This is a genomic window from Paenibacillus sp. FSL M7-0656 (genome assembly GCF_038003225.1).
GTDB lineage: Bacteria > Bacillota > Bacilli > Paenibacillales > Paenibacillaceae > Paenibacillus > Paenibacillus amylolyticus.
Window position 1 is genome coordinate 6,286,178 of the sequence record NZ_JBBOOT010000001.1, and the last position, 57,671, is coordinate 6,343,848.

The 57,671-nt window shown below is 46.4% G+C and carries 54 protein-coding genes and 1 other annotated feature (2 of these 55 running past the window's edge); of the genes, 43 read left to right on the forward strand and 11 right to left on the reverse strand.

Annotated features, from left to right (window positions below):
* The 14 genes in view from MHI01_RS27510 to MHI01_RS27575 are tightly spaced (at most 60 nt apart) and all read left to right on the forward strand, a layout consistent with a single transcriptional unit that may run on beyond the window.
* Window positions 1-1,954, forward strand: partial view of a beta-ketoacyl synthase N-terminal-like domain-containing protein gene (locus tag MHI01_RS27510; RefSeq protein ID WP_339283590.1) — the end only. The gene continues 2,246 nt to the left of window position 1, outside the view; 1,954 of the gene's 4,200 nt are visible here — the last part of the coding sequence; the start codon falls outside the window, past its left edge; it ends in the stop codon at window positions 1,952-1,954.
* Entirely contained in the window at window positions 1,951-2,208 is a 258-nt protein-coding gene (locus MHI01_RS27515; RefSeq protein WP_339283588.1) for an acyl carrier protein, read from the forward strand. Before MHI01_RS27510 ends, MHI01_RS27515 begins: the two co-directional genes overlap by 4 nt.
* Window positions 2,205-3,356 carry an acyl-CoA dehydrogenase family protein gene (locus MHI01_RS27520; protein ID WP_339283586.1) on the forward strand — a complete coding sequence of 384 codons (1,152 nt, stop codon included), beginning with the start codon at window positions 2,205-2,207 and terminating at the stop codon, window positions 3,354-3,356. The genes MHI01_RS27515 and MHI01_RS27520 overlap by 4 nt, the downstream gene beginning before the upstream one ends.
* A complete protein-coding gene (locus MHI01_RS27525; protein ID WP_339283584.1) occupies window positions 3,353-4,333 on the forward strand; it encodes an ACP S-malonyltransferase in 981 nt (326 codons plus the stop codon). The genes MHI01_RS27520 and MHI01_RS27525 overlap by 4 nt, the downstream gene beginning before the upstream one ends.
* Entirely contained in the window at window positions 4,330-5,649 is a 1,320-nt protein-coding gene (locus MHI01_RS27530) for an aspartate aminotransferase family protein (protein WP_047843828.1), read from the forward strand. Before MHI01_RS27525 ends, MHI01_RS27530 begins: the two co-directional genes overlap by 4 nt.
* Window positions 5,650-5,677: 28 nt before the next feature.
* The gene (locus tag MHI01_RS27535; protein ID WP_339283581.1) at window positions 5,678-6,529 is read left to right on the forward strand and encodes a 3-hydroxyacyl-CoA dehydrogenase family protein; all 852 of its coding nucleotides are present in this window, start codon (window positions 5,678-5,680) and stop codon (window positions 6,527-6,529) included.
* The gene (locus MHI01_RS27540; RefSeq protein ID WP_425607817.1) at window positions 6,519-7,598 is read left to right on the forward strand and encodes an HAD-IIIC family phosphatase; all 1,080 of its coding nucleotides are present in this window, start codon (window positions 6,519-6,521) and stop codon (window positions 7,596-7,598) included. Before MHI01_RS27535 ends, MHI01_RS27540 begins: the two co-directional genes overlap by 11 nt.
* 15 nt (window positions 7,599-7,613) lie before the next feature.
* Window positions 7,614-7,877: an acyl carrier protein gene (locus MHI01_RS27545; protein ID WP_017687156.1), complete on the forward strand. Its 264-nt coding sequence runs from the start codon at window positions 7,614-7,616 to the stop codon at window positions 7,875-7,877.
* Entirely contained in the window at window positions 7,874-8,758 is an 885-nt protein-coding gene (locus MHI01_RS27550; RefSeq protein WP_017687157.1) for a hypothetical protein, read from the forward strand. Before MHI01_RS27545 ends, MHI01_RS27550 begins: the two co-directional genes overlap by 4 nt.
* Window positions 8,759-8,783: 25 nt before the next feature.
* Window positions 8,784-9,524, forward strand: a complete 741-nt coding sequence (locus MHI01_RS27555; RefSeq protein WP_339283579.1) for a thioesterase II family protein — start codon at window positions 8,784-8,786, stop codon at window positions 9,522-9,524.
* 35 nt (window positions 9,525-9,559) lie between these two features.
* Window positions 9,560-11,893 (forward strand): ABC transporter permease, encoded by a 2,334-nt coding sequence (locus tag MHI01_RS27560; protein WP_339283577.1) that lies wholly within the window; start codon window positions 9,560-9,562, stop codon window positions 11,891-11,893.
* A 12-nt stretch (window positions 11,894-11,905) separates the two neighbouring features.
* Window positions 11,906-12,673 (forward strand): ABC transporter ATP-binding protein, encoded by a 768-nt coding sequence (locus MHI01_RS27565; protein WP_047843824.1) that lies wholly within the window; start codon window positions 11,906-11,908, stop codon window positions 12,671-12,673.
* Window positions 12,674-12,733: 60 nt separating this feature from the next.
* Entirely contained in the window at window positions 12,734-13,369 is a 636-nt protein-coding gene (locus MHI01_RS27570) for a TetR/AcrR family transcriptional regulator (RefSeq protein ID WP_036615194.1), read from the forward strand.
* 20 nt (window positions 13,370-13,389) lie between these two features.
* Window positions 13,390-14,718 (forward strand): MFS transporter, encoded by a 1,329-nt coding sequence (locus MHI01_RS27575; protein ID WP_074095940.1) that lies wholly within the window; start codon window positions 13,390-13,392, stop codon window positions 14,716-14,718.
* 161 nt (window positions 14,719-14,879) lie between these two features.
* Here MHI01_RS27575 and MHI01_RS27580 read toward each other — a convergent pair whose 3' ends face one another.
* From MHI01_RS27580 to MHI01_RS27590, 3 genes are all read right to left on the reverse strand, one after another.
* Entirely contained in the window at window positions 14,880-15,704 is an 825-nt protein-coding gene (locus MHI01_RS27580; protein WP_036668529.1) for a carbohydrate ABC transporter permease, read from the reverse strand.
* Between the two features lies 1 nt (window position 15,705).
* Window positions 15,706-16,578, reverse strand: coding sequence for a carbohydrate ABC transporter permease (locus MHI01_RS27585; RefSeq protein WP_017687164.1), 873 nt, complete (start codon window positions 16,576-16,578; stop codon window positions 15,706-15,708).
* Between the two features lie 100 nt (window positions 16,579-16,678).
* Window positions 16,679-17,980: an ABC transporter substrate-binding protein gene (locus MHI01_RS27590; RefSeq protein WP_340984597.1), complete on the reverse strand. Its 1,302-nt coding sequence runs from the start codon at window positions 17,978-17,980 to the stop codon at window positions 16,679-16,681.
* A 180-nt stretch (window positions 17,981-18,160) separates the two neighbouring features.
* On the opposite strand from MHI01_RS27590, the gene MHI01_RS27595 reads away from it, so the two are divergent.
* Together MHI01_RS27595 and MHI01_RS27600 are read left to right on the forward strand one after the other, a co-directional pair.
* Window positions 18,161-20,038, forward strand: a complete 1,878-nt coding sequence (locus MHI01_RS27595; RefSeq protein WP_340984598.1) for a cache domain-containing sensor histidine kinase — start codon at window positions 18,161-18,163, stop codon at window positions 20,036-20,038.
* 4 nt (window positions 20,039-20,042) lie between these two features.
* Complete coding sequence (locus MHI01_RS27600) at window positions 20,043-20,852, forward strand: response regulator transcription factor (protein ID WP_036668535.1); 810 nt, start codon at window positions 20,043-20,045, stop codon at window positions 20,850-20,852.
* Here MHI01_RS27600 and MHI01_RS27605 read toward each other — a convergent pair whose 3' ends face one another.
* The 4 genes from MHI01_RS27605 to nirB form a co-directional block, all read right to left on the reverse strand.
* On the reverse strand, window positions 20,853-21,482 hold the full coding sequence (locus MHI01_RS27605; protein ID WP_074095934.1) for a YfbR-like 5'-deoxynucleotidase: 630 nt from the start codon (window positions 21,480-21,482) through the stop codon (window positions 20,853-20,855).
* Between the two features lie 262 nt (window positions 21,483-21,744).
* Entirely contained in the window at window positions 21,745-22,527 is a 783-nt protein-coding gene (locus tag MHI01_RS27610) for a formate/nitrite transporter family protein (RefSeq protein WP_076318837.1), read from the reverse strand.
* 49 nt (window positions 22,528-22,576) lie between these two features.
* Entirely contained in the window at window positions 22,577-22,903 is a 327-nt protein-coding gene (gene nirD / locus MHI01_RS27615) for a nitrite reductase small subunit NirD (RefSeq protein WP_091028331.1), read from the reverse strand.
* A gap of 55 nt (window positions 22,904-22,958) precedes the next feature.
* Window positions 22,959-25,388 carry a nitrite reductase large subunit NirB gene (gene nirB / locus MHI01_RS27620; RefSeq protein WP_340984599.1) on the reverse strand — a complete coding sequence of 810 codons (2,430 nt, stop codon included), beginning with the start codon at window positions 25,386-25,388 and terminating at the stop codon, window positions 22,959-22,961.
* Window positions 25,389-25,663: 275 nt separating this feature from the next.
* On the opposite strand from nirB, the gene MHI01_RS27625 reads away from it, so the two are divergent.
* Window positions 25,664-26,371: a metal-dependent hydrolase gene (locus tag MHI01_RS27625; protein ID WP_036615169.1), complete on the forward strand. Its 708-nt coding sequence runs from the start codon at window positions 25,664-25,666 to the stop codon at window positions 26,369-26,371.
* A gap of 231 nt (window positions 26,372-26,602) precedes the next feature.
* On the opposite strand, the gene MHI01_RS27630 is transcribed toward MHI01_RS27625, so the two are convergent.
* Window positions 26,603-26,923, reverse strand: a complete 321-nt coding sequence (locus tag MHI01_RS27630; RefSeq protein ID WP_036615167.1) for a hypothetical protein — start codon at window positions 26,921-26,923, stop codon at window positions 26,603-26,605.
* 159 nt (window positions 26,924-27,082) lie between these two features.
* Window positions 27,083-28,156, reverse strand: a complete 1,074-nt coding sequence (locus MHI01_RS27635; protein WP_036615166.1) for a M42 family metallopeptidase — start codon at window positions 28,154-28,156, stop codon at window positions 27,083-27,085.
* Window positions 28,157-28,757: 601 nt separating this feature from the next.
* On the opposite strand from MHI01_RS27635, the gene spoVAC reads away from it, so the two are divergent.
* The 17 genes from spoVAC (at window position 28,758) to leuS (ending at window position 45,899) form a co-directional block, all read left to right on the forward strand.
* Window positions 28,758-29,261 (forward strand): stage V sporulation protein AC, encoded by a 504-nt coding sequence (gene spoVAC, locus MHI01_RS27640; RefSeq protein ID WP_036615164.1) that lies wholly within the window; start codon window positions 28,758-28,760, stop codon window positions 29,259-29,261.
* Window positions 29,258-30,274, forward strand: coding sequence for a stage V sporulation protein AD (gene spoVAD, locus MHI01_RS27645; RefSeq protein WP_036615162.1), 1,017 nt, complete (start codon window positions 29,258-29,260; stop codon window positions 30,272-30,274). The genes spoVAC and spoVAD overlap by 4 nt, the downstream gene beginning before the upstream one ends.
* Before the next feature lie 5 nt (window positions 30,275-30,279).
* Window positions 30,280-30,630: a stage V sporulation protein AE gene (gene spoVAE / locus MHI01_RS27650; RefSeq protein WP_036615159.1), complete on the forward strand. Its 351-nt coding sequence runs from the start codon at window positions 30,280-30,282 to the stop codon at window positions 30,628-30,630.
* A 208-nt stretch (window positions 30,631-30,838) separates the two neighbouring features.
* Window positions 30,839-31,795, forward strand: coding sequence for an AAA family ATPase (locus MHI01_RS27655; protein ID WP_036615157.1), 957 nt, complete (start codon window positions 30,839-30,841; stop codon window positions 31,793-31,795).
* A 66-nt stretch (window positions 31,796-31,861) separates the two neighbouring features.
* On the forward strand, window positions 31,862-33,046 hold the full coding sequence (locus MHI01_RS27660) for a DUF58 domain-containing protein (protein ID WP_340984918.1): 1,185 nt from the start codon (window positions 31,862-31,864) through the stop codon (window positions 33,044-33,046).
* Complete coding sequence (locus MHI01_RS27665; RefSeq protein WP_340984600.1) at window positions 33,043-35,256, forward strand: DUF4129 domain-containing transglutaminase family protein; 2,214 nt, start codon at window positions 33,043-33,045, stop codon at window positions 35,254-35,256. Before MHI01_RS27660 ends, MHI01_RS27665 begins: the two co-directional genes overlap by 4 nt.
* Before the next feature lie 110 nt (window positions 35,257-35,366).
* Window positions 35,367-35,894, forward strand: a complete 528-nt coding sequence (locus MHI01_RS27670; RefSeq protein ID WP_036615148.1) for a YqeG family HAD IIIA-type phosphatase — start codon at window positions 35,367-35,369, stop codon at window positions 35,892-35,894.
* Window positions 35,891-37,018 carry a ribosome biogenesis GTPase YqeH gene (yqeH, locus tag MHI01_RS27675; protein WP_017687184.1) on the forward strand — a complete coding sequence of 376 codons (1,128 nt, stop codon included), beginning with the start codon at window positions 35,891-35,893 and terminating at the stop codon, window positions 37,016-37,018. Before MHI01_RS27670 ends, yqeH begins: the two co-directional genes overlap by 4 nt.
* 42 nt (window positions 37,019-37,060) lie before the next feature.
* Entirely contained in the window at window positions 37,061-37,930 is an 870-nt protein-coding gene (aroE, locus tag MHI01_RS27680; RefSeq protein ID WP_340984601.1) for a shikimate dehydrogenase, read from the forward strand.
* A 269-nt stretch (window positions 37,931-38,199) separates the two neighbouring features.
* The gene (yhbY, locus tag MHI01_RS27685) at window positions 38,200-38,493 is read left to right on the forward strand and encodes a ribosome assembly RNA-binding protein YhbY (RefSeq protein WP_017687186.1); all 294 of its coding nucleotides are present in this window, start codon (window positions 38,200-38,202) and stop codon (window positions 38,491-38,493) included.
* A 15-nt stretch (window positions 38,494-38,508) separates the two neighbouring features.
* Window positions 38,509-39,099, forward strand: a complete 591-nt coding sequence (locus MHI01_RS27690; RefSeq protein ID WP_074095918.1) for a nicotinate-nucleotide adenylyltransferase — start codon at window positions 38,509-38,511, stop codon at window positions 39,097-39,099.
* Window positions 39,083-39,649, forward strand: coding sequence for a bis(5'-nucleosyl)-tetraphosphatase (symmetrical) YqeK (yqeK, locus tag MHI01_RS27695; RefSeq protein WP_282320681.1), 567 nt, complete (start codon window positions 39,083-39,085; stop codon window positions 39,647-39,649). Before MHI01_RS27690 ends, yqeK begins: the two co-directional genes overlap by 17 nt.
* Window positions 39,650-39,666: 17 nt before the next feature.
* Window positions 39,667-40,014, forward strand: coding sequence for a ribosome silencing factor (rsfS, locus tag MHI01_RS27700; protein WP_036615136.1), 348 nt, complete (start codon window positions 39,667-39,669; stop codon window positions 40,012-40,014).
* Window positions 40,011-40,916: a CvfB family protein gene (locus MHI01_RS27705; RefSeq protein WP_340984602.1), complete on the forward strand. Its 906-nt coding sequence runs from the start codon at window positions 40,011-40,013 to the stop codon at window positions 40,914-40,916. The genes rsfS and MHI01_RS27705 overlap by 4 nt, the downstream gene beginning before the upstream one ends.
* Before the next feature lie 129 nt (window positions 40,917-41,045).
* On the forward strand, window positions 41,046-41,816 hold the full coding sequence (locus MHI01_RS27710) for a class I SAM-dependent DNA methyltransferase (RefSeq protein WP_036660118.1): 771 nt from the start codon (window positions 41,046-41,048) through the stop codon (window positions 41,814-41,816).
* A gap of 221 nt (window positions 41,817-42,037) precedes the next feature.
* On the forward strand, window positions 42,038-42,994 hold the full coding sequence (locus MHI01_RS27715) for a phosphotransferase family protein (protein WP_315370657.1): 957 nt from the start codon (window positions 42,038-42,040) through the stop codon (window positions 42,992-42,994).
* Between the two features lie 112 nt (window positions 42,995-43,106).
* Window positions 43,107-43,376 (forward strand) — a binding site (T-box leader).
* Window positions 43,377-43,454: 78 nt separating this feature from the next.
* Window positions 43,455-45,899, forward strand: coding sequence for a leucine--tRNA ligase (gene leuS / locus MHI01_RS27720; protein WP_315370656.1), 2,445 nt, complete (start codon window positions 43,455-43,457; stop codon window positions 45,897-45,899).
* Here the strand turns inward: leuS and comER are convergent.
* Complete coding sequence (gene comER, locus MHI01_RS27725) at window positions 45,880-46,725, reverse strand: late competence protein ComER (RefSeq protein WP_036615122.1); 846 nt, start codon at window positions 46,723-46,725, stop codon at window positions 45,880-45,882. The genes leuS and comER overlap by 20 nt on opposite strands.
* 185 nt (window positions 46,726-46,910) lie before the next feature.
* On the opposite strand from comER, the gene MHI01_RS27730 reads away from it, so the two are divergent.
* The 3 genes from MHI01_RS27730 (at window position 46,911) to MHI01_RS27740 (ending at window position 51,077) form a co-directional block, all read left to right on the forward strand.
* Entirely contained in the window at window positions 46,911-47,546 is a 636-nt protein-coding gene (locus MHI01_RS27730; protein WP_315370655.1) for a ComEA family DNA-binding protein, read from the forward strand.
* A gap of 39 nt (window positions 47,547-47,585) precedes the next feature.
* Window positions 47,586-48,104: a deoxycytidylate deaminase gene (locus MHI01_RS27735; protein ID WP_076318848.1), complete on the forward strand. Its 519-nt coding sequence runs from the start codon at window positions 47,586-47,588 to the stop codon at window positions 48,102-48,104.
* 102 nt (window positions 48,105-48,206) lie between these two features.
* The gene (locus tag MHI01_RS27740; protein WP_340984603.1) at window positions 48,207-51,077 is read left to right on the forward strand and encodes a ComEC/Rec2 family competence protein; all 2,871 of its coding nucleotides are present in this window, start codon (window positions 48,207-48,209) and stop codon (window positions 51,075-51,077) included.
* A gap of 15 nt (window positions 51,078-51,092) precedes the next feature.
* On the opposite strand, the gene MHI01_RS27745 is transcribed toward MHI01_RS27740, so the two are convergent.
* The gene (locus tag MHI01_RS27745; protein WP_340984604.1) at window positions 51,093-51,545 is read right to left on the reverse strand and encodes a hypothetical protein; all 453 of its coding nucleotides are present in this window, start codon (window positions 51,543-51,545) and stop codon (window positions 51,093-51,095) included.
* Between the two features lie 791 nt (window positions 51,546-52,336).
* On the opposite strand from MHI01_RS27745, the gene MHI01_RS27750 reads away from it, so the two are divergent.
* The 6 genes from MHI01_RS27750 to MHI01_RS27775 all read left to right on the forward strand — a co-directional run.
* Complete coding sequence (locus MHI01_RS27750; protein ID WP_036668553.1) at window positions 52,337-52,849, forward strand: RNA polymerase sigma factor; 513 nt, start codon at window positions 52,337-52,339, stop codon at window positions 52,847-52,849.
* Window positions 52,846-53,736 (forward strand): DUF3298 and DUF4163 domain-containing protein, encoded by an 891-nt coding sequence (locus MHI01_RS27755; protein WP_036668554.1) that lies wholly within the window; start codon window positions 52,846-52,848, stop codon window positions 53,734-53,736. The genes MHI01_RS27750 and MHI01_RS27755 overlap by 4 nt, the downstream gene beginning before the upstream one ends.
* 171 nt (window positions 53,737-53,907) lie before the next feature.
* The gene (locus tag MHI01_RS27760; protein WP_051447377.1) at window positions 53,908-54,684 is read left to right on the forward strand and encodes a DUF3298 and DUF4163 domain-containing protein; all 777 of its coding nucleotides are present in this window, start codon (window positions 53,908-53,910) and stop codon (window positions 54,682-54,684) included.
* Window positions 54,685-54,900: 216 nt separating this feature from the next.
* Entirely contained in the window at window positions 54,901-55,083 is a 183-nt protein-coding gene (locus tag MHI01_RS27765; protein WP_307720249.1) for a hypothetical protein, read from the forward strand.
* A gap of 124 nt (window positions 55,084-55,207) precedes the next feature.
* On the forward strand, window positions 55,208-56,647 hold the full coding sequence (locus MHI01_RS27770; RefSeq protein WP_127545187.1) for a polysaccharide deacetylase family protein: 1,440 nt from the start codon (window positions 55,208-55,210) through the stop codon (window positions 56,645-56,647).
* A gap of 759 nt (window positions 56,648-57,406) precedes the next feature.
* Window positions 57,407-57,671 carry the 5' portion of a copper amine oxidase N-terminal domain-containing protein gene (locus tag MHI01_RS27775; RefSeq protein WP_127545191.1) on the forward strand. Its footprint extends 1,754 nt past the window's final position, so the window shows 265 of its 2,019 coding nt (coding positions 1-265); the start codon lies at window positions 57,407-57,409; its stop codon lies beyond the right edge, outside the window.

Here is a 57,671-nt window from a genome sequence, read left to right on the forward strand (position 1 = left end):
ACCGGATACGTTTGATCATGAGTTCTTTGAAATCCCGTCTGAACAAGCTGCATTTATGGATCCGCAACATCGCAAGCTGCTGGAAGTTGCTCATGAGGCGCTGGAGGATGCGGGTATGCTCGTGGACCATGAGGATAAGCGTGATGTGGGTGTGTATGTAGGGATTAACCCAAGCACATACTTCGATCTGGTTATTGATTATATGAACCGGAGTCTTGGAAAGGCTGTTCATTCTCACGCTATGGTAGGCAATATGTCCAATATTGCAGCGGCCTCCATTTCACACATGTACAATTTTACAGGGCCGGCACTGTCCATAGATACAGCATGTTCTTCTTTTCTGGTGGCACTGACACAAGCTGTGGCGGCCATTCAGGACAAGCGTATCTCTGGGGCAGTTGTAGGTGGAGCGAACATTTTGGCTACACCGCATGTTCATCAACTATCACGCAATGCTGGAATCTGTTCTTCCACTCAACATACGAAGGTATTTGACCGGGAAGCAGATGGTTCAGTCTTGGGAGAAGGTGCTGTTGTTGTATATCTGGAGCCGCTAACAGAGGCAATTCGCAACAATAAACATGTTTATGGTGTGATTCGCGGGACAGCGGTGAATAACGACGGATATTCCCTGGGCATTATGGCACCCAACCCTCAGGGGCAATATGAGGTACTCCGTGCCGCTTATCGCGACGCCAACCTAAACCCCAGCGAGATTTCTTATATTGAAGCACATGGATCGGGGACAAGGATTGGAGATCCAATTGAGGTGAATGCCTTGCTCCGACTGTTCCGGGAAAAGGGAGATACAAGCGATAATTCGATTGGATTAGGTTCAGTCAAAACCAATATTGGTCATTTATTTGCAGCCTCCAGTGGAGCCAGTCTTGCCAAGGTTCTTCTCAGTATGCAGCATGGGGAACTGGCACCAAGTCTGCATATGGATAATCCGAATCCGGCCCTCCGACTGGAGCAATCGCCGTTCCATATCGTTAGCGAGCATAAAACGTGGGATGTACCTGAAGGAAAAACACGGAAGGCAGGCATCAGTTCATTTGGCCTGGGAGGTACGAATGCCCACATTGTGCTGGAAGAATGGAAAGCCCCTGTCCGTGCAGATGCCCCGGCACGCGGCCAGTTGTTAACGTTCTCTGCGAAATCAGAGCAGGCTTTAAAAAAGCTGATTGATAACACGGAGCAATATGTGAAGAAACATGCGGACCTGGCACTAGAGGATCTTTGTTTTACCCGGAACAGATATAGAAAACATTATCGGTATCGTGCAGCAGTAGCTGTCAGCTCAACCGGAGAGTGGAACATCGAAGAAATGGAATTTGGCTTCAAGCCTAGAAACCGAGCTGCTCGTGTCAATATTGTGGTTGGGGGGCATGAGATTCGCGGAGAAGATGAAGCTCAAGCTCGTAAGGTACTCAGGCCAGACGATTCTAATGAAGATACGGTATCAACCTTGAACTACTGGGTGACCTTGCTTGAGACACTTGTACGTCTGGTCCCTTCCATTCAAGAGATTCGAGGAATAGCTGCAGGAGAGGAACTTGTATCCAGTTTACATCTGGATGGCGAGGAACATCACAGCGCTCATGCAAGCCAATCCATTCCAGTGAACAACAGAGTGACGTTAGACAGTCTGCAAGACACACCTGGCAAGATGGCAAACGCCGACATTGTAATTATGATTGCTGCAGATCAGACAGAGCAGCAGCTTGAATACAGTGGCAAGGAGAGCTTCATCCGCCTGTCTGCCGAGCCGACACTTACCATGGAGGATCAGCTTGCTTTATTGCTGGGACAGCTTTATGTACGTGGTGCTGCGCTGGATTGGGAACAGTTACATCCGAATGGCTCTGGCCAGATTGTACATCTGCCAGCACACCCATTCGAGCCGTATGTACATTGGATAGATGTGAATCAGGGAACGGAGGTCATGATATGACAAAAGAAGAAATTGAGCTTTTTCTCAAAAGCGAGATTGCTGTAGCGTTGAATCAGGAGCCAGAGGACATCGATGAAGAGATGAATTTTTTGAAAATTGGTGTCTCATCTGTGCAGGCGCTCAAGATCATTAATCGTGCACGTAAGCATCTTCAAGTTGACATCAGTCCGGTTGCGTTGTTTGAATACAAAACAATTGCCGAATTCGCCGCTTATCTCAATGAATCTCTTCTTCAAGAGGGGGTTGCCGAATGATTGAAGCGGATATAGAGCAAGAGATCATTCATGAAGCTGAATTGTTTGCTGCCCGTGAAATTCGTCCTTATGCTCAACAGATTCAAGAGCAGCAAGCCATTCCCAGAACATTGATCCGTGCCATGGCTGAAAAAGGTTACTTGGCTGCCTCGATCCCGGCTGAATATGGCGGCATGGGTCTCGGCCCTAAGGCGTACGGGCTGTTGACTGAAGTATTTGGCAAGGCTCTTCCAGCCGTTCGCAGCTTGTTAACGGTACATACTTCACTTGTAAGTGAAACTTTGGTACGTTTCGGAACGCCTGAGCAAAAATCGTCCTGGCTGCCCAAGTTGGTGAAGGGAGAATGGATTGCTGCCTTTGGCCTGACTGAACCGGAAGTTGGTTCGGATGCCAAAAGTGTAAAGACCGAGTGGAGAGAAGAATCGGACTGTTATGTTTTGAATGGAAAAAAGAAGTGGATCACGTTTGGACATCTGGCAGATGTATTTATCATTATTGCCTCGAATCAGGGACGAAGCACTGCTTTTTGGGTCGAACGCCAGTTTGAGGGTGTACAGACCCAACCTATTGAAGGTGTCATGGTTGCGGGAGAGACAGGTATAGCTGAGATTGATCTCCATGAGGTGCGTGTACCAAAGAATCACATTATTGGACGTCTGAATGAAGGTTTTGAGTACATCGTAACCGGGGCGCTGGACCAGGGCAGATATAGCATTGCCTGGGCAGGGCTGGCGATTGCGCAGGAAGCGCTGGATGCCATGGTGACTTACTCAAGGAAGCGGAAGCAATTTGATCAGAAGCTGAGTCATTTTCAGCTGATTCGCGGCATGATTGGAGATGCGGTGACAAAAGTCCATGCAGCACGAGCATTATGTTTACGTGCAGCCGAGCTGAGAGAAGCCAAGGACCCGCAGGCCGCTATGGAGACAACGATTGCCAAATATTTTACGTCCAAAGTTGCTGTTGAAGTTGCAAGTGATGCGCTACAGGTTCATGGTGCGAACGGAATTAGTAACCATTATCCTGTTGCCAGGCTGTATAAGGAAGCCAAAATTCTGGAGATTATTGAAGGTTCCTCTCAGATGCAGCAGGAGATGATCTCGCATTACGGATTAAAAGCCTATTACAAGCGTGGCGGTAGCGTATGACGTTCTGTGCGCTATTTCCCGGCCAGGGAAGCCAGTATATCGGAATGTGCAGCGAGTTGTTGGGCAGTGAGCCGGAGGCGAATCAGATCTTTGCAGAAGCGAGCGAGGTGATCGGATTTGATTTGAAGGCACTGGTTATGGAAGGGACCCTGGATCAATTGACGGTCTCTGAATATGCTCAGCCTGCTGTACTGACGGCAAGCTACGTTTTATTTGACTCATTTGTTCGGCGGACTGGAATGACTCCAGATTATGCAGTAGGTCACAGTTTGGGGGAGATTTCGGCTTTAGTAGCGGCGGGAGCATTGCGATTTGCTGATGGAATTCGTTTTACAGCTCAGCGTGGTGCGTTGATGCATCGCTCCATTCAGGAGCAAAAAGGAAGAGCGGGTATTGTCGTTGATGTAACCCAAGCAGCGCTTGAAGAATTAGTCGAGAATATTCGTCAGAACGAGTATGTGACGATCTCCGGTTATAATTCACCGGGACAGTTTGTCGTCGCAGGTACTGCGAAGGGTCTTCAACTGCTGGATGATCAGGTGGATGGCTACGGTGGGGAATTCATTCCTTTTCGCATGATGCCAATGAAGGCAGATGCACCTTATCATAGCGAGTTGATGCAGTTCATTCAGCCTGAGCTTGAAGAGATGCTTGCAGGGATTTCCTTCTCTGCACCGGTGTTTCCCATCTGCTCAACAGTACATGGTGAGTTCATTCGCGGAGCCGAGGACATTCCTAAGCTGCTGAGCAGCCAGCTTTTGCAACCCATTCGTTGGAATCAGGCATTGGCACGCATTCAAAATCTGGGAGCGACGGTATGGATCGATATCGGTCCAGGCCAGAGCGTAAGAAATATGCTGGCTGAGAATAAGACCTTGCCTGCAGCCTATTCGCTGGATGATCCGCAAGATCGGTCCAGATTACTGGAGCGATATGAAGCAGTAAACCAGACAAATGGGGGAGGCGATAAGGGATGATCACGGAGATGATGCAGTACAATCAGCGGGTGAAACAATGGCTGCCTGGAGGTGTGCACTATAATTTCCACCTTCCTTGGGAAGAGACACCGCTCCATTTCAAGCATGCTTCCCGAAGCAGAGTGACGGACATGAACGGCAACGAGTATTTGGATCTATATGCACGCTTTGGTGCCCTCATCGTTGGCCACGGCAACGAGGAGTATAACGAGTGTCTGAAGGATACCATTGACCGTGTTCTTTCCGTAAGTCATTGCGATCTGGATGCAGAGGCTCTGGAACTGATCCATCAATATGTACCTTCAGCAGAGATGATTCGTTTTGGGTTATCAGGCACGGAGATTGTCCAGAATGCACTTCGTCTTGCCCGGGCGTGGACAGGTAAAAATCGCTTTGTACGTTTTGAAGGCCATTATCATGGCAATGCGGACAATATTATGGGTGGCAAGACTGCACGTACAGGTCTGCCTGTACCTTCAGACTATCCTGGTGACATGAAAGGAACAAAGGGAAGGGCAAGGGATGCCATGGAATCTCAATCCTACCTCTTGCCATGGAATGACGCACCCCGTCTGGAGGAACTATTTCGCCAGCATGGAGACGACATTGCAGCAGTAATCATGGAGCCGGTTTGTGTAAATGGAGGCGGAGTCATGCCTGCTCCGGGTTATCTGCAAAAAGTCAGACAGTTATGTGATCAGTACCAGGTCGTGCTCATTTTTGATGAGATTATAACAGGATTCCGTATGGGTCTCGGTGGTGCCCAACAGTTATTCGGTGTAACGCCTGATCTGACTACACTTGGGAAGGCAATCGCGGGTGGCGGAGTTCCAGTGTCAGCCCTGGTTGGCCGAGCGGATATCATGAAGTTGCTTGTAGACAAAAAAGTAATTCATGCGGGTACGTTTAATGGCTATCCATTAGGTACAGCTGCTGTAAAAGCTACGCTGGAAATGTTGGGACGCAATGGAGGACAGGCGATGCACAGCATGAACCGCCACGCTGAGATGATGCATGACATACTCTGCCAGGAAGCAGTGAAGGTAGGTCTGCCTTTAATTGTTCAAGGGCCGTCTGGCTGTGCTTCTTATCACTGCTGCACGGAGCCGCTTACGGATACGGCTGATTATACGTTTGAATTGATGTCTTTTGATATTTTGTTAAATAGCAAGCTTGCTGAGCACGGTGTTCTGGTATCTACGCTCTCGCGGATGTATCCGAATATCCTGCTTGATATGCAAGATGTTGCCTGGTTCCGTGAGCGTGTCCCTGCAGCACTTGCAGAAATGAAAGAGATCTACGACGAGCTGATCTGATGGTAGCTCAATAAGGAGGTGATTAGGTATGCATAATCGACTCATTGCAATCATTGGCGCAGGGGTGATGGGATGCGCCACAGCACTGGATGTCGCGAGGGCTGGTTATCGTGTAATTTTGCAGGATATTTCGGCGTCGGTCATCGAACACGCCCCTGATGTTATACGTCGTGAATATCGTTCAGCTTGCTTTCTGAAGCAAGGGTACGGTCAGGTGCCCCTGGATCAGATCATGGAACGAATCTCGTTCCAGACACAAGATGAAGGGGTGGAAGAGGCAAGTATCATTATTGAAAATGTAACCGAAAACCTGGAGTTGAAAAAGGAAGTTTACGCACGACTATACCACAAGGTTCGTCCGGATGCTTTATTTGCGCTAAATACAAGCTGTATTTCCGTGACAAAGCTCGCTTCATTTTTGCCTGACCCAGGTCGAGTCATTGGGGTGCATCTGATGAATCCGGTTCCCGTTAAATCCATGGTGGAGGTGATCAAAGGACATCATACAACACAGGGTACGGAACATGAGATGGTAGCGTTTTTGGAAACTCTTGATAAAAGTCCAGTTGTCATAGAGGATCTGCCCGGGTTTGTCTCTAATCGCCTCTCGCACTTGTTAATGAATGAAGCGGCGTACATTGTACAGGATGGAATCGCTACACCCGAGCAGGTGGACGCCATTATGAAGAAGGGCTTCAATTATCAGATGGGGCCGCTGGAGACGGCGGATCTGATTGGTCTGGATACGGTCGTGCTTTCATTGAAAGTATTGTACGACAGCTATCAGGACCCCAAATTCCGATGCTGTCCGATGTTGCAGAAAATGGTTGATGCAGGACAGTGGGGGCGGAAGACGGGTCAAGGATTCTATGCCTACTAAGATGAAGGGTGGCATGACCATGGAAAAGCTCAAGGATATCAAGTGTATTGTTTGGGATCTGGACCACACCATATGGGATGGGGTTTTGCTTGAATCTGCAGATGTGCAACTGAAGCTGGGCTTAAAGGAGGTGATTGAAAAACTGGACCAGCGAGGTATTTTGCACTCTGTTGCCAGTAAAAATGATGCAGAGCTAGCTTGGGCGAAACTAAACGAACTGGGCATCGCCGAATATTTTCTGTATCCCGAAATCCATTGGGATGCGAAGTCCGTCTCTGTTCAGCGGATTCAGCAGAACATTAATATCGGCATGGATGCCATTCTGTTTGTGGATGATCAACCTTTTGAACTGGAAGAAGTGCAAAGTGTACATGCTGACATCCAGGTACTTCATGCGGATCAATATGAAACCATGCTTGATGACCCAAGGCTGATGCCCCGATTCATTACAGCCGACTCTGCGTGCAGAAGGCAGATGTATCAGGCGGATACGCTCCGTAAACAGGCTGAAGAACAGTATGAAGGACCTTCAGAACAATTTCTGGCTACGCTCGGCATGAAATTTTCCATCTACGAGGCTACTGAGGATGATCTTCAACGTGCAGAGGAACTTACCGTTCGCACCAATCAACTAAATGCAACGGGAATTACCTACAGTTACGAGGAGCTGCATCAACTGATGACCTCGCAGGACCATATGTTATTGGTGTGTGAACTCGAAGACAAATACGGGACGTATGGCAAAATTGGGCTTGCACTTATTCACATGCAGCAGAAAGTATGGCGGCTAAACATGCTTCTGATGTCTTGCAGAGTGATGTCCAGAGGAGCAGGGAGTGTACTGCTAACGTATATCATGCGTGAAGCTCAGAAGCAGGGCAAACAGATGCTTGCGGACTTCAGGGATACCGGAAGGAACCGGATGATGAATATCAGCTATCGCTTTGCCGGTTTCAAGCAGCAATCTGCAGATCAGGAAGGAAGAGTACTGTTTTATCATGATTTACAGCAGGCTGTAGAGTTTCCAGACTACATTGAGGTTTTAGTGCCCGAGGGGCAACATCAATAACAAGGGGGAAGGGCAGTGGATTATCGTCAGGAAATTCGGGAGTTTATCGGGAACAACCTCACCATGGATCATGAGGACACTCAAATTAATGATAATGACAATTATTTTGAGCAACGGTTCGTCAATTCGCTCTTTGCGATGCGTTTGGTGGACTTTGTAGAGCGTAGATTCCAGATTGAGATAGCAAATGAAGATCTGGATTTGGCTAATTTCTGCACGATTAACCGTTTGCATGATCTTATTGAGAGAAAGTTGACTGAGAAGGAGGCGGCACTATGATTACAGCTAATCAGGCATCCATTCGTCCAGTCACAAGTCCGGCAACCAGCCCGTCCAACAAATATATGTATTTGTTTTTGGGAATTTCCTTTGGCACATGTTATGGAATCGCAAGTTTGTTCATGTTCTTTGCGGATTTTATTGTACCCATAACAGGTGAGTTAACCTTGATGCATCCACTTGCGATCGTTGCTCTGTATTCACCTTCCATTGCCGGATTAATTACATGTTATGTGATGGGCGGAAAGGAAGCATTAAAAGGAATGTTTATGAAGCTGGTTCCGCGCAGACAGGACCTGTTCTGGATACCGCTCATTATTGGAATTTCCATCATCTTTGCATCAACAATGCACTTTGGTTCCTTGTTATTCGGCATACCGGTCCCTGAGCTGACATATAGTGTACCTGAAATGATCTGGTTGGGAATTGTGAATCTGATCAAGGAGACGGGGCTGATTGGTGGGCTGTTTGGCTGGATCGGATTTTTGCTTCCATTCTTGCAAGGGAAGTTAAAAAATAATATAACAAGTGGTCTGATTACCGGCCTGTTGTTCGGATTATGGGTGCTTCCGGGATACTTGATTTCCTCTTTTGGCACCTCAACCACTTACATATACTACGTTGTTCAGCTTATGGCATTTATCGTGTTCCAAAGTTATATCTTCAATGCAACCAAAGGTACACTTCTGTTTTATCTGCTTGCATTCTGGCTTGTAGCTACAGGAAGTCAAATTGATTTGTACTACTTTAATCCGCAAGTTCAAATTATGCAATTTTTCTTTTTTGCAATATCGGCTATTGTCATACATGTCATCTTCAAGCGTAAAAATGTGGATACTTCACTTCAGACATTCCCTGCATATGTTCTGGAAAGAAAGTAAGCCTGGTTATGGTGGTGGATAAGTGATGGAACCGATTTATTTGGAGCAACTACAAAAGGGGGAGGGAAACAGACAAATGGTCTGTTTTCCTTATCTCGGTGGCACCTCCAACAGTTTTCAGCCCCTAGTGCCGTACCTTCCTGACACGGAAATTTGGGCGTTTACGCCCCCGGGTCATGGTCTGAACACCGAAACACCCCTGGAGCATATGCAGCAACTCGTAGAACTGTATACCAGCAAGCTGCTGGATGTTATACAGCCCGGCAGTCTGTTATTTGGACATAGTCTGGGAGGGATTACAGCCTACTTCGTTGCGCAACGCTTATGTCAGGAACGTCCAGATGTAGCTAAAACGTTACGGCTTGTGTTATCTGCCTGCAACACGCCTGACGAATGCGGGATGCAGAATTATGATCGGATGTCAGACGAAAATCTGATTAATCATCTGTTTTCCTATGAAGCTCTCCCGCAAGAACTGATACATGAAAAAGAATTATTGAATTATTTTCTGCCCGTCATCCGGGCGGATTTCAAGATGCTGGAATCTGCAGCAACGCTTGAATATGAGCCGCTCTCATTGCCGGTATTGTATCTGTGGGGAGAACGGGATCGTACTGTTACCCTTCAATCAGCGTTGAGATGGGGCCGATATTTTGGCACATCCATGAAGCTTCAAACCATCAAAGAGGGTGCTCACATGTTCATGATGCATCAACCTTCAACGGTGGCGCATTGTCTGACAAGCTTTATGACTCCAGATAAATAGGAACAACTTGTAGATGAGAGGAGCCATGTTCGTTTATGCTGCTACGAATGCTGAGAAACGATATAACGAGAAAAAAAGGGATTACGGCTGCGTTGTTTATTTTTGTACTGCTGGCCGCCTTGCTGGTATCTTCGGGGTCACGAATGATTATGGAACTGACGAGTTCCATCCAATATCTATTTTCTGAATCCAAAACACCACACTTTGTGCAAATGCATGCCGGAGAACTCGATCAGGTCAAAGTGAACACATGGGCTGAAGAAAATGCTATGGTCCAGCAGCATCAGATTGTGGAAATGGTCAACATTGACGGCTCTAATCTGTTTCTCGGAGCAGAGTCCGAAAAGAACAGCGTTATGGACATTGACTTTGTTACACAGAATCAGGGTTTCGACTATTTGTTGAATCTGGACAGTGAGATTATTCAGGTGAACGATGGCGAGATCGCGGTTCCGGTATATTACATGCAACAAAAAAAATTGAGCGTGGGCGACCAGGTTCGGATCGATAATGGTCAATTTGAGCGTTCTTATACCATCGTTGATTTTGTCCGTGATGCTCAGATGAATCCATCGGTTGTGCACTCCAAACGTTTTATTGTGAGTGCAGGGAATTTGCAGGAACTGAAGCAGAGCATCGGAGAGATGGAGTACCTCATTGAATTCCGGTTGACGGATCCCGGACTGACAAGTGAATTTACCCAGGCTTACCAAAATGCCGGACTTCCTAACGCGGGTCCAGTCGTAACCTATGGGCTGTTCCAGGTACTGAATGCGATGACCGACGGAGTTATTGCAGCCGTTATTATTCTGGTCAGTCTTGTGCTGATTCTGATTGCAATGCTTTGCATCCGATTCACGATGCTTGCGACCATCGAAGAGGATTATCGTGAGATTAGTGTCATGAAAGCGATAGGGATTGCAGAGAAGGATATTAAGAGACTGTATCTGATGAAGTATGTATTTATGGCGGGATTTGCATCCGTGCTTGGTTACATTGCATCACTTGGCGTTAACAGATTATTTGTTTCTAACATCATGTTGTATATGGGAAAAGCACCTGCAACCCTGTTGCATTTCGCGATTCCGTTATTAGCCGCTGGAATAATATTTGCCATGGTTGTTCTGTTTTGTCGAACAGTACTGCGGCGTTTTCGTTCCATCTCCGCGGTGGATGCTCTCCGTACCGGGAGCCTGGGAGATACACAGATCATTCGAAACCGGCTTAGTTTGTCCCGCAATCGCTGGTCTTCCGTACCTGTCTTTCTTGGTCTGAAGGAAGTGATACAGCGAATCAAGATGTTCCGATTATTGTTATTTGTCTTTGTAGTCAGTTCATTTATCATGATTGTGCCGGTCAACTTCCTGAACACTTTGCAGGCGCCAAGTTTTATTTCTTATATGGGTGTTGGACAAAGTGATATTCGCATTGACTTGAGGCACACAGACGATGTAGAGCAGCGTTATGACAATCTGGTTACCCAGATCCAAAATGATAAAGACATCAAAACGTATTCCCCATTGGTAACAAGCCAGTTCAAGATTAAAAATGCGGAAGGAAGTTACGACAATCTGAGTGTAGAAACTGGAGATTTCAGTATTTTCCCATTGTCTTATGTTAGCGGTAATGCGCCAACAACCGAGAATGAAATTGCGTTATCTGATGCCAACAGTAGCGAGCTGCGCCTGAAGACTGGTGAGCAACTTACCTTGCTGGTTAATGGCAAGGACCAGATAATGACGGTCAGCGGAATATACCAGGACGTTACGAATGGTGGGAAAACGGCGAAGGCCTTATTACCTTACAACAAGGATAGTGTGTTGTGGTATGTGGTCAGTTTGGATCTGAATAATCGCGGGGACATGGCTACCAAAATTGCTGAATATGAGACGGCTTTCTCGCCAGCCAAAGTAACCGATCTTCAAGGTTATCTGGATCAGACGTTAGGCGGAACCATCCAACAATTGAAAATGGTGACGATGCTGGCCTTGGTCATCGGTGTCTTCATATCTATTTTAATTACAGCACTGTTCCTTCAGATGTTAGTAGCCAAGGACAACAACGACATTGCTGTACTAAGAAGCCTTGGGTTTGCCTTGTCTAAAATCAAGTTCAAGTATGTCGTGATGTCACTTGTCATATTAATCTTAGGGGTTGTTACTGGAACGATATTGTCCAATACGTTGGGTCCGTTGCTGGTTAGTGCCATTATGTCGACGTTTGGTGCTTCCAATATTGTCTTTGTTGTTAACCCGTTACAGGCATATATTTTGTGTCCATTGTTACTTGCAGGCACGATTGTACTAACAGCATGGATTAGCATCCAATCGATCAAGGAAACAAGCATATCCAAAATGATTGTCGAATAGGGAGGATCAACGATGACAACTATACTTGAGGCTAAAGACGTGAATAAATCCGTAGCGATCGGCGAGAATGAAGAACATAACATCTTAAAAGATATCAACCTTCAATTAAAAAAGGGAGAATTTGTTTCCATCATGGGGCCATCTGGCTCAGGCAAGTCTACCTTACTGTACAACATAAGTGGTATGGATCAGATTAGTGCTGGAAGTGTCTATTTTAATGGCAAAAAAATATCGGCATTTGAGGAGAGGGATCTGGCAAGTCTACGTTTGACCAAGATGGGATTCATCTTTCAAAATATTCATCTGCTCAAGAATCTGAATCTATTAGACAATATCGTACTTTCCGCGTATCTGGCCAAGAATAGCAGCAGAGAAACGATTAATACACGGGCAATGTCATTAATGAAAAAAATGGGGATTGATGAGTTGGCTGGGCATAACATCACCCAAGCCTCAGGCGGACAGCTTCAACGGATTGCCATCTGCCGTGCGCTGATCAATAATCCAGATATTTTATTCGGCGATGAACCAACGGGGGCGCTGAATTCCAAATCAACGTATGAGATCATGGACATTCTGGGCGATATTAATGCAACGGGAACAACCATTCTGCTGGTGACCCATGATGTGAAAGTCGCTGCCAGATCGGAACGTGTACTGTTTATGATGGACGGTAAGCTGGTTGCAGACAGAAATATTGGAAAATATGCAAGAGAGCGTCAGGATCTGAAAACAAGGGAAAGCCATTTGGCGCAATGGTTGACTGAAATGGGGTTCTAAAAAAAGAACTCCATGACTACAATAGACCGACAGTCGGTCGAACGTATCGGAGGCCAGGATATGAGACTGATAAAAAACCCGGAAGAACGCAGGAACGAGATTTTGGATGCCGCCGAGATTCTGTTCATAACAAAAGGGTACACCAAAGCTACGGTCATGGATATCCTTCAGGCGTGCAACATTGCCAAGGGTACATTTTATTATTATTTTCAGTCCAAGGAAGAGGTCATGAACGCCATCGTCATGCGTTTTATTCTGAGCGGGGAGGCATCGGCCAGGCACGTGGTGTCCGATCCCAAACTGAATGCCCATGACAAAATTTTTCGCATCATGATGGCGCAGAATCAGCCTGACGGCAGAAAACATGATCTCATCGAGCAATTGCACAGTGTTCATAATGTGGAGATGCACCAAAAGAGTCTTGTTGAGACGGTAATTCGATTAAGTCCCATCTTGGCCGAGGTGGTAGAGCAGGGCATTCAGGAGGGGGTATTTCATACACCTAACCCAAAGGAATCCATCGAATTCCTGCTCGTATCGTCACAATTTTTGCTGGATCGAGGCATCTTTCAATGGGAGGAGGAAGAACTCCAAAAAAAGGTTGAAGCATTCACACATATTATGGAACGTGTGCTGGGAGCAGAACAAGGAAGCTTCGCCTACGTCACTCGTCTCTATTTTCCGAATCAAGGTTAGCCGAGAAAGGAGTATCATCCATGGAACATACCGTTCAAAAATCATTTAAAAAGTTTCTGGTCGTATGGTTCGGTCAGCTCATCTCCATGATTGGGATTGGACTTACTGCCTTCTCCCTGGGGGTGTATGCCTTCGAAAAAACGAATACGGCAACAAGTGTTGCATTGATTACCTTATTCACGTTTCTGCCGAATATCCTGCTTCGACCTATTGGAGGGGTACTGGCAGACCGATTCGACCGTCGAACGATGATGATTATCGGCGACCTGGGGTCGGCAGCCGGTTTGATTTTCATTCTGTCCATTATGCTCACAGGTGATATCCAATTATGGCATATCTACGTGGGAGTAGCCTTTAGTTCCGTGTTCTCCGCGTTGCAGAGCCCGGCATATAAGGCCTCTGCTACGGACCTGCTGGATAAGGAACAATTCTCGAAAGGAAGCGGTCTTGTACAACTGGCTGAATCCTCGAAGTTTCTGTTTTCACCGATCATTGCGGGCATTCTGCTTAGTATAACAACCATTGAAGTCATTCTGGTCATTAATATTCTGACATTCCTGGTTGCCATTCTGGCTGTGCTGGTTATTCGGAAGAGCATGAAGGTGGAGCGAGAGGATCGAGAAGGAAAAAACTGGATCACCGATATTCAAGAGGGCTGGAGAGAAGTTGTAACCAACAAGGGAGTACTGTTGCTGGTGGTGATTATTTCACTTGTCACCTTTTATCTGGGATTCCTGGAGACACTCATTGGTCCGATGCTTCTGTCATTCACGGATGCCAAGACACTTGGAACGTTTCAGTCTGTTAGTGCCATCGGCATGCTGATTAGCAGCTTGTGCATCGGCATATTTACAATAACAAAGAGATACGCAAGTGTGCTTGTGATGGGTCTGATTTTGTGCGGTTTGTCCTTTTCACTTCTGGGCATATCCACCAACATTTATTTTATTATCTTCGCAGGTTTTCTGTTCCTGTCATCACTGCCGTTTGTCAATATGAGCGCAGATGTACTGGTGCGAAACAATATCGCCAACGATAAGCAGGGCAGGGTATGGGGAATCATTGGTATTCTGTCACAACTCGGGTTTATTATCGCGTACAGTTTGGCTGGTTTTCTGGCCGACCATGTGTTTAATCCGTTACTGATGGAGGGGGGAGCACTGGCTTCGTCTGTTGGTCAAATTATTGGAACTGGGCCAGGCAGAGGTATTGCCTTTCTGTTTATCATCGCGGGTCTGTTTGTTATTCTGATCGCAATAATCACATCCCGTTTGAAAATGATCAAATCTCTGGAGCAGAGCCCAGATATAGCGGCTCCATCCGATGTTGGCGGGTTGGCGCACGATTAATTCGAATCCAACAGCGTAAGCCCTTGTCCGCAGCAGCGTGTGATACTTCTTCTGTACGAAGAAGTTATTCACACGATGAGCAGACAAGGGCTTTTTTGTGCTGAGGAGTCAGAAGATGTACTTAGACAAGAGTGTTTGTGTATTTGGATTGTCGGTGGAGCTTACCCTTTAACCGCCCCTGAAGTTAGTCCTCCTACAATATACTTTTGCCCAATGAGGAACACAATCAACACAGGCAATGACGTGAGCACGATATCGGCACTGACCAGATTCCACTGGGCACTGAATTGTCCAAAGAAGTTATATACAGCCAGCGTCATCGGCCACATCTCCACTGTATTCAGCATATAGAGTGGGGCAGTAAACTCATTCCAGACACTCAGGAAATTAAGAACAAATACCGTTACCAGCACCGAGGTTAACAAAGGTACAATGATTCTCAGAAACAGTTTGATCCCATTACATCCGTCCATGATCGCGGCTTCATCCAGCTCCTTCGGGATGTTAGACACAAACGCATATGTAATGAACAGCGAGATTGGAATACCCATAGCCGTATAGAGCAGAATCATGCCGACATGTGAATTAATCATACCCATCGACTTCATGACTTCCATCAGCGGAATGTAGTTGAGCGGTAGGGTGATACCAAGAATCAGGAAGAAGTACAGAAACTTGCTGAGCCTCGAATGGTTGCGGGATAACGTGAAGGCCGAGAAGGCCACAACAAACACCAGTAGCAGAGAAGAAGCCCCAGAATGTAGCAGACTGTTGAAAAAGGAACCGCCCAAATGTCCCTGTTCATAGACAATTTTGTAATTTTCGAAAATAAACTTCTCGGGCAGCGTCAGTTTAAGCACTTTGGCCTCGGCGTCCGACTTGAATGAATTCAGTACAATGACGACAAAAGGAATCAAGACCACCAGGCTAAGCAGCCAGGCGAGAGCATTTAACCCGATCGAAGCCAATCTTTTTCTCAATCGCATGTCAGTATTCCACCTTTCGGTTCATCAAACGAATGATGAAAAAGGAGATGATCGCCATGATGACAAACAGGATGGTGGATAGTGCACTTCCGAGTCCCCAATATCCTTTGGCAAAAGAGGAATAGACCGCCGTGTTAATGACATCTGTCGCGTTACCGGGGCCACCATTGGTTAACACGTATACGGCATCGAATACTCTCAGCCCGTATGTAATATTAAGTACCGTGGCGATGGTAATGGTAGGCATCAGCATCGGAATGGTGATACGGAACAACTTCTGCCCGAATCCGGCGCCATCAATGGATGCCGCTTCGTAATAATCACGTGGAATCGCGAGCAGTCCGGCGATGAACAGCACCATGATGTATCCCATGCCTTTCCACGTATCCACTGCCATAATGGATGGCATGGCCCAGGTCAGGGAGCCCAGCCAATTCTGTGCGAGAACGTCCAGTCCCATGGAACGCAGGGTTACGTTAACGAACCCGTTGTTGGGGTCAAGCAGACTTTTGAACACAAGCCCAACAATCAGGAACGACAGCACCTGCGGGGAGAAAATGATCATCCGGTGCAGATTGGCGGCCTTTACACCGCTGACCAACAGTAGAGCCAGGAACAAGCCCAGAACCGTCTTGGCGATGGATGTAACGAGGGTGAACAAGACTGTGTTTTTGATAAAAAGCAGATAGGTCGGATCACCCGCGAGAATGGTACGGAAATGCTCCAGACCGATAAAGTTCTTCTCCGAACTATAACTGTTCCAGTCAGTGAAGGAATAATAGATGCCCAGCAGGGCGGGAGCAACGATGAACAGCAGATATAACACAATTGCTCCAGATGAGAAATACCAGGGATAGATTTTGTTTGCATTCATAATCCGTAACACCTTTCCTTCCTGCCAAAATACATGAGCGGGCAAACGCCCGCTGCATGTAACGCTGTTCAGCGTTTATATTTATCTGAAATATGCGCTATTATTGCCACGCTTCATCCTTCAACACTTTGGCTTGTTCAGCCCGGCGTTTATCAATATTTTGCAGAATCTGATCCGGTGTCATGGCTCCGGCGAACATACCTGATAAGTCCTTGCCAATATCCATCCATTGTGGATCAATGTATTTTACAGCGGCCTGCATAACCGTACCTTTTTCATGATTTTTCTCATAATCAATATAGTCCTGTGTCAGCTTCGGTTCGATTTCCGGCCAGCAGATCGTCAGGTTACCTTCACCTTCATCGAACACACGTTGCAGATGATCATGCTCGGTAATCCAGCGGAAGAATTTCAGCACTTCTTCGGGATGTTTACTGTTTTTGTTACCAAACATCGCAGCCGATCCGCCCGGATTCACACCAATCGTCTGATTATCTCCCCATGGCATGACGAAGAATCCCATATTGTCTTCCATTTCCGGATACGCTTCGGACACTTCCTTTTCCGTCCCTGGAACCCGCAGCAGCATAGCCGCTTTCTCCTGACCAAACGCTTCAATGCCCGCTTCTACCGTATTGGACAAGAAGTCTTTGCCGAAATAACCGAGATCCGCAAATTCTTTCAACTGTTCAATGACCGTCTTGAGTTGCGTCATATCTGCGACTTTCATCTCATTGTTGTTTAATTTCTCGTAGGTTCCCGCTGTTGTTTGCTCATAGTTAGGCCCTGTTTCGAACAAAGGCAGAACCTGATACCACCCGCTGGCAGGTGCTTGAAAGAATGGAATAATGTCTTTATCCTTTATTTTCTGGCTGATCGCCTTGAATTCTGCATAGGATGTAGGAGGCTCTATGCCGAGCTCTTGGAAGATACGTTTGTTATAGTACACATACCAGATTTTTGTTGGCGCAAAAGAAACCCCGTACACCTTGTCAGTGTGACTGACGGTTGGCAAAATCTCTTCAGACATCCGACCTGTGAATTCCTCATTGGTCAAGTCAATGGCATTTTCCTCCGGTCTTACGTTAGCCGGCATGCTCAATGGGTCCACATCGACATTGAAAATGTCAGGTGCTTCGCCAGAGGCCAGCTTCACCTTGATCAGGTCACGCCACTGTGCGTCAGGTACGACCTGGAAGTCAATTTTGACACCCGTCTCCTGCTCATATTCCTTGGCCATCGTCTGCATGATGCCTGTACGCGGAATACCGGATTGACTTGTTCCAAACGTGAGAGTCACCTTACCCGAACCTTCCGTACTTTTACCTGAGTTGCACCCGGCAAGCAGCAGAGTGGAGAGCAGGAGCACACTTGCAAGCGAAAATAGAAATCGTTTTCTCATCATTGAACCTCCCGGAATATAAAGAAAATTGTCACTTGCCGAAACGCTTAATGTAAGCGTATTCTTATGTGGATAACTTTACTGTGAACAGCGGATGTGCTCAATAGACAAAAGCGTTCTGTTGGGTGGACATTTTCGAATGGTGTGACAGATATCATCATAGGACGAGGTGGTTGAGGATTGCGATATCGATTTGGAACGCTTCAGCAAAGTCTGTTTGCCTATTACTCTGCGGTATTTATTATCTTTTCGCTGATTGTGGCGGGGCTTCTGTATGTTTTTCTCGCAAGTGACATTCGTCAGCGAAGTGAAGAACAGCAGAGACAACTGGGGGTATCAATCGTCAGTAACCTGGATCAGGAAGTGGTGAAAATGAACAACTTTTCCATGAATATTGTGTACTCCAATCTGGTCAAAGAACACTTCAGTCACTACTTGGCACCAGCAGAAGACAGTGAGCAGACAATGACGAGTGATCCGGCATTGTATAAGGATACAACCACACTAATTGATGTCATTCTCGCGATCATCAGCAGCTCCAATACAGCCAAACAGGCCAATATCTATGATGTGAATGGCAAGATGCTGGGAGCGGGTGCATTCAACGGTCAACTGTCGGTAGACCTGACTCAGCGACCGTGGTACAAGGAAACCTGGGAGCGGAGCGGCTGGCGGGTGATTCAACTGTTAGAGGGGGGAGCTTTGCCCATGCCAACAGGTGAGGGAAAATCAGATCAATCCTACATTTCCCTTACCCGGGTGTACAAAGATGGCAACTATGTCAGCCAGGGTGTCGTTGAGATTTTGCAGGATGCCGGAACCCTGTTTCAGCATTTGAATGAATTGCAGACAAATAACGACGATCTTCGGATCTATGTAGTGGATGAACAAAATACAAGGTTGTTTCCACTTTCTTCGGCTGCCGATGCTTCTCAAGCAGGCCATTTCGATGATGTGGACTTGATTCAAAATCTTTCATTTCCGCCTGATACCATGCAGGAGATTAGCGATCCTTTGAGTCAGTCCAAACAGATGATGACGTACATGACGTCACAGGAGACGGGATGGACCGTTATTGTCATGCAGTCCAAACAGTCCCTTTTCGCGAGTCTCAACCGGATGGCTGTGATGTTTATCGGTGCGACGTTTGCTACTCTCATGCTGATTCTGGTTCTCTCGTATCTGATCTCCAAACGGGTTACTTTGCCGCTACATCGTTTGCAGCGCATTATTCAGAAAACGGGTGTGAATGATCTGGTATCGGGTCAGGATTCCGGTCAGTTGTTCAAGCTGGAGCATCCCGGTTCTATTCGGGAGATGGATGAGCTGAATGATACGTTTATCCGGTTGAATCAACAGCTTGTGCAATCGTTTCAGGACAGGCTGGCGATGAAATCTCAGGAGACAGAAGCGAGATTACTGGCGCTGCAATCCCAGATGAACCCGCATTTTCTCTATAACAACATCACTAATATTAGCATCATGGCGGAAGAGGGCATGAATGAGCAGATTGTCGCGTTCTGCGCCAATATTGCGTCTATGCTGCGTTATATTTCTACTCCGGGAAAGAATGGGGTTCCCCTGTCTCAAGAATTGGATTATTGTGAGCGATATCTGGAGTGTATGAAGATTAGGTTTGAGGATGATCTACACTACGAGTTTCATATTCCGGAAGAGATGAAGTATATCCAGGTTCCGATGCTGATGGTACAACCACTACTCGAAAATGCCATGAAATATGGACTGGGTGATACCCCTCCATGGAAACTGAATATTACTGGAGCTATGGATGCGGTACAGCAGACCTGGCAGATCCATGTGGAAGACAACGGGCCTGGCATGGAACCCGAAGCACTTGCCAAGATCATGCATTACATCGAACAGTCACAGGAGTGGGAGCGTATGCCTGATCTCAAAATCAACGGCATGGGACTCAAGAATATATGGGTCCGATTGAAATTATGGTATGGCACGGCAGCCCACATGCTGATTACAAACAAGCCTTCCGGCGGTGTCCAGATTACCATAGGTGGTTCCATTCGAAAGGAGCATGACTGAACCCGTGACAATCAAATATAGAACGATTATTGTGGAAGATGAAGCCCTGATTCGCCGGAATGTCTCGCGCAAATTCAGAGAGCTGGACACCCGGTTCGAGGTGATCGGTGAAGCGCGGAACGGTCAGGAAGCGTTACAGCTCATTGAACATTCCGTACCTGATCTGGTTGTAACTGATATACAGATGCCGGTAATGAATGGATTGGAACTCGCCAAACATCTGTACTTTGCCTATCCGCATGTGAAAATTGTCATTCTGAGTGGTTATCATGAATTCGAATATGCACGGCAGGCGATCAGTTACAAGGTGGAGGATTATCTGCTCAAACCATTATCGGAAGAACAGCTTCGTACACTGCTGGATGCGATGGAATTGAAGCTTGGGAGCGCTGTGGATTCGCTTGCGCATGTCAGTGCCGTGCTGGATGAGCAGGTGAAGCCGGAGGATATCGCAGAGGCCGTTAAGTTGTATTTGAAGCAGAATTACATGCATGAGATTACACTCCAGGACATGGCGGGACAGATGCATTTTAGTGTGGACTATCTGGGGAAGTGTTTTAAGAAAGTAACGGGTGAGACTCCGCTAAAATATATGACAGGTCTTCGGATTAATGAAGCAAAACGCATGCTCGTCACGCACGAGAATATGGATATCAAGACTATTGGTGGAGCGGTAGGGTATAGTGATTCCCACTATTTCAGCCGGATCTTCAAAAACAAAACGGGCATGTACCCTAGCGAGTACCGACTGCAATTGCAGGAACGAAAAAAAGCCCTGTCCATGGATGATGAGCACCATGTTGACTTGAGCTGATTACTGGGCCAGAGCTTCTTCGGTTATTTTGCGAATATCAAACGGGGAGCGGATACCTTCTTCGATCATGTCGGGGAGAATCTGTTCCAAGAAATACTGCACACAGTGGAGGTCGATATTTTTGATTTTGACCAAGGCATAACGGTACATAACGATAAATTCCTTCTCCGTATTGCCACGTTGGAGCTCAGCAAAGGCTTCATATACTTGATCCATCTTGTCTGCGACTTCGAGAATCAGTCCTTCAACCGATTGGTCTTTGCCCTCACGCAGCTGTCTGCGGAAAATAGGCTGGAACTCTTCAGGAATATTTTCATTAATAAAATGTTCAACCATGCCTTCTTCCACCTTTTGCAGCATCGAACGCAGTTCCAGTGAATAATGTTTGACGGGTGTTTTAATATCACCGATGAAGATTTCGCCATAATCATGACTGCTCGTAATTTCGTATAACTTCTTCCAATCTATTGTAGTTCCATGTTGCTCCTCAATATCTGCGAGCGTTTTGGCGTACTGTACCACTTTCCAGGAATGAGCGGATACGCTATGTTCTTCGAATTTGAATTTGCCAGGTGTACGAATAATACGTTCAAGATCGTTTAGTGACCTGAAGTACGTGTGAATTCCCATATAAGCGTTCATCCTTTGCTGGTTGAGTATAAGTGTGAGTATCCCTCGACTATACGCCAGTTATGTCAACTGTGGATTAACGCGGATAGCGACGAAGGTAAAATGAAGTTTTAATTCTCTATAGAAGGACGAGAGAGTAGCAGTTTATCGACAAACAATAAAAAGCCACGATGTGTGACTGAACGTGAGTTCGGCATCCATCGTGGCTTCAGTGTGTGTAGATGTTGTGCTCTAGGCTACATAAGTGCAGTTGAATCAAGAATTATGCTTTTTTTCGTACCGGAGAAGTATACCAGTACGCCATTCCAACAAAGAGGGCACCGCCGATAATATTACCAAGCGTTACCGGAATCATGTTATGGAACCAGCCTGCCATCGTAATTGTATCCGGGTGGTTTGGCAGCAACCAGGATAAAGACAGCAAAGTCATATTGGCAACACTGTGCTCATAACCACTTGCGATAAATGCGTACAGACACCACCAGATAAGAACAAGTTTGGCGATATCTTCTTTAGAGCGAGCTGCCATCCAGATCGCCAGACAGACGAGCCAGTTACAGAGAATGCCGCGGAAGAACAACTCAGACACGGGCGCCGCCATCTTTTTGGCAGAGACAACGAATAACAGATGTTCCGGTGTGGCCGTTTTGAATAGACCACTACCGACTATAAGTAGACTTAATAGAATTGCGCCGAGCAGGTTACCAACAAAGACGAGCCCCCAGTTCTTCAGCGTTTCGTTCACTGTAGTTCGGCCTGCCAGTGTACTCATGGTAAAGAACATATTGTTACCTGTAAACAGTTCCGATCCGGCAAAGATAACCAGCGTGAGCGCGAGTCCGAAGGACATGCCCATCAACATGGTTTGCAGTGGTGACTGTGCCGCAAGGAGCGGAGCACCAATACTGAAGATCAGAACGATGCCAAGCCCTACATAGGCACCAGCCATCAAGGCAGCAACCATATATCGTGACAGGCTTGCGTTCATTTGATCCCGTTTTTTAACCGCAGCTTCAATAATTCCCTCAACACTTGGTGTATACATCACGGTTTCCCCCATTATTTTGCATCAATCTTTGAACGTTTCAATGGAGCTATATTTCAATCCAGACCTGGCCGTTCTCTACCTTCACCGGATACATCTGTACTTGACCGTTGTCCGGTGCTTGCACAAGACCGGTAGTCAGGTCGATTTTCCAATCATACAGCGGATCGTACAGATAATGCCCGGACACGATCCCTTCAGCCAGCGGCCCACCCTTAGGGTGGGGGTTGTGATTATCCGCAGCGAAGATGGTACCATCCGATGCACGAAAGACAGCAAGCTGATGGTCCTTAATCTCAACTACTCTTCCGATTCGTGGCAGGAATTCTTCAACTACTCCGGCAGGGAAGTAGGTGCCTGATTGTTTTGTCGTCATCTTAAACCACTCCTTATCTATTTAACATTCTCCAGTATTAATCCTGCAAGCTTGCTTATGGACGAGCCGATACTTCGATGCCATGGAACATTTTGCTTTGGCCTTCCTCATTGCGAATCGCTTTTTGCCAAGGTTCTTCAACATGCTCAAGTGCAAATTCAATCCGCTGCATCAACGCTTTGCGTTCCTCCAGGTTATCCACAACAACCGAACGAATATGCTCCAGACCCATGCGTTCCACCCACTCGGAAGTCCGTTCCAGATAGTTACCTGTCTCGCGGTAATATTGCATGATGGCCCCGCACAGTTCAATCAACTCTTCATCCGTTTTCACTTTGCACAGGGAATCAGCAAGTCTTGCTTTAATACCGCCGTTACCACCGATAAAGATCTCCCAGCCGCCGTCGTTACCTACGATACCGATATCTTTGGTACATGCTTCTGCACAGTTCCGCGGACAACCGTTGACAGCATATTTAAACTTGGCTGGCAGATCCAGACGTTCGAATTTACGTTCGATGCGAGCACCCATGGCCATGGAATCCTGTGTACCGAATCGGCAGAATTGGGAACCGACACATGTTTTGACTGTACGCAGCGATTTGGCGTATGCATAACCTGAAGGCATATCCAGTTCTGCCCAGACTTTAGTTAGATCTTCTTTTTTAACACCAATCAAGTCGAGACGCTGACCGCCAGTCACTTTGACTGCTTTCACATCATATTTGACCGAAACGTCAGCGATACGTTTGAGGTCCGCTGGTGTAGTCACCCCGCCGTACATCCGAGGTACAACCGTATACGTTCCATCTTTTTGAATATTCGCGTTCATACGTTCGTTAACAAAACGGGATTCTTTCTCATCTTCGTGTGTGTCTGGTGCAATCATGCCAAGGTAGTAGTTGATCGCCGGACGACATTTGGAACAACCTTCTGGCTGACTCCAACCCAGTACATTCATGACCTCTTTGGTTGTTTGTAATCCTTTTGCACGAATCTCAGCTACAATCTCATCCCGACCCATGGAAGTACATCCGCAGATGCCCTGTTTTGCTCCAGTACTGAAACTGTCTCCAAGTACATATTGCAGAATCTGTTCCACAACCGGTTTACACCCACCGCAAGAGCGTGTTGCACCGGTACAGGCTTTGATTTCATCTACAGTGGTAAGGCCCTGGTTTGTAATGACATCAACAATGGTTCCTTTGGTTACCCCGTTACATCCACAGACGATCTCGTCTTCGGGCATCGTTTCAACAGAGGTTGCTTTCTTATGACCGCCGCAGCCTGTACCCATGAGTGAACCATACAATTCTTCGGTCATTTCGGGTTGATTTTTAATCAGTTTCTGCAATTCGGCAGAATCCGTAATGTCACCGAAGAGAACAGCGCCGACAATTTTATTATCACGAAGCAGAATTTTTTTGTAAGTCCGTTTCCAGTCATCTTTGTGCGAAATGACGGTGTGCTCTGGGCTGTCGATGAATTCACCAGTTGAAAAGACATCTACACCCGAAATTTTCAATTTCGTGGATACAACTGAACCTTCATAAGGAGCGGTCTCCACACCGCATATATGTTTCGCCAGAATCATACCTTGCTCAAACAATGGGGCAACGAGGCCGTAACATACCCCGCGGTGCTCTGTACATTCCCCGACCGAGTACACATTCTCAAGTGAAGTCTGCATATAGTCATTCACGACAATACCCCGGTTCACTTCCATACCGCTTTCACGGGCTACAGCCGTATTGGGTTTAATGCCTACAGCCATGACCACAAAATCAACATTCAGAACCGTATCATCTGCAAAACGTATCCCTTCAACGCGTTCGCCGCCCAGTAGTTCGGAAGTCTGCGCACCCATCTTGAACCGGATACCCTGACGTTCGAGTTCTGCCTTCAACATGGCTGAAGCTTGTGGATCAAGCTGACGCTCCATCAGATCTTCCATCAGATGCACTACAGTAACTTCCATGCCAAGTTGTACCAATCCTTTGGCAGCTTCAAGGCCTAGCAGTCCGCCCCCGATAACGGCCGCTCGTTTATACTGCTTAGCAGCTTCCAGCATGACATTACAATCGGCGATATCACGGAAACCGACAACACCCTCTTTGTCATGTCCTGGCACAGGGAGAATGAAGGAGTTGGAGCCAGTCGCAATGATGATTTTGTCATAAGGAACGCGAGTTCCATCTTCAGTCACAACTTCGTGTGTCTCGGCATCGATTCGTGTAACCGTTGTGCCTGTGTGCAATGTAATGCCGTAATCTTCATACCAGTGAAGGTCGTTCAGTACGATATCGTCCAGTGTTTTGCTTCCTTCCAGTACATAAGACAACATAATGCGGTTGTAGTTAGGATAGGGCTCTGTGCCAAAAACGGTAATATCAAATCGCGTAGTTAATTTTAAAATTTGCTCAACGGTACTGATTCCTGCCATACCGTTACCAATGATAATGAGGTTCTCTTTTTTTCCGTTCATGTGTGTATGCCTCCTTGAATAGACGCTGTACATTACTCAAAATTTTAGTGGTTTATATTTGAAATTATACAAGTAGTTGACGACAGTTTATGTGATTTAATTCACTAATAAAGATAAAAGAGTCATAAATATAATAATGTGAGCCCCATCACAGAAAGTTATATTTATTTTCATACAAATAAGAAATGCGAACTATTGTTCTTATTTTGTTTTCGTTGTAAAATCGAAACTGGGCCGTATTGTTCCCGATTTCTTCGAAAGGACGTTTTTGCATCATGATGGGAAGATCTCACCTTATTATCGGGACCGGCGTGTCGCTTTCTGTTCTGCAGTTGGCCGGTATGCCGGTGACTGCGCCGGCAGTTACGGTTGCTCTGATTGGTTCGTTATTGCCTGACATTGATGAGCCAAATTCGCTGCTGGTATCCAGAGCCTTGCCTAACAGTCTGATCAGGTTGTTACAGACGATTCTGTTGCCCACAGCTGTATTTGTGTACTTCTATGTTCATGCCAAACCATGGAACCTATTGCTTGCGATCCTCATTGCGCTTGTGTCATTCCTGCCTTCGCGTTCGCTTCGCAAAGTGTTGATGTTTGCGATTGGACTCGGGCTGGTCTTTTATGGTCACGCGTTCGCACCGTGGAACTTGATTGCAGGCAGTTTGTTAATGCTCTGTACCACACTGACTCATAGGGGACTGACACATACCCTGTACGGAACCGCAATATGGGCGGGCTTGTTGTACAGCACGACCCAGCAGCAGGGTCCGGAGATCTGGGTAGCGGGAGGCACGGCATATGCGATGCATCTATTGGCCGATTCACTAACCAATCGGGGTATTCGTCCGTTACCACCGCTCAAGTGGCGCATACGGGTGAATCTGATGAGTACAGGGACCAAGCGTGGGGCCGTTGTAGAGAATGTCTGCATTGTGCTTACTCTTATTTTGGCCTGGATTGCATTCTCACCGCTATTTCTATAGCCATCCAAAAACGCCAGCCCGCATATTGTGGGCTGGCGTTTACAGGTATGCATTTCATAATGAATAAATCGTAATAACCTAGCCAATTTAGGATTGAGAAGGAGAATCAGTCAGGTCGTCAATATCGGAAGAACCAAATACAAATAAAACAACAAGAATGACAATGATCAGTAGTTCAGCGAACCCATTTCCGTCAAAGTCAGACATCACTTCAACCTCATTTCTTGGCGTTTAGGAATTGATTCTCTGTTGGAAAGCCCGTATAACGTCATTCAACGTCATATCACCACCGATCTCATCGAGGAATTGCACCAGTTTGTCTTGATTCGATGGTGTAATATTTTGTAGCGATTTATACTGCCCGACCAGTTCAACGACCAGTGTAGCTTCTCGAAACAACGTGACCGCATCCACTCTTAACTTCCCACTTACCAGTAATGCTGCAACGATAAGTTCCAGATTTCTTCCTTTAAGGTTGCCATTGAGAAGGGTGTTTGCGGCATTTGTTTTTTTGGAACCTTTATTCGATTTTCCATTCCTTCTCACTGCCATAACAGGTCCCCCGCTGTTTGGTGTTTAATTCATCTTCCGTTATTGTATCTTATGTGTAATTCCCTATAATGTTCGGCCTATTAATCTACGTGTCTAACTGATATCGTTGTGAATATAAAAAAGAGACCTCCCGATGGTTAGGAGGTCTCTTGTCAACTGTTACGCGTTATTAATTATGGTATTCATCGTTGTCCGATCCAGACCTTTGACCAGCTTCACGATCAGTTCTTTGGCTGCATCGTAGTCATCCGTATGAATGATGGAAGATGAGGTATGGATATAACGTGCGCAGATACCAACAACTATTGATGGTACACCAATGCCACTCAGGTGAACTTGACCTGCATCTGTACCCCCTGGTGAGATGAAATACTGCATTTTGATCTGATTGGATGAAGCCGTATCTTGAACATATTCAACCATTCCGCGATGGGTGAACATACCCGGGTCAAAAATACGAAGCAATGCGCCTTCTCCGATATGTCCAAATGACTGTTTGTCACCTGTCATATCATTCGCCGCGCTACAGTCAAGTGCAAAGAAGATATCAGGCTGAATCAGATTGGCCGCCGTACGTGCACCGCGAAGCCCCAGTTCTTCCTGAACCGTTGCACCAGCGTAAAGCGTGTTAGGAAGTTTTTCCTTGTGCAGCGCTTCAACCAGTTCAAGTGCAAGTCCTACGCCGTAACGATTATCCCACGCTTTGGCCATAATTTTTTTCGGGTTCGCCATAGGCGTAAATTCACAGATCGGTACGATCTGCATCCCTGGATGAATGCCCCAGGATTCTGCTTCCGCACGGTTGTCTGCTCCAATATCGAGATACATGGAATTCAGATCCACAGGTTTATTCCGCTGGGACTCGTCCAGCAAGTGTGCAGGTGTAGAACCTACAACTCCGGTAATCCGACGATCCGGTGTGATGATTTCCAATCGTTGAGACAGTACAGCCTGACTCCACCATCCACCCAGTGGACGGAACTTGATCATACCTGTTTCGGTAATGCCAGTAGTCATGAAACCTACTTCATCAAAGTGTCCGGCTACCATAACTTTGGGACCGGATTCCTCCCCGCGTAATACACCAAATAGACTCCCCAGGCGATCCTGGACGAACTCATCGGTATAAGCGGAAAGCTTATCTTTCATCCAGCCGCGAAGCTCACGTTCAAAACCGGATGCGGAAGGAAATTCCGTCAACGTACGGAACATATCCATCGTTTTTTCATTCATGTGTCAACAACTCCTCTGTTGGTATGTATTTCAGGTCACAGTAGAACGGCTACCCGCCTGTTGTCCTTTAAGATGCTGAGGACTTGTTATTTAACCACTGGTCACATTACAGTATGAACCTTGCGCAAGTGATTGTCCATGTTTATGTCACGTATTTAAGGCATATTTTGGGCGCTTACCGTGTCCAAGTTTCATGACTCTATCCGCTGTAGTCGCAGTCCTGATGCCACTTCAATGAATATGAATATATGGAGGAGATGTCATCATTTTGTGAGGTCATATGTTCAATATTTGTTTGTCTGTCTACAGGAAGGAGCTAAATATCCAATGAAGCCTCCAGAAGAGGGCACGGAAAAAGTACTGTTTATCGTTCTTTTTATCTTGCTCGTGATTGTTCTTCTTTATTTATAGACGTATCTAAAAGTCCTCAGATCCGGCGTATTCCCATCTTGCTTTCACAACATAATCTTGTTGGAAACATATGCTGTCTGTCGCCGGATACATAACCTTCCGATTATTAACAAACAATGAATATAGGATTACACACATTGGCATTCAGCCGTAGCTTTGAACCATTTTCACATAGAGGAGGTCTTGTATCTTGCCAGCTCAATCTGCATCCGGAAGCGAAAAAAAATCGTCGTCCCTGTCCATGGATGAAAAGGAGTACAAAAAAGTCGCAAAAAAACATGAGCCGCCTCGTCCAATCCTGAAAAATTGCCTCAAAGCATTTCTGGTTGGGGGTACCGTCTGTTTGATTGGACAGGCCATTCAAGAGGCTTTTATGGCCGGTTTCGACATGACATCAAAGGAAGCTTCCAGTCCTACGGTAGCGGTCATGATTCTCATATCGGTTATTCTAACATGTCTCGGCGTTTACGATAAAATGGCTCAATGGGCAGGAGCGGGAACGGCTGTACCGGTTACCGGATTTGCCAATTCCATGTGTTCTGCTGCACTGGAACATCGTGCTGAAGGACTGGTGCTCGGTGTAGGGGCCAACATGTTTAAACTTGCTGGTTCCGTTATTGTGTTTGGTGTCGTGGCGGCATTTGTCGTAGGGATCGTTTATGCCTTTTTGGGATTTGGAGGTGGGCACCTGTGAAACGATTGGGTCGCCAGACATGGCAGTTTGAAAATCGTCCGCGGATCATCGGTAAATCCGCAGTTGTAGGACCAGAAGAAGGCGAGGGCCCACTGTCATCTGATTTCGATTATGTCTACGACAACCTCGAGATCGGCGAGAAAACGTGGGAAAAGGGAGAACGTAAACTGCTCGAACAGGCCTCCCAACTGGCTTTGATAAATGCAAATATCACCAAGGAAGAGCTTCAATTTTTTGTGGGTGGAGATCTGATGAACCAGATTATCAGCAGTTCCTTTTCAGCGCGAAAACTGGGTGTGCCTTACTTGGGTGTCTTTGGAGCCTGTTCTACTTCCATGGAAACGTTAGCGTTAGCGTCCATGATTGTTGACTCCGGAGCTGGCGATTATGTTCTTGCAGGAACGGTGAGCCACAACTGTACGGTGGAGAAACAATTTCGGTATCCGACGGAGTATGGCTCCCAAAAGCCGCCTTATGCGCAATATACCGTCACAGGAGCAGGGTGTGGTGTGGTCTCCCGTACGGGTGATGGTCCCGTTGTTACCAAAGCCACCATTGGACGCATTATGGATTTGGGTATCAAAGATCCCTTTAATATGGGTTCAGCCATGGCGCCAGCAGCAGCCGACACTATAATCTCTCATTTCAGGGATACGGGATTGGAACCCGGCTATTATGATCTCATTGTGACCGGGGATCTGGCTTCCGTCGGTCTGCCAATTACGAAAGAGCTTTTGCAAAAAGAAGGCATTCCCATGGAACAGACAGTTTTTAATGACTGCGGCCTGATGATCTATGATCGGGAGAAACAGCCTTATGTGGTTGCCGGGGGAAGTGGCTGCGGATGTTCTGCCACCGTCACCTATGGTCATATTTTGAACCGGATGCAGAAGGGTGATCTTAAACGGGTGCTCGTTGTTGCTACCGGGGCGCTGTTATCTCCGATTTCGTACCAGCAGGGTGAAAGTATTCCTTGTATTGCACATGCCGTAGCCATAGAAAAGGAGGGATAAAGGTAATGCAGTTCTTGTGGGCATTTATTGTTGGCGGTTTAATCTGTGTTATCGGACAGCTTCTAATGGATGGGGTTAAACTGACCCCAGCTCATACCATGAGTACACTTGTTGTGACAGGTGCGCTTGCGGATGCATTTGGCGTGTATGACCCCTTGGTTAAATTTGCAGGTGCGGGTGCTACCATCCCCATCACAAGTTTCGGTAATTCCTTGGTGCACGGGGCATTGACGGAGTTGGAAAAAGAGGGATGGCTGGGTGTTATTACAGGGATTTTCGATCTGACTGCGGCGGGAATATCGTCAGCGATCATCTTTTCTTTTCTCGCGGCATTGGTCGTTAGACCAAAAGGCTAACATAAAATGAGAAATCTCCTTGAACATATTACGATTCAACAGAGGCTTCGGATAACTTTTATCCGGGGCTTTTTTGTCGTATTCATGCGTGAACTGCGGTGAATCTGACGGGCTGGAAACAAATTGTGAGTTCCTTCGAGTGTACTCGTGACTCTGGATCATGTACAATAAAAGGAAATCTGTATGCTTTTTTAGGAGGTTAGACCACATGCCTGTGCGCAAAGAGTCGATCCAAATCATATCCGCAGTTCGTTCTAATCTGGAATCCTGCATTATGGGGAAATCCTTTGAAATTCAACTTTTACTTACAGCTTTGCTTGCAGGCGGGCACGTTCTGATTGAAGACGTACCGGGAACTGGCAAAACGCAGTTAATCAAGGCATTATCGAAATCCATGCGTGGTGAGTACCGGCGTATTCAATGTAATCCTGATATTTTACCTAGTGATATTACGGGCGTATCTGTGTTCCATCCGAAGGATGAGCGTTTTTATTTCCGGCCAGGTCCTGTGATGACCAACATTTTGCTAGCTGATGAGATTAACCGGGCCACAACAAAAACCCAATCGGCTCTGCTCGAAGTGATGGAGGAGCGCAGCGTAACCGTTGATGGCGATACGTATGATCTGCCACATCCATTCATGCTCTGTGCAACTCAGAATCCAATTGATTTTGAAGGTACGTATACTTTGCCGGAAGCACAACTCGACCGGTTTATGTTGAAAATAAGTCTGGGTTATCCCGATAAGGAAATTGAGAAAATTCTATTGAAACAGCATCAGCTCGGTCAGCCTGTTGATCGTCTTGAATCCGTGACTCATATGGACCAGATCTCGGCAATCCAACAGGAGATTAAAGAGGTCTTTATCGGTGATCCGGTCATGGACTATTTGCTGGATGTTGTTCGTCAAACCCGCTCCCACCCATCTGTATTGCTGGGTGCCAGCCCACGGGCAGCCATATCGTTCATGATGGCCGTAAAAGCCTTTGCTTTCTTGCAGGAACGTGATTATGTGCTTCCGGATGATGTGAAAACGATGGCCCCTTATGTGATCTCTCATCGTATTGTGCTTCGTCCCGAATCGAGACTGGACAGTATGAGTTCCGAGGCCGTTTTGAATGCCGTACTCCAGCAAGTACGCGTGCCCGTCTCCATGGGGCAATAGTTCATGAAGCCGCTTTTGAGAACAGTGAATAGAGGGTTACGCCACCCACGCGTATGGAGCATCGCAATGGTGTGGATGTGCTGTCTGGCTTATGTTTTGTTTCAGGGCGGGAAGACATCCCTTATGTTGCTGTCAATGGTGACCCTGCTCTGTGTGTACCTTGCCATTGCTGGATTTAGCGGGGTAAGACGTGCTCAAGGAGTTCGTAGGTTATCTTCTGGTCCAGACCACGAAGAATTGCTGCATGCGGGTGACCAGGTTCAAGTACAGCTGAGTCTGACGATTCCGGGATTCCTCCCGCTTCCCTATGTTGTTGTACGTGAAATGCTGCATCGGCATAACGGAGAATCGTGGTCGTTCAAGGAAAGTTTGATTCCCAATATGCGAGGTAATGGCGAGCTGTCATTCCAGACACCGCCACTTGAGCGGGGAAAGTATGTCTTTTCAGAAACGGAATGTGCCAGCGAGGACATATTTGGACTGATTGAACATCGAGGAAAGTTTAAGGCCAAAGGTGAGTTTCGCGTACTGCCAAGAACGGTATTTATTCCATATTGGCAACTTTACGACCGCAAATCACGGTTATCCGGTCCTCAGACGGCGTTAACCCGTTCACGGAGAGAGACCACTCAGATCAATGGTGTACGTGACTACGTATACGGAGATCGACTTTCCCGCATTCACTGGAATGCAACGGCAAAGACAGGGAACTGGAAGTCCAAGGAGTTTGAACATGAGTCTGTGCCCAAAACCATTCTGGTTCTGGATGCGCTGGCATCAAGTTATGAACATGGGGATGCATTTGAAATTGCCGTTTCCACGGCTGCCTCTCTGCTGGAGTATGGTGTCAGGGAACGAATGGGGATGGGATTGTTGACATTGTCAGAACAGACATCCTTCATGGCCCCCAGTGAAAGTCTGATGGAACGACAGAAGATGATGCATCATCTGGTTGATATTCAATATAACGGTCAGGATACCCATCTGTTGCCCGACGTGGAAAGAATCGCACGTCAACTGCCTCAGGGAGCTTATTTTGTCGTGATTTCTCCCCAGAAGGATGAAAAAATAATGGAACTGATGCGCTGGGCCGATACGCGGGGCATGACGCCATGTCATATTCTGATCGATACCAGTGAATCTCGCCGGAGTACCGAGTGGAATGCCATGTTGCGTGGAAGAGGCACGAGGTCATTCACTGTTTCTCACTTGCAGGAGCTTCCAACGGTGATGGGGGGAGGTTCTGTATGAGTACAAAAGGAAATGAAAGTGTTACAGGCAAACGATCCTGGTATCATGCAGCATCATTGCTCTGGATTTTCCTGATTGGAATGCAGTGGATTTCATTTACGCAGGAATCGTGGTACACGGAGACAACTTCTCTGGTGTTATGGACACTTGCAGCGGTCAGTGTACTGGAGGTCATTCTGCCCTTCAAAACGATCTATCGGGCGATCATCAAGGCGGTCGTTGTTGGTTACATTTTGCATAAAACGCTAATTGATTATACGGTATACATCCCTTATGGCTCTTTAACGGACCGAGCGGAGCAATTCATATTACACATGACGCCGTACATCTGGTTCTCCCTGTGTGCATGGGTGATGCTTGAAGTTGCGCTTCGACTCGTGACCACCACACGTCGTATTCTTGTTTTTTTGGGTGTTAACATCATTTCGATGGGGATTCTCGATTCTTTCACTCAGATTCCACTCTGGATTGAAATCGCGTGGGTGATGTTTGCGGGGATGGGATGGCTCGTATGTCAGCATTTCCGTAACTATCAGCTACAGTATCCACAAGGTTGGAAACGAATCATCCGGTATCCTTATAAAGTCCTGGCCAATATTGCCATTATCTTTTCTTTGATTATTGTAGCCAGCGTTAATATGCCTGAGATTCCACCCACCTTGACGGACCCATATACGGCATGGCGTAACTATACCGGAACTTCCACAAGTCAGGCTGGTAACGGAAACCTTGATATTCCCGCGGCTACCGAATCGGGATACAGCAGGGAAGACAATCAGCTTGGTGGAGGATTCAACTTCGACTATACCCCTGTCATGTCTGTCACGACCAATGAGCGTAGTTACTGGCGCGGTGAGACACGTGCAGAGTATACAGGCACAGGTTGGGATGACCGTGGACGGGGTACGACAGAGAATGTTCAAGCCGGACAGCCTCTGGAGAACCAGGAATCGGGTAATGTGAATACCAAACAAGTGACTCAGAATGTAACGATGCTGAATGATAATGTCTATCCGATTCTCTTTGGTGCTTATTCGATCTCGGAAGTGAGCTCAATTAATGGTGAGGACAGAACGGAACGGATGTTGTGGAATGCTGAACAGGCTGAACTGCATGTGGTGACAGACCGTCAGCAACCACAGTATCCCAAGACGTATACTATCGTATCGGAAGCACCTGTGATTGTGGAAGATGAGCTTCGTACGAAGTCATTTGAAGATCTGTATAACAGTAATCCGGCAGATGATATGTACTTGCAGTTACCATCCCGTTTCCCTGACCGGGTTTCGAATCTGGCAGCCGAGATAACGGCATCTGCGAATACTCCGTATGAAAAAGTGGCATTACTGCAAAACTATTTACAAACTAATTTTGAATACACAAACAATCCGGATTTATCTCGAAAAGTAAGCAACGACTTTGTGGAAGGTTTCCTGTTCGATATTATGGAAGGCTACTGTGACTACTTCTCCACTGCGCTGGTGATGATGGCGCGCTCGGAGGGCATTCCTGCAAGGTGGGTTAAAGGTTATGCGCCTGGACAATTGTCCCTGAATTCGGACATGCAGGCCCCGCGTCAACCTGGTGCGGAGATTGAGACGACCTACACCGTTACCAATGCAGATGCACACTCCTGGGCAGAGGTTTATTTTGGTGAGTATGGCTGGATTCCTGTTGAAGCAACGCCGGGCTTTGATATGCCGCTGCTGACGGAACAGCCTGATGTACAACCTGTAGATGAGCCTGAAGAAGAGCCAGAAGAGGAGCCGGTACAAGAGGAAGAGCAGACTCCTGCACCTGAGCAGACATCGTCTGCCATCCCGACTTTTGTTATCTGGGCTGCAGGAGCCATTATTGTATTGTGGGTAGCATATATGTTCTGGCGTAATCGTTTCTCTATGCGATTCTTCCTGCTTCGTTTACGGACAGGTGGACCGCTCACCCCTGAACAGAAGGTAGTGGCAGAGACCGAGCGTTGGATTCAGTATGTGAAACGCAAAGGGTTGACCCGGAGCGGAGACGAGACACTTCGGGAATCGGTAGCCCGCTGGAGCCAGGCAAAACCTGCTGCAGAAGCAACATTGTATGAGCTTCTCACGAAGTTTGAACAGACTCGTTACAGTCCGGCGTCCGTAACTGCCGACGACTGGAAGGGCGTCTATCAGACCGCCTTGAAGCTGCGGAAGGAACTGAAAGCGGAACGGGCATAGTTGTTGCCCGTCCCGTTTTTCCTTTTTTCCTATGCCATCAGGCGCTGTATGCATTTTCAGGAAAGACGGATTTGTGATATAGTGTGTCGTATGAAACTGAGGTGACTTCTTTGTTTAAAATGTTAATGCCCAAGCTGCGTGTAGACACGGTTTTTGACATTAATCTGGAAGAGCTGTACGCTCAAGGCTACCGTGGAATTATAACTGATCTGGATAACACACTCGTTGGAGCCAAAGCCCCTGACGCTACGCCCGAACTGATTGAATGGTTTGCACGTGTGAAAGAGGCAGGTTTCAAGCTGATGATTGTGTCCAATAACAATTTGAATCGTGTATCCCTGTTTGCGACCCCGCTGGATATCCAGTTTGTGCATAGTGCACGCAAACCATCGAATGTACCGTTTCGTAGAGCAATGAAAATGATGGAGTTATCTCCTGAAAACACGATTGTAGTAGGCGATCAGATGCTTACGGACGTTTATGGAGGGAACCGAATGGGGTTATATACCGTTCTGGTACTGCCAATCTCCATTGGGGACGAAGGTTTTATGACCCGCTTCAATCGACGCGTGGAACGGATTGCTCTAACGAGTTTACGCAGGAAAGGCTTATGGCTTGAGGAGGAAAAGAAGAAATGACAGAACCGCATAACGGCAATCTTGCCGTAAGGTGCAGCGGATGCGGCGTGCATCTGCAAACAGAAAATTCGGAATTACCAGGGTTTATCCCCGAGAAGGCACTGGATCGTGAACCGGTTATATGCCAGCGCTGTTTCCGCATCAAAAACTACAATGAGTCATCATCCGTTACGGTGGATCAGGACGAATTCCTGGCGCTGCTTAGCAAAATCGGGGATAAGGATGCACTTGTCATCCATATCGTTGATTTGTTTGACTTTGATGGCAGTATTATCTCCGGTCTGCAACGTTTTGTAGGCAACAACCCGGTGTTGCTTGCTGTGAACAAAACGGACTTGCTTCCGAAAGTAACCAACTGGAACAAGGTTCGCAACTGGGTACAGAAGCAAGCCAAAGAACAGGGTTTGCGTACCGTCGATGTAGTCTTGTGCAGTGCAAAGCAAAACCAGGGCTTCGACCGACTGCTTGAGCTTGTAGGAACGTATCGCGAAGATCGTGACGTGTACGTGGTTGGCGGTACCAATGTGGGTAAATCCACACTGATTAACCGTCTGATCCGTGATTACAGCGATCTGGAGCAGGAACTGACCACATCCCGTTATCCGGGAACAACGCTGGACATGGTGAACATTCCGCTGGATGATGGAAAATATATTATTGATACGCCTGGAATCGTGTATCCATGGCGTTTCAGTGAGATTGTTTCGCGTAAGGACCTCGCTGCCATCATGCCGGAAAAACCGCTTAAACCGGCTGTGTATCAGTTGAATTCCGGTCAGACGCTGTTCTTTGGCGGCATGGCTCGATTTGACTTTGTGGAAGGTGATCGCCAGTCGTTCACTTGTTTTATCAGCACTGCGCTTGATATTCACCGGACGAAGCTGGAGCGTGCAGATGATCTGTACCGCGACCATCTGGGAGAATTGTTGTCTCCGCCAACCCGTGAGGATGCAGCAGAGATGGCTGAATGGACCAGACATGAATTCCGCATCAAACGCGGCAGTCAATCGGATGTATTCATCTCGGGTCTGGGCTGGATTAAGGTTAATGGCGATATTGGAGCGCTTGTTGCTGTTCATGCTCCAAAAGGCATTCGTGTACAGATCCGCCCATCCTTGATCTAGTAATCTCAGAAGCTGTACATCAGATGGATCGGAGGCGGACCTATGTCTGAGCAGAACAAATTCAACTCTTCACTTCCCGTGTTGCTTGGTGTTATGGGTAATCCTATTGCTCACTCCAAGTCTCCGGCAATGCACAATGCGGCTCTGCAGGCTGCAGGAGTGAATGGAATGTATATGCCACTGCATGTTCATCCGGATCAACTGGAAGCGGCCGTTCGCGGAATTGTGGCACTGGGCTATCGTGGTGTTAATGTGACCATCCCGCACAAAGAGCAGGTGATGCAGTATCTGGATGTGATCGATGAAAGTGCTCGCCTGATTGGTGCGGTGAATACCATCGTTAATGAAGGTGGAACACTGACAGGGTACAATACGGATGGTATTGGTTATGTCCGATCGCTGAAGGAAGAGGCTGTGCCTGAGCTTGCGGGTAAACGTATTGCTGTACTAGGAGCAGGTGGAGCAGCGAGAGGTGTCATATATGCACTTGCATTGGAGAAGCCTGAACGCATCCACATTCTGAACCGTACAGCGGACAGGGCTATTGCACTTGCTTCGGATTTACGAGGCCATGGCTTGGGAGAAATCTCGGGCAGTGGCATGGAAGACGCTGCAATGGTACTGGCTACGGCTGATATCGTGATTAACACAACGGCTGCCGGAATGCATCCTCATGTTGATGACGTACCGGTTGATCCTGCACTGATCCGTGAAGGCGCAGCGGTGAGTGATCTGATCTACAATCCGCAGGAGACCCGTCTGCTTCGAGAATCGCGGATACGAGGATGCACGGTGCACGGTGGTCTGGGTATGTTTGTATATCAGGGCGCAGTGGCCTTTGAACATTGGCTCGGCATTCCCGCTCCTGTGGAAACGATGAGACGTGCCGTACTAAACAGTTTTGAAGTGTGAAAATGATATTAAGAGTACAGGCAGACGACGAGTGCAGAACCAATCTGAAGAAACGAAGTGGTCGCATTTATCACCGGATTTTCCCTTTGTGAAAAGGGATCAGAAAAATCTGGGGATAACAGCGATCGGAAGATGGTACTGCAATCGGAGTCACCTTGTGTACTCAGTGATCATTTTCACCATTGAAAAATAATAATTGAATGGTCAGGTCCGGACAGTTTTTGCGCTGTCGATCAGGGCCTGCTCAACATAAGGAGTATGGAGTATTCATGTTAAACGGTAAACAAAAGCGCTTTTTGCGGTCACAGGCACATCACCTGACCCCTGTATTTCAGATTGGTAAAGGTGGAACCAACGAGCACCTGTTCCGTCACATCGAAGATGCGATTGAGAAGCGCGAATTGATGAAAGTGCAAGTGTTGAACAACAATGACGAGGACAGAAAAGAGATGGCAGAAGAAGTTGCCCGTGAAACGGGAAGTGAGCTTGTACAACTCATCGGTAACACAATCATCCTGTACAAAGAATCTCGCGATAACAAACAAATCGAACTACCTAGATAAGGGAGCGTGACGCAGGTGAAGATCGGCATCATGGGTGGTACGTTTGATCCGATCCACATGGGACACCTCCTGGCAGCTGAAGCGGCAAGGGATTCACATGCACTGGATGAGATCTGGTTCATGCCTTCCCATGTTCCACCTCACAAACGCGGAGCCGGAGCTTCGGGACAGCAACGTCTCGATATGACGGAAGCGGCTGTGAAGGGTGTGCAGCAATATGAGGTGCTGGGTATCGAGATGGAATTGGGCGGAGTGTCTTATACCATCGATACGATGAAGGAACTGTGGCGTCGCCATCCTGAACATGAATTTTATTTCATTATCGGGGCGGATATGGTGAACTATCTCCCCAAATGGGAGCAGATTGAAGAGCTTGCAGAACGCTTAACCTTTATCGGAGTTGGTCGGCCGGGCTTCCAGTTACATCTGGATGATTTACCAGACGAGTTACAGGATCGGGTCCTGCTGGCCGAGATGCCCTTGGTCGATATTTCATCGACAGCCGTACGCAGACGTCTGGCCAAAGGACACTCGGTACGCTTCATGATTCCTGATGAAGTGCACCAATACATTGTAAGGAGCGGTTTATATGGCACTAAGCCGTGATGAACTGATTCAAGCCGTATCCGGACAAATGCCGGAAAAACGCTGGAAGCATACACTGGGTGTAATGGAATCGTCAGTGATGTTGGCTGAAAAATACGGTGCTGATCCTGTGAAAGCAGATCTGGCAGCGATATTGCATGATGTGGCGAAGTACTGGCCCGTAGCGGAGATGGAAGCGGTCATCCGTGATAACGGGTTAAACCAGGAACTTCTGCAGCATGACAAGCAGCTCTGGCATTCCGAAGTCGGTGCTTTTGTAGCCAAGCGTGATTACGGTGTGGAAGATTCCGAAGTTATTAATGCCATCCGGTGGCATACCTCGGGTCGGGTAGGCATGAGCTTGCTGGACAAAGTGGTATGTCTTGCCGATTACATTGAACCGGGACGAGATTTCCCGGGAGTGGATCACATTCGCGAACAGGCTGAACGTAGTCTGGAGGAAGGTTTAATTGCCGGATTCGATTCGACGATCAGCTTGCTGATTTCGCAACGGCGTGTCATTTATCCTTTGACCATGCTGTCGCGGAATGACTTAATTGCACAATTATAGATTATGGAGGTTGGTTCATGACAGTATCATCGAAAGAACTTATGAATATGGCGGTTGCTGCCGCTGACGACAAAAAGGCATCCAACATTGTAGCGTTGGATCTGATTAATGTTTCCCTGGTGGCAGATTATTTTGTTATTTGTCACGGGAATTCCGATACACAGGTACAAGCCATTGCCACTGAAATTCGGAAACAGGCTCATGCAGCCGGAGCGACGATCAAAGGTATCGAAGGTATGGATTCCGCACGTTGGGTATTGATGGACATGGGCGATGTTGTTGTTCATATCTTCCACCGCGACGAGCGTGAATACTACAACATTGAACGACTATGGTCTGATGCCAAAGTGGTGGAAACTGTATGAGTTTGATTGCTGGAACAGTCGTCTCTTTGCCGGTTTCACGTGAAGTGTCTCCGTTTGGCTTCTTTTTGACGACAGGATCGGAAGATGTACTGCTTCACTACACCGAGTTAACACGGGATATTAAAATTGGTGAGACGCTTGAGGTATTTGTGTTCTTTGATACTGAAGATCGTCTGGCCGTAACGATGAAAAAGCCTTATCTCATGCTTGGCGAAATGGCACGACTGGTTGTGGCTGATGTTCACCTACGACTGGGCTGTTTCCTGGAAATGGGCCTTGGACGGCAATTGCTGCTTCCTATTCGTGAATTGCCTGAACTGGAAGAACTGCGTCCTCAAGTGGGGGATGAAGTCTTTGTCATCATGGAACATGACAAGCAGGGACGTCTGCGTGCCAAATTGGCCGGGGAACGTGAGCTTTCACCATTGTCTTTCCATGCGCCAACTTCATGGTTAAACGAGTGGGTTGAAGCGACGGTATACAAGCCACTGCAGATGGGTACTTTTGTACTTGTAGAGGGCGGTGTACTGGGCTTTGGCGCGATTGGTATGATTCATTCATCTGAACGTAGTCATATGCTGCGTCTTGGTGAGAAAGTGAAATGTCGGGTGACACTGGTACGTGAAGACGGACGTGTGAATCTGGCCATGACTCAACTCAAACAAGTTGGACGTAACGAAGATGCAGACAAGCTGCTCGCTTTCATGAAAGAACGCCCTATGGGTGGCATGCCATACTCGGATGCAACTCCGCCGGATATCATCAAGCAACGCTTTGGCATCAGTAAGTCTGCCTTCAAGCGTGCCTTGGGCAAATTGATGAAAGACGGATTGGTGGTCCAAAAGGAAAGCTGGACGTATCTGTCCGAATCTGCTCCTGCGGATCAAAGTGAAAACAAGTAATCTTCCTGATTAAATAGTTGTAATATGGAACTCGGATAAGGCAGGGATAGGCTGGGTAAACACCGGATGCCCCTGCTTTTTCTTTTGTTAACAGGATTGGAAAATGAAATTGAAAGTGCGGTGCCTGACATGTCTTACCGGAAATTTGCCTATGTGTATGATGAATTAATGGAAGATATGCCTTATCCGGACTGGATAAGGTTTGCAAGAACAGCATGGGAAAAGCATGGAATGCCCAAAAGTGTCGCTGAACTTGGCTGTGGAACGGGCTCCATTACGATCCCGCTCGTGAACTCCGGTTTCGAAGTTACAGGCATTGACCTCTCATCAGATATGCTGTCGGTTGCACGCAGCAAGATGGAGGCTACGCCTCAGGGTCATCGCTTGTATCGCGAGGGCAGTGTCCGTTGGGTGCAGCAGGATATGCGGGAATGGCGAGTTCCGGAACCTGTGGATTCGGTGATATCTTTCTGTGATTGCGTCAATTACCTGCTTGAACAAGAAGATGTCGTTCGTACTTTCCAGCGGACATACGAAATGCTGAAGCCTGGTGGAACGTTCCTGTTTGATGTGCATCATCCGAATACCCTTATTCGTTATGATGAGGAGCAGCCTTTTGTACTGGATGAGCGCTCCGTATCTTATATTTGGACTTGTGATCTGGACCAGGATCGCTGTGAGATTGAGCATCATCTCAGTATTTTTTCGCGTGTGGATGATGGTAATAAGGATATGTATCAGCGGTTTGAAGAAGTTCATGTCCAGCGTGCATATAATCCGGACTGGATGAAGCTGGAATTATCCAAGGCAGGTTTTAGAGACGTGAAGGTATATGCGGATTTTGAATGGAAAGAGGCCGGAGACAGCGCACAGCGCTTGTTCTACGTGGCTGTGAAGTAAGAGCGAATAATGAGAACTGTCCTTATGGTGCATAAGGGCAGTTTTTTGTTTGATTTTTTATGGAGAATGAATAGCAATAGTCTTAAATAGGATAAAGGAATGCAAGAAAAGACATAATCACGTGACAAAAAGTATTGCCAGTTAAAGTAAAGGAGGCGATAATAGTTGGATAGAAAGCGTTCTCTGAGAAGATAAATCAATTGTCAATGTGAGGTGTAGAAATGGAAAGTACATATAAAACAAGACTTACGTCAGAACAGTTGAATGCCATAATAGAGCAGCATTTCTCTGCAAGTATACAGGACTACAAGGAAATGGTGGATGGCTGGGCCAATCATGCATATCTCATTACACTGAGTGACGCACAGCGAGTGGTACTCAAAATTGCACCGTCAGCTTCGACAAATCTGATGCGCTGTGAACAGGATCTCATGATTTCCGAAGTTGAGGCACTACGCCTCATTACGGAGCTACAGGATGTTCCCGTACCCCAAGTGTTGGCTTATGATGATTCGTTAACTATGGCTTCAGCGCGCTATTTTATCATGGAGTACATGTCTGGAGTGCCCTATAATCAGGTCAAGGATCAATATTCTGCGGAAGAGCAGGAGGCCATTGAACACCAGCTCGGTCGGTACAATCGTCGAATTAATGAAATCAAGGGTGAGCAGTTTGGATATTTCTCGGAGCAAAAACAGCGATATTCCACATGGAAAGATGCATTTATGAATCTGATGGATGACATTCTTACCGACGGGGAAGAAGCCGGGATTACATTTTCGATCGATTACCCTGAATTGAGACGCCTGATTGAAGAAAAATCGGATGTGCTGGACGATGTCAAAGAACCTGTGCTTATCAGTTGGGATCTGTGGGATGGCAATGTACTAGTGGACGCGGGTCGAATCACAGCGATTATTGATTTTGAACGTTCACTGTGGGCAGATCCTCTGATGGAGCATTATTTCAGTCATTTTAACTATACGCCTGGTTTTGTGAAAGGGTATGGGCATGCGATTACGACTGAAAGTGAGCTGAAAAGAAGAAGTCTCTATGACTTGTACTTTGACCTGGTGCTGCGTATTGAGTGCGCTTATCGTCAATATGATAATCAGGAACATGTGGATTGGACCATTCATAATCTGGAGGAAGGCATTGAGCGTTTTCGGTTATCCTGAACAGCAACGAGTATTATTGAACGGTACGAACCGTGTGACTTAAAAGGGTCATTATAACGTGTAATATTGACTTTGCGCTTGCTTTTTTATATAATGGTCCCGATATTGTATACATATTTCGATGATAAGGATCAGTAGTAATTCCTGTACATAACAGAGAGCCGGCGGTTGGTGCAAGCCGGTTGACAGTGATTTGCGAACTCGCCTTGGAGAAATGCGGTGATTACACCATTCTGTTTAACCTGCTTGTATAAAGCTTGGGTTCAGGAATGGAAATCCGCATCGGTTAACCGCCGTTACAGGTCCAAAGGGAGTGGATGACGAAGCACGTTCGTCCGCTAACTAGGGTGGTACCACGGGAATTCAACCTCTCGTCCCTAGCGCTGCAAACGCTACGGGATGCTGAGGTTTTTTTGTTGCAATTAAAGCTAAAGTGAATAACCTGAAGGAGGAACAATAGATGAGTGAGAATAACCAGCCGAAACACGGCTATCAGCCACAAGTCATGGAAAAAAGTTGGCAGCAATACTGGGATGCAAATAAAACGTTTAAAACGGGTGAGGACCCTGCTAAACCGAAATTTTATGCACTGGATATGTTCCCTTATCCATCCGGTTCAGGTCTGCACGTAGGTCACCCGGAAGGATATACGGCAACGGATATCGTTTCCCGTTACAAACGTATGCGCGGTTACAACGTATTGCACCCAATGGGTTGGGATGCTTTCGGTCTGCCTGCTGAGCAACATGCACTGGATACAGGTGAACATCCACGGGATATTACATTCCGTAATATTGACAATTTCCGTCGCCAGATCAAATCGCTTGGTTTCTCCTATGACTGGGATCGTGAGATCAGCACAACGGACCCTGAATACTATAAATGGACGCAATGGATCTTTATTCAGCTGTACAACAAAGGTCTGGCTTATGTGGATGAAGTTGCAGTTAACTGGTGTGAAGCCCTTGGAACGGTACTTGCTAATGAAGAGGTTATTGATGGCAAGAGTGAACGCGGAGGACATCCGGTTGTACGCAAACCGATGCGTCAATGGGTTCTGAGAATTACCGAGTATGCAGAGCGTCTGTTGGAAGACCTGGAAGAGTTGGATTGGTCTGAAAGCATCAAGGATATGCAGCGCAACTGGATCGGTAAATCGACAGGGGCGGAAGTTGTATTTGCCATTGAGGGTCGCGAGGAAGTTATCAAGGTGTTCACTACCCGTGCGGACACATTGTTCGGTGCGAGCTTTGCAGTACTGGCTCCGGAACATGAGTTGGTAGAAGCAATTACAACCGATGACCAACGTGAAGCTATTCAGGCTTATCAGGAGCAGGCTTCTCGTAAGAGTGATCTGGAACGTACAGATTTGGCCAAAGATAAAACAGGTGTATTCACTGGCGCTTATGCAATCAACCCTGTTAATGGTGCAAAACTGCCGATCTGGATTGCTGATTACGTTCTTGCAGGTTACGGTACAGGTGCGGTTATGGCAGTTCCGGGTCATGATGCACGCGACTGGGAATTTGCGAAGCAGTTCGGTCTGGATATCATCGAGGTTATTCAAGGTGGAGACGTTACACAAGAGGCATTTTCAGGTGATGGCGCGCATGTGAATTCCGATTTCTTGAACGGACTGAACAATGAAGAAGCGGTTGCCAAGATGATTGATTGGTTGGAAGAGAACGGTAAAGGACAAGGAAAAGTAACCTATCGTCTGCGCGATTGGCTGTTCAGCCGTCAGCGTTACTGGGGTGAGCCAATCCCGATTCTGCATCTGGAAGACGGAACGATGAAGACCGTACCTGAGGATCAACTTCCACTGCTACTGCCTGATATCGACCAGATCAAACCTTCGGGTACAGGAGAATCACCACTGGCGAATGTTACGGAGTGGGTGAATACGATAGATCCGGAAACGGGAATGAAGGCACGTCGCGAGACCAATACCATGCCACAATGGGCGGGTAGCTGCTGGTATTACCTGCGCTTTATCGATCCGCACAATGACAAGGAACTGATCTCCAAGGAGAAACAGCAGCAGTGGCTGCCAGTTGATCTGTACATTGGCGGAGCAGAGCACGCAGTACTTCACTTGCTGTACGCTCGTTTCTGGCACAAAGTGCTGTATGATCTGGGTGTTGTGGAGACTAAAGAGCCTTTCCACAAACTGGTGAACCAAGGTATGATCCTGGGTACCAATAATGAGAAAATGAGTAAATCACGTGGTAATGTCATTAATCCGGATGAAATCGTCAATGAATTCGGTGCAGATACATTGCGTCTGTACGAGATGTTCATGGGACCATTGGAAGCGACAAAACCGTGGAATGCAAACGGGGTTGAAGGCATGCACCGCTTCCTGTCACGTGTATGGCGTCTCTTCATTAACGAAGATACAGGAGCCATCAATGACAAGATTACGGTGGACGGTGGAACGGATGAGTTCAAACGGACTGCTCACAAAACGATCAAAAAGGTTACGGATGATCTGGAACATCTGCGCTTCAACACATCCATCAGCCAGCTGATGATTTTCATCAACGATGCATACAAAGCGGACACACTGCCTCGTGAAGCGATGGAGAAATTTGTGCAGCTGTTGTCACCACTGGCACCGCATATGGCAGAGGAACTGTGGAGCCGTTTGGGTCACGAAGGTGGGATCTCTTACGTGGCTTGGCCTGAATATGATGAGTCCATGACAGTGGATGCGGAAGTAGAAATCGTTGTTCAGGTAAATGGTAAAATTGTAACTCGTGCTACGATCGCGAAGGATCTGGATGCACAGGGTATGCAGGACTTTACGATGGAGCTGGCACCTGTTAAGCAGGCGCTGGAAGGCAAGACCATTCGCAAGGTCATTGCCGTTCCAGGCAAACTCGTTAATATTGTTGCCGGTTAATCTCACCGGCTCGGAATAGTTCATCCAGCTTTAACAAATCTTCATCATATTTGTCATGTGTCGTGTGGATCAGGCTGTCGAAAACGCCGTCAAGACTAACCTTCAGCAGTGCAAGTGCCTGAGCGGTAATACCGCCAGGTACAGCGACACGAGCCTGAAGCTCTTGCGGGGTGTATCCTCCTTCGGTGAGAAGCTTGCCTGTTCCCAGGAGCATTTCGCCAGCCAGAGCGCAGGCATCTGCCCTTTTAATGCCTGTCAGCTTCACTGCACTTTCGATCCACTGTTCCAAAAAGAACGATATGAATGCAGGTCCGCAGCTGGAGAAGTCGGATGTGATTCGTGTACAGGCTTCATCCACTTGGTACGGCCTGCCTATATGACTGAGCAGACTTTCCAACACAGCGCGGTCTTCACTGGTCATTCGTTCGCCATGTATGCAGAGGGATGCTCCACTCCCGACTTGGTGTGTGACACTGGGAATTACTTTGGAGACTTTGCAAGGAAGTGAAGATTCCAGATGTCGCAGCTGCACGGGACTGGTGATCGAGACAATTATATGATTGGGATTCACGACAGGCAGGATGTCGTCAATAACATGTTTGAATTCAAGCGGCTTCACGCACAGGAAGATGATATTACTTCGGATCACCGTTTCCCGATTGCTCTGGGATTCATGCAGACCGGGGTAACGGAGGGATAACTGACGTACTTTGGACGGGGTTCGATTGCTGGCCGCGATCTGCCGGGGCTCAAGTGCACCCGATTGGATCAGGGCATAGATTAGCAGGCTGCCCATGCTGCCGGTTCCGATAAATCCAACCTTCATTGTTTCAGGCCTCCTTTCATGCTTTACGGTACTGGCGCAGTTCATTCCCTCTATTCTATGCGTGAGGACCTGTTTCACATGACATGAAAAATGCACAACTTGTTTCATCAGGAAAGTTCAACGGTTCGGAAGCACCGCCCGTGTTCGAAATGAATGATTTTGAATTCAGGGAGAGGTGTGGAAGAATGAGATGGAACAAAGGGATGACTATTGCTGCTGCGGTGGTTGGAAGTATACTTATATTATGGTCGGGCAAAAGTGAACAACCACCTAGTGGCTGGGAACCCTTGCAGCTCGGCACCGAGAAGCCGACGATAGAGCAGGAACTCCCTGTTGTACAGTCGGCTACTTCGGTTCAGGGCAATACAGGAGCATCTTCGGGAGCGGATGCAAGTGGGATGCAGACTGGGAATGAGACAAAGGCAGAAGAGTCTAAAGAGCTTGCGAGCATTGGGGTTGAAGGTGAATCAGTTGTTCAAACTACAAGTGAGACGAATGATGATCCACCGGACACCTCAAATTCGATTGAACCAGTTACGCAAAGTACGAATTCGAATCCTTCGGTTACCTCCGAGACGGGCTCGAACAGTAATCCACCTGTAGTTCGTGAGGAAGCTAGCGACAATGGCAAGATTGATGTGAATACCGCTCCTGTCTCCAAGCTTATAGAGCTTCCCGGAATCGGAGAGAAGAAAGCTCAAGCTATTGTGGACTATCGGAATGCACATGGTCCTTTTGCAAAAGTCAGTGATCTGACAAAGGTCAAAGGGATCGGTATGAAGATGTTGGAGAAGATGGCACCGTATGTGCAGATCCGGTAATATTAGAATGAAAAATGTGTTGAGCGGGAGGAATGTAGCATGAGTACTGAGGTACGCAAGGACTGGGATACGTATTTTATGGACATCGCGTATATGGTTTCCACCCGTTCCCGCTGTTCGCGTCGTCATGTGGGTGCCGTTCTTGTTCAGGGAAAGAAACTGCTGGGAACAGCCTATAATGGTGCACCCACCGGCGTCCTGGATTGTTCTGAAGCAGGTTGCATGATATCGGAAGAGTATGAGTTGGTCGTGACCGATGGGCAAGAAGAAATGGTGAAAAAGCAAAGATGCATTCGCACAATTCATGCGGAGCAAAATTTGCTTTTATTCACAGATCGAATCGACCGCGAAGGCTCGTCCGTGTATGTGACCGACGAACCGTGCTGGACATGTGCCAATATGCTAGCGAATAGCGGGATTACAGAAATCGTGTTTCATCGTTCTTATCCTAAAGATACCGGCAAGGTTACAAATATGATGGAACAGAAGGGCATAACGTTCCGCAGGCTGGAGAATTACCAGCCCCCGCGGGAAACGATGATGACTGTGAGCAATTAATGTGAATATGGTCGAATATGTGAGGGAGAACCTCCGGCAAGCCTGAATTGGCTTTCCGGGGGTTTTTCTGCGTTCAACGGGTGAAATGAAGGAGGGGGAGAAATGAAAGGCAGACCGTTATTAAGTTTTACGATTTGTTGGTTGTGCGGGAGCGGGATAGCATGTGCGTTAACAGGCTGGGCGTTAATCTGGGGGTTAATTGGAGCTCTGGCATGTTTACCACTTTTACTTCGTTTTATGGATGTGCGTGGATGGTCTGTTTTATTTTTACTTGTTGCCTTTATTGGAGGTGTTGCACATTGGGAGTGGAATGACGCACGCAATCATAGTAGTCTGCCGGAGACCATGCATATCGCTACTCATGAGTTGGACGGATGGTCAGCTGAAATTCAGGGTGAGCTGGTGTCAGATGTACGTATTGATGGAGATCGGGCTGACTTTAAGATACAGATGTCTTCAATATTGCCAACATTGGATTCGTTAGCAGATACAGATCTGGCAACAGCATTATCTGCATTCAACATAGATGAACAATTGATGGTACAAGTCAGACTGTTGGAGGAAGAAGAACAACAGATAGCAGCGGGCTGGAAGAGGGGCGATTTGATTACGCTTAATGGTTCTTTTGTCCTTCCTGGTGAAGCTAGGAACTTTGGCGGATTTGATTATCGCAGTTACTTGCGTACCCTGCATATCCACTGGTTGTTCAAAGTGAAAGGAGCCAGTTCGGTAACAGCAGTTGCTCCTGAGGGACTTGGACAATATAACATACTAAGGTGGACGGATTGGACTAGGCATAAGTTGGGCTCGGCGGTTGAGCAGTTATTTCCAGAGCCTCATGCTGGATATATGAAGGGTCTTATTATCGGGATGGCTACTGATATCGATCCAGGTACCTATGGTCAGTTTTCACAACTCGGTCTAACGCATATCCTGGCAATCTCCGGAACCCATGTCGCTGTATATGTTGCTTCGTTGCTTCTCATTCTATCTTGGCTAAGGCTTACCAGAGAGACGGCACTCACGATTGTTCTGATCCTGGTGCCAGCTTATGTACTGTTATCCGGAGGTTCACCTTCAGTGATTCGGGCAGGAATTATGTCCATGATTGGGTTGTATATGGCACGTCGTGGTCTCGCCAGAGACGGTCTTCAGATGATCAGTGCAGCAGCGTTGCTGATGATGTGGTGGGACCCGTACTTTTTGCTAAGCGTGAGCTTCCAGTTATCCTTTCTCGTGACCGCAGGTTTGATGATCTACATGCCATTGATTAACCGGCTGTTCAGCGGCTGGCCGAAATCTCTGGCTGCAACGGCATCCGTTACAGTGACCGCTCAGTTGATTTCGTTCCCAGTAACCATTCTGTATTTCAATCAGTTCTCATTACTCTCATTTGTGGCCAACTTTCTGCTGGTTTCTTTGATTAGTGCCATTGTATTACCTCTGGGGACGGTCGCCATGTTACTGTCATTCATATGGGTTCCCTTGGCGAAACCCCTCGCATGGATAGCGATGCAACTGAATCAACTGACATTTATAAGCGTGGAGTGGATGAACAGCCTACCAGGTTTTGTGTTGATCTGGGCAACACCGCCCTTGTTATGGATTGCCGCCTATTATGCTGTGTTGTATGCCTTACTCTACCTGTTGCATCGTGGCAATGGTGAGCAGCAAGAAACAGCGTTTGTTGAGGAAGAGACGGCTCCTCTTGTGAGGCGACAACCTTCAGTTTCAATGGCGAATATGGGCATTCGCTCTTCGATGTCTACCGTGGTACAGGATCAAGGTAAGAACCGTGTAGATGTAAAAGAAACTTCATTAACGACATTAGGAGCCAGTATTGCCTGGCCGGAATATACAAGTGCATTTACTACACGAGGTGCAGGTTATTATTCAAATGAACAAATGAGTAAAGCTCAGCAATGGTTGTGCGGGTTGCTCGCAATCAGCTTTATTGCTGGATTATGGTGGGCATATCAGACTCCCAAGCCTGCTGGAACCGGCATCGTGCAGTTTTTGGATATTGGTCAGGGAGACAGTACATTGATTACAACCCCGGAAGGCAAACACATTCTGGTGGATAGCGGGGGAACAGTTAGTTTTGGGAACAACGAACAATCGTGGAAAACAAGACGTGATCCGTATGAGGTAGGTGCCAAGGTTGTTGTTCCTCTATTGAAAAAGAGAGGCATCCATCAACTGGACGCCGTAATTGTAACACATGCTGACCAGGATCATTTTGGAGGACTGCAGGCAGTTCTGGAACAGATTCCGGTTAAACGTTTCATATTTAATGGCACAACCAGTGGTAAAGAAAACTTTGATAAATTACTGGACACAGCCGTGGAACGTAAAATTCCTCTGTACGCCATTCAGCAGGGCATGTCCTATAAGGCTGATAAAGAGACAAGTTTACATTTTATAGCTCCGGATCTGGCACATATGGATGTAAATGCATCAGGCAATTTACCAGTGTCTGAACACCAGAATCACGATTCCGTTGTCTTTTTGCTGGAAATGGCGGGGGCTTCCATGTTGTTCACCGGAGATATGGATGCTGCGGCCGAGCAGGACCTGCTCTATATGATTCAGGATGGCTCATTGGCTGCCCAGTTTGAACAGAAAGGTGCAGATATTGGAGTTACAGAGGGAGTTGTACAAAGGATACTTACACGACCGTTGCAGGTTGATTCAAAAGATGCTTCAGCATCTGTCTCCATTGATGTTCTAAAGGTCGCTCATCATGGCAGTAAAACGTCGTCAACCGAAGCCTGGCTCCAATACTGGAGCGCCAAAACCGCTGTGATATCTGCAGGAGTTAACAATACATATGGGCATCCCAATCCGGGAGTGATGGAACGTTTAGAAGCTACCGGGTCAGATATTTATCGTACAGATCAGATGGGCGAGGTTCAGATGAGAGTGAAAGATGGGAAGATTGATGTTCGTTATAAGTTGGTTGGGATTGAGTGACGGCACGCAATCTATTTATCGGTGTGAAGATGAGTGAAGAAAACTCCGATTTAATACCAACTGGAAGGTTAAAAAGACAAGAGAACATACAACAATGTGGATAGTTTGAGCAGAAAAAGTATTGAAGTTACGTGTAAATATCGAGTAAATGATCCCACCTGTGAAGCCTAATAGACCATATGCTGCAATAGCAACGAACAATCTCATATATGTATTATCTTTTTTTCTGTATAAAAGTAATTCATCCACCAATATAGAAAGTGGCGTAATTAAGAAAAGTAAAATAGCGAGGTTAATCAAAAATCCAACCGCAAATTTATACCCGAATGAATAATAGTAAGTATTTTCTAATCTTTCATCTATAGGGACATAGTGATATATCCCCATTGCAAGTGAAATGAACACTGCAGTTAATACAGCTGCAAGTATTTTTCCGCGTGGCCTATTGATTCTATGGGTTTTTGTCATTCGAAAATTGACCTCCCTAAATAACTATATTCAATAAAAGATAGGCTAAGGCGTTACTATATTTTAACATACAGAGGTTGAGGAAAAGTGGGAATTAGAGAAAGAAAGTACTTAGTTGACCTATAAAAGAAAGAAGTCGTTTCGCTGCGAACGACTTTTTTCTTAATCTCATGGTGGTGACATATATTTTTTGGTAGTGGCAGGGTAGGAAATGAGGAAGGGGATGCCCATTTATTATTGCATTTGGACGGTTCAAGTTACTGAGTATCATTTGATAACTAACAAAATTCAAGAACTTATTGAAGCGGTCATAATTGAACACGTCGCAACTTTTGAAATGGATATTCCTTCTATTGAAATTCGCGGCCAGCGCGAAGCAAATTAATTCAATGCGCGTGGTTCCACCGGCACAGATCAGAAGGAGACGGATTAAAAATATGAAATATCGTTAATATAGAAAGCCTACAACGACAAAGGCGCTACAGACTACCAAATGACTTTTGGTTCCGAGTGATACATTGTTTTTTCGGAAAGAAACCTTCAAAAGTTTCAAATGAATTCGGTCATCGGTAGTAGACTGGTATTTGGCAAGCAAAGGAAGGGAAGATTATTTTTAAAAGGACGAGGTGCATTTAATAGAGGCGCCGAGGTTTACGTTGACCTGCTTGTGAGGGCTTTGAACGGTTTGCAGAAGTAAAAAAAATTTTCGGATGCGAAAACTTTTTGGGAACCCGTAAACGTCTTACTTCTTGTTACGACAAAAGATTTATATAGAAAAGGAATAATCGACCATGTTCAATAGAAAAACTGAAAAAATTCTTACACACTGTATTACCGAGCATAAAGAGAACGTATACCGACTTGCTTATAGCTATGTCAAAAATAAGGATGATGCCCTGGATATCGTACAAGACTCCATATACAAAGCGATGACGAATCTCGAACGTTTGAAAAACCCAGACGCGGTTAAAAGCTGGTTTTACCGGATTGTGGTGAATACCGCCCTGGATTTTCTGCGCAGAAACAAAAAGGTTCACTCGATGGATCATGAAATGATCGAAACCTACAGCCTCGGGGCAGAAGATACGTATACGGACATTGATTTGAAGCTAACGCTCGAATCCTTGCCGGATAAGTACAAGAGCGTCATTATACTGAGATATTTTGAAGACATGAAGATCGAAGAAGTTGCTGCTGTACTGGATGAGAATGTGAATACGATTAAAACAAGGCTGTATCAGGCGCATCAGCTATTGCGAATCACAATGAATGATGAAACAACCAAAGGAGAACGAGTAAGATGAACAATAACATGGAACAGCTGCGAAAAGAATATCAAGAAATACCCATTCCAGATGAATTGGATAGCATTGTAAACCAATCGATTCATAAATTCTCTAAGGAGGGAAGGAGGGGCCGCGGCTCAAAGTACAGATGGTTAGCCGTTTCCAGTGCGGCTGCGTTCATGTTCCTTGTTGCGATCAATGTGAGCCCTCCCGTAGCGAAAGCCTTGTCATCCATACCGGGTGTGGACCGGGTTATCCAGGTGCTCACGTTCAAGGAATACGTGGTTGACGAGTCTAATTACAATGCGAATATCAAAGTGCCTTCCATTACCGATATGGAGAATGAGCAGTTGCAAAGCGGGTTGAACGAGAAATATATGAAGGAGAACAAAGCGCTTTACGAAAAGTTCCAGGCGGAAATCAGCGAATTGAAGAAGCAAGGCGGAGGCCATCTGGGACTTGATGTCGGATATGAAGTAAAGACGGACAACGACGAGATTTTATCTATACAAAGATACGTGGTCGAGACCGCCGGTTCATCCTCGGAGGAGCTTCAGTTTGATACGATCGATAAGAAAAACCAAATCCTCATAACTCTGCCGATGCTGTTCAAGGACGATCGTTATGTACGGCTCATCAGCGACAACGTTAAAGAGCAGATGCAGGGGCAAATGAAAGCGGACCCTAATAAGATTTACTGGGCTCCGGGAGCTACCGACGTGCCGGTCACCAGTGAGTTCCAGAGCATCGCGAAGGATCAAGGCTTCTATATCAACAACGACGGCAAGCTGGTGATTGCTTTCAACGAATATGACGTTGCGCCAGGCTATATGGGTTCTGTGGAATTCGTCATTCCCACGGATGTGTTGAAAGACGTTCTGATTAATAACAAATACATTAAGTAATGGAAGAGACCGGTGATGGGGTACCCCGCGCCGGTTTTTTTTTGTTAGTACTTTGGTCGAAGAGACATTGTTCTGTTTTTGATTTTCCAAAACTTTCTGAACCATCTCATGCGTCTAGCCAATGAGTGTGCGTGATTAGACACTCATACAAAGAGATGGAGGATGAAAGCTATGAAAAAGAAAACGATAAAATACATGAAGATGGGGGCCATGGGCTGTGTAGCCATGCTCGGCGTCGGCGCAGCGAGCTTATCTGCATATGCGCTGGCCTCGGCACCTGTTTCAGCGAACGTAACTGTCAGCTCTAAGGTACAAGCAACCGTCCCTTCGGCTACAGGTGTAAAAATCGTGGAGAAGGTACTGAGCACAACAAGCAAGAACCTTATTGTGAACATCAAGGTACCGCAGCTGGACGGCATGCTGGACACCAGATACCAGAATGAACTGAATGGCATCCTTTTATCCCGTGCGCAAAAGGATCTTGCTCAGTGGGAGAAGGATGCCGCAAAAACGGCCAAAAAGGCAAAAGTAAATCACCAGAAGTTCCACCCCTATGAATTTTACGTCAGCTATAAGCTAAAGTCGGACGGAACTGGAAACCCGGCAGGAGTAGTTTCGCTTGAAGTAATCACGGAAGGTTACAGGGGCGGAACAAGCATGCCCCGGATCGATACCTACAACTTGAAAAATGCCTCTGCGGCTCAGCGCGTGACACTGGAGGATCTCCTCGGATCTAACTATAAAGAAAAGCTTGATGCAGATATTCTTGCGCAAATGAGAAAGGATCCCGATCAATACTTCCTGGAAGAATTCAAAGGGACGTTCACGGAACAGTCGTTTTATATTGAAAAAGGCGAACTGGTTATCGTCTTCCCAAAATACAGTATCGCGCCGGGATATGTGGGTTCACCGGAGTTCCGTTTCAATTTGAAGAATGCCAGCCTCTGAGGCAAAGCCGAATGACGATTATTCTGAATGTGGCATCCCGAAGACTCTCTTCTTACGGGATGCTTTTTTTTAGTTCTAAAGGTAGAAGTTCCATGAAAATGTTTTGTTCTCTTCATTGATTACATTAATTGGAGAAAACTTTTTTCACAAGCTCGGCGTCCTGCCTATGAGCGACAAATCAAAAAGGATAGGGACGAAAGCAAAATGCACGACAACATGAATCATTTCGGAAGTTTAATCCGGAACTTTGCACCGGTACGAGGCGATGGTAAACGTTATATACCAGGATTTGATGGCTTAAGGGCATTATCCGTCATGGCTGTCATGGCCTACCATCTTAATATCAAATGGGCTCAGGGGGATTTGCGTGGCTCCTCATTATCGATCTGTCGAGAGTGATGGCACTCAGTGGTGCTTTTCTGTCATCGATGTTTTATGTGAATAACTGGTGGTTGATTTTTCATCAGGTATCGTACAATGACTTGCAGTTTTATGACTAGAATAAAGATAAGGATGATTTGAAATGAACAAAAGGAAGAAAACACGGTGGCCCGTTTGGCTGGTTGGATTTATTGTATTAGCTGGCGGGATTCTAGGAATCAATCTAATGGTGCAAAATGTTCTAGCTGGGAACCACAGCGTTACAGAGAACGTTGAAGTGTCGCCCAGTGCATACCCAGGCCTAAATATCGAAACAAGGACGAAGAATACGAAGCATTATATACTGTCGATTAGCAACGTTCTCTCAAACAGCAAGGAGATTAATACTCCTATTCAGACGTGGGTCAATGATCAGGAAAAGAAATTCTTAGCCCAGGTTGGGACCGGTGCAAAAACGCTTCAAGGCGATCATCGTGCTGAATTGAATATTACAGTAGATACGAATAAAATTAATGACCATTTATATAGTTTAGTGTTCACTTCCTATCAAATCACCACAGGCGGTGCTAATGGACAATCGATAATAAAATCTTTTAATATCGACACAGCTGAAAATAAAATATTGAATTTATCTGATATCATGACTTATGACAAAGCAGCTGTTAACCATATTATGTCCATCGTGAAGGAAGAATTGAAGAAACAGAAAAACGTTCACTCTTATGTATTCGAAGCAGAACTTCAAAAATCTATAAAAAATCCATCTGGATGGAAATGGTCCATAGGTAACGGGGTCTTTACTTTATACTTTAATAAATACGAGATCGCTGCTGGTGCAGCCGGAACGGTCCAAGTGAACATTCCACTGAAATCCTTGCATTCCTACTTGAAGAAGGACCTTACTAAAAAATGGAATATTACTTATGGAAATAACGATGAACCAAAAGGGAAGAGGCCAACTCAGCCTCCGCTTGATCCTAAAGGGAAATATGTGGCTCTTACCTTTGATGATGGGCCTCACCCAAAGGTGACACCTAGAGTTCTAAAGACTTTGAAGGAGTACAACGCGAAGGCTACTTTCTTCATGCTGGGCGTACAAGTAGAGTATTATCCTGATATGGCTAAAAAGGTTGCTAAGGCCGGCCACGAGATCGGCAATCACTCCAAGAGTCATCCAAATCTTGCGAATATGAGCCTGAGTGAGGTGCGCAAACAAATCATAGAATCATCGGACCGAATCGAGGATGCGACTGGGGAAAAACCAACCCTATTCCGTCCGCCTTATGGTGCTATGAATGAATCAGTCAAAAAAGTCACCAAAGAACAGAAAACACCCATTATTTTATGGTCTGTGGATTCGCTGGATTGGAAAAGCCGGAACGCTCAAGCCGTAAATAAAGAGGTTGCTAAAAACATCAGATCAGGTTCGATTGTACTTATGCATGATATTCACGCTTCTACAGCTGATGCGCTGCCCCACATGCTTAAATCACTAAAAAAGCAAGGCTACCAATTCGTAACGGTGTCTCAGTTGTTGTCCTTGAATAAATCCACAGGAAATGGCCCTTATTATAATCAATAAGTTCATCACACAAAAGAGGTACAAACCTTCGTTTTTCTAAGGTTTGTACCTTTTCTATAAGAATTTGGATTTGAAATAATTCCTTGCTGTTCTGATTTCTCCATAGTTTCTTATATTCAGATACGGATGTAAGAGTTTTTCTAACGAACATTTTGTCCATAAGCTGCTTCACTCGCTAGGGACAGATGGTTCCAGCGTTATTATATTTTAGTTATGCAGTCATCTTTTTTTCGACTTTTCGTACTAGAAGTAAGTAATACTTCATGAAGTGTAAGGACATCTAGACTATCACTTAGGATAGTTGACTAAAAATCAGTTACTCTCTTGCCTTTGATATGCCAACTATCAAGCTAATTATAGTTGCGCTGAATAAGTTGAGTATGTGATCAATTTGATCCCAACTTTTATGCCAAATTATCATATTAGTTGCAAAAAGTAACACACTACAGAGTAGAAAGAATCCCAGGAAGTATTTAAAAAAGGTTTTTAGATTCATTTAATCTCCCATATATTCAATTGAATTTTTTTGCGGATGTACATTTATTAGTTCCATTTTAGATTATTGAATAGAAGTAATTGTATGTTATTCGTTAACTTCATGTAAGAATATGGTTTTAGTTGCGGTTTTATTATTGTTAGGTGATTTTTGTTGCAGGATTATGGTTATTTTTACCGAATAATAGTTAGGCCCACCTTAGAGGAGGGATAGAGATACTTAGGGATCGTAGCACCATACATAATAATGAGGGGATCAAGAAAATGGAACTTGTAGAAATGTCGCAAAGTAAAAAGAACAGAAATGCAACTCAGAAGTTTAGAGTGAAATGGATTAGAAAAGCGATAGCCCTATGCATTGGACTTTTAGTCATCGGTTTGATCGCAGGACAGTCCTCCGCTTTTGCATCATCTGGATCGGGTAATTCCATCACTTCAGTTCTTGACCGAAATGACTATTTGCTGGACGATGGTACACTTTGGTCTAAAGGGGCCACAAGTGGAGTATGGACACAAAATCGAAAACTGA

Excerpts from the sequence above, each read along its gene's own strand:
- MHI01_RS27750 (WP_036668553.1), top strand. The coding sequence starts at position 52,337 with ATGTTCAATAGAAAAACTGAAAAAATTCTTACACACTGTATTACCGAG.
- nirB (WP_340984599.1), bottom strand. The coding sequence starts at position 25,388 with ATGAACGGAAAAAAAGAGAACCTCATTATCATTGGTAACGGTATGGCA.
- MHI01_RS27550 (WP_017687157.1), top strand. The coding sequence starts at position 7,874 with ATGATTACAGCTAATCAGGCATCCATTCGTCCAGTCACAAGTCCGGCA.
- MHI01_RS27605 (WP_074095934.1), bottom strand. The coding sequence starts at position 21,482 with ATGGGAATTCACACGTACTTCAGGTCACTAAACGATCTTGAACGTATT.
- MHI01_RS27745 (WP_340984604.1), bottom strand. The coding sequence starts at position 51,545 with ATGACAAAAACCCATAGAATCAATAGGCCACGCGGAAAAATACTTGCA.
- MHI01_RS27535 (WP_339283581.1), top strand. The coding sequence starts at position 5,678 with ATGCATAATCGACTCATTGCAATCATTGGCGCAGGGGTGATGGGATGC.
- MHI01_RS27755 (WP_036668554.1), top strand. The coding sequence starts at position 52,846 with ATGAACAATAACATGGAACAGCTGCGAAAAGAATATCAAGAAATACCC.
- MHI01_RS27740 (WP_340984603.1), top strand. The coding sequence starts at position 48,207 with ATGAAAGGCAGACCGTTATTAAGTTTTACGATTTGTTGGTTGTGCGGG.
- MHI01_RS27760 (WP_051447377.1), top strand. The coding sequence starts at position 53,908 with ATGAAAAAGAAAACGATAAAATACATGAAGATGGGGGCCATGGGCTGT.
- MHI01_RS27530 (WP_047843828.1), top strand. The coding sequence starts at position 4,330 with ATGATCACGGAGATGATGCAGTACAATCAGCGGGTGAAACAATGGCTG.
- MHI01_RS27735 (WP_076318848.1), top strand. The coding sequence starts at position 47,586 with ATGAGTACTGAGGTACGCAAGGACTGGGATACGTATTTTATGGACATC.
- MHI01_RS27710 (WP_036660118.1), top strand. The coding sequence starts at position 41,046 with ATGTCTTACCGGAAATTTGCCTATGTGTATGATGAATTAATGGAAGAT.
- MHI01_RS27525 (WP_339283584.1), top strand. The coding sequence starts at position 3,353 with ATGACGTTCTGTGCGCTATTTCCCGGCCAGGGAAGCCAGTATATCGGA.
- aroE (WP_340984601.1), top strand. The coding sequence starts at position 37,061 with ATGTCTGAGCAGAACAAATTCAACTCTTCACTTCCCGTGTTGCTTGGT.
- nirD (WP_091028331.1), bottom strand. The coding sequence starts at position 22,903 with ATGACGACAAAACAATCAGGCACCTACTTCCCTGCCGGAGTAGTTGAA.
- MHI01_RS27540 (WP_425607817.1), top strand. The coding sequence starts at position 6,519 with ATGCCTACTAAGATGAAGGGTGGCATGACCATGGAAAAGCTCAAGGAT.
- MHI01_RS27705 (WP_340984602.1), top strand. The coding sequence starts at position 40,011 with ATGAGTTTGATTGCTGGAACAGTCGTCTCTTTGCCGGTTTCACGTGAA.
- spoVAE (WP_036615159.1), top strand. The coding sequence starts at position 30,280 with ATGCAGTTCTTGTGGGCATTTATTGTTGGCGGTTTAATCTGTGTTATC.
- MHI01_RS27665 (WP_340984600.1), top strand. The coding sequence starts at position 33,043 with ATGAGTACAAAAGGAAATGAAAGTGTTACAGGCAAACGATCCTGGTAT.
- MHI01_RS27610 (WP_076318837.1), bottom strand. The coding sequence starts at position 22,527 with ATGTATACACCAAGTGTTGAGGGAATTATTGAAGCTGCGGTTAAAAAA.
- MHI01_RS27625 (WP_036615169.1), top strand. The coding sequence starts at position 25,664 with ATGATGGGAAGATCTCACCTTATTATCGGGACCGGCGTGTCGCTTTCT.
- MHI01_RS27570 (WP_036615194.1), top strand. The coding sequence starts at position 12,734 with ATGAGACTGATAAAAAACCCGGAAGAACGCAGGAACGAGATTTTGGAT.
- rsfS (WP_036615136.1), top strand. The coding sequence starts at position 39,667 with ATGACAGTATCATCGAAAGAACTTATGAATATGGCGGTTGCTGCCGCT.
- MHI01_RS27560 (WP_339283577.1), top strand. The coding sequence starts at position 9,560 with ATGCTGCTACGAATGCTGAGAAACGATATAACGAGAAAAAAAGGGATT.
- yhbY (WP_017687186.1), top strand. The coding sequence starts at position 38,200 with ATGTTAAACGGTAAACAAAAGCGCTTTTTGCGGTCACAGGCACATCAC.
- MHI01_RS27575 (WP_074095940.1), top strand. The coding sequence starts at position 13,390 with ATGGAACATACCGTTCAAAAATCATTTAAAAAGTTTCTGGTCGTATGG.
- MHI01_RS27520 (WP_339283586.1), top strand. The coding sequence starts at position 2,205 with ATGATTGAAGCGGATATAGAGCAAGAGATCATTCATGAAGCTGAATTG.
- MHI01_RS27770 (WP_127545187.1), top strand. The coding sequence starts at position 55,208 with ATGAACAAAAGGAAGAAAACACGGTGGCCCGTTTGGCTGGTTGGATTT.
- MHI01_RS27655 (WP_036615157.1), top strand. The coding sequence starts at position 30,839 with ATGCCTGTGCGCAAAGAGTCGATCCAAATCATATCCGCAGTTCGTTCT.
- yqeH (WP_017687184.1), top strand. The coding sequence starts at position 35,891 with ATGACAGAACCGCATAACGGCAATCTTGCCGTAAGGTGCAGCGGATGC.
- MHI01_RS27590 (WP_340984597.1), bottom strand. The coding sequence starts at position 17,980 with ATGAGAAAACGATTTCTATTTTCGCTTGCAAGTGTGCTCCTGCTCTCC.
- yqeK (WP_282320681.1), top strand. The coding sequence starts at position 39,083 with ATGGCACTAAGCCGTGATGAACTGATTCAAGCCGTATCCGGACAAATG.
- MHI01_RS27630 (WP_036615167.1), bottom strand. The coding sequence starts at position 26,923 with ATGGCAGTGAGAAGGAATGGAAAATCGAATAAAGGTTCCAAAAAAACA.
- MHI01_RS27765 (WP_307720249.1), top strand. The coding sequence starts at position 54,901 with ATGAATCATTTCGGAAGTTTAATCCGGAACTTTGCACCGGTACGAGGC.
- MHI01_RS27585 (WP_017687164.1), bottom strand. The coding sequence starts at position 16,578 with ATGAATGCAAACAAAATCTATCCCTGGTATTTCTCATCTGGAGCAATT.
- MHI01_RS27730 (WP_315370655.1), top strand. The coding sequence starts at position 46,911 with ATGAGATGGAACAAAGGGATGACTATTGCTGCTGCGGTGGTTGGAAGT.
- MHI01_RS27715 (WP_315370657.1), top strand. The coding sequence starts at position 42,038 with ATGGAAAGTACATATAAAACAAGACTTACGTCAGAACAGTTGAATGCC.
- MHI01_RS27565 (WP_047843824.1), top strand. The coding sequence starts at position 11,906 with ATGACAACTATACTTGAGGCTAAAGACGTGAATAAATCCGTAGCGATC.
- MHI01_RS27580 (WP_036668529.1), bottom strand. The coding sequence starts at position 15,704 with ATGCGATTGAGAAAAAGATTGGCTTCGATCGGGTTAAATGCTCTCGCC.
- MHI01_RS27515 (WP_339283588.1), top strand. The coding sequence starts at position 1,951 with ATGACAAAAGAAGAAATTGAGCTTTTTCTCAAAAGCGAGATTGCTGTA.
- comER (WP_036615122.1), bottom strand. The coding sequence starts at position 46,725 with ATGAAGGTTGGATTTATCGGAACCGGCAGCATGGGCAGCCTGCTAATC.
- MHI01_RS27555 (WP_339283579.1), top strand. The coding sequence starts at position 8,784 with ATGGAACCGATTTATTTGGAGCAACTACAAAAGGGGGAGGGAAACAGA.
- MHI01_RS27660 (WP_340984918.1), top strand. The coding sequence starts at position 31,862 with ATGGTGTGGATGTGCTGTCTGGCTTATGTTTTGTTTCAGGGCGGGAAG.
- MHI01_RS27635 (WP_036615166.1), bottom strand. The coding sequence starts at position 28,156 with ATGAATGAAAAAACGATGGATATGTTCCGTACGTTGACGGAATTTCCT.
- leuS (WP_315370656.1), top strand. The coding sequence starts at position 43,455 with ATGAGTGAGAATAACCAGCCGAAACACGGCTATCAGCCACAAGTCATG.